This window comes from Mesorhizobium sp. LNHC232B00 (assembly GCF_000502435.1).
In the GTDB taxonomy this organism is placed as follows: Bacteria; Pseudomonadota; Alphaproteobacteria; order Rhizobiales; family Rhizobiaceae; genus Mesorhizobium; species Mesorhizobium opportunistum.
Genome location: NZ_AYWP01000010.1, coordinates 227,588 through 281,736 on the forward strand (window position 1 = coordinate 227,588; position 54,149 = coordinate 281,736).

A 54,149-nucleotide genomic window follows, 5' to 3' on the forward strand; every position below is an offset into this window, starting at 1 on the left:
GGTGAGCGACACGGTTAGCCACAGCGAAGGTGAGCGCGTCACGGTGTCCAAGGGCGCCTCGAAGGCGGCGCAGGTCGATGCGCGCGCGGCGAGCGTGGCAAGCAGGCCAATCGTCGCCAACCCGGCTCCGGCAGCCAAGCCGGCGGCGAAAACGGTAGCGAAGAAACCGGCGGCCAAGAAAACGGCCGCGACGAAAACGGCCGAGACGAAAACGATGGGCAAGGCGCCCGCGGCGAAGGCCGAAGGCGTTTCGAACCGCCTCGCTGCCCCACGTGGCGGCAAGGCCGACAATCTGACCCTCATCAAAGGCATCGGTACGGTCAACGAGAAGAAGCTCAACGAACACGGCATCTTCCATTTCGACCAGATCGGCGCCTGGAAGAAGGCCGATGTCGAGGCGGTCGAAGCCTATCTCGCCTTCGATGGACGCATCGCGCGCGAGGAATGGGTCAAGCAGGCCAAGCTGCTCGGCCAGGGCAAGGATACGGAATTCTCGCGCCGCGTCGATGCGGGCAGGGTGGCGACCAGCCATGCTTCCGGGAAGGCTGCAAAAGCGGCTTCGAAGACCACAAACGTGGCTTCAGAAAAGACCGCAAAAGTGGCTTCGAAGACCGCAAACGCGGCTTCCGGGAAGACTGCTGCCAAGCCTGCCGCAGGCAAGCGCGGAGGGGGCAAGTGATGGCCGGGACAACGCTGCTCGATATCAAGGGTGTGCAGACCTACTACGGCAACATCCGGGCGCTGAACGGCGTCGACGTCACGGTCAGGGAGGGTGAGATCGTGGCGCTGATCGGCGCCAACGGCGCCGGCAAGTCGACGCTGATGATGACCATCTTCGGTGCGCCGCGCGCCCGCTCGGGCACGATCACCTTCGCCGGCACCGACATTACCCAGTTGCCGACGCACGAGATCGCACGCATGCGCATCGCGCAATCGCCGGAGGGGCGCCGCATCTTCCCGCGCATGACGGTGATGGAAAACCTGCAGATGGGCGCCAGCCTCGACAACCTCAAACATTACGACGAGGACGTCGAAAAGGTGTTCACGCTGTTTCCCCGCCTGAAGGAGCGCATCGCCCAGCGTGGCGGTACGCTGTCGGGCGGCGAGCAGCAGATGCTGTCGATCGGACGAGCGCTGATGGCGCGGCCGAAGCTGCTGCTGCTCGACGAACCGTCGCTGGGGCTGGCGCCGCTGATCGTCAAGCAGATCTTCGATGCCATCCGCGAGTTGAACCGCACGCAAGGGCTGACTGTGTTCCTGGTCGAGCAGAACGCGTTCGGCGCGCTCAAGCTCGCCACGCGCGGCTACGTCATGGTCAATGGCAATGTGACGATGAGCGGCACCGGCAAGGAACTGCTCGCCAATCCGGAAGTGCGCGCCGCCTATCTCGAAGGCGGACATCATTGAGTTTGGAGCGGGATGTGCATCCGGCATTCCGCTCCAAATTGTTTGTCACATGATCTTTGTCCGAAAGTCTGCAACTTTTCGGGATCATGCCAGGGAGACTTCACCATGCAAGGCATTCTCTATGAGGAACCGTCGATCTGGCAGTTCTTCTTCGTCACCTGCCTGCTCGGCGGCTGGGCTGCCTGGATGACCGGCAAGGCCAGCGCCCAGACATGGCGCAGCTTTATCCAGCTGTTCGCCTATCTGCTGGGGCTCGGCATCGGCATCCGCTTCATCCATCATGCGCTGTTCGACGGCACGATGTTCTCGCTGCATTACTATATCGTAGACACCATCGTGCTGATGATATTGGGCTTCGTCGGCTATCAATACACACGAACCAACCAGATGGTCACACAGTATAATTGGCTGTACGAAAGAGCTTCGATTTTGAGCTGGAAACCGAAAGGTTGACGTTCATCATTAACGCCGCGTCAGGGATGAAACGGCGTGACAAGTGCCTGAAAATCGGCAAACTATGCTTTCTGCGATAAGGGTGGGCATCGCATGAAAGCTTCATCCACGCCCACTCCGTTAATGGGAGCGTTTAAATGAAAAAGTCACTTTTGTCCGCCGTGGCCCTGACCGCGCTTATCGCGTTCAGCGGCAATGCGTGGGCTGACGTACTGTTCGCCGTCGCCGGTCCGATCACCGGCCCGAACGCGGCCTTCGGCGCACAGTTGCAGAAGGGCGCCGAGGCGGCCGTCGCTGCGATCAATGCCAAGGGCGGCATCAATGGCGAGCAGATCAAGCTCGAAATCGGTGACGACGTCTCCGATCCGAAGCAGGGCATCTCGGTCGCCAACAAGTTCGTCGGCGACGGCGTCAAGTTCGTGATCGGCCACTTCAACTCGGGCGTCTCGATCCCGGCCTCGGAAGTCTACGCCGAAAACAACATCGTCGAAATCACGCCGGCCGCGACCAACCCGAAGTTCACCGAGCGCGGCCTGTGGAACGTGTTCCGCACCTGCGGACGCGACGACCAGCAGGGCGCCATCGCCGGCGCCTACATCGCCGCGAATTTCAAGGATGCCAAGGTCGCCGTCATTCATGACAAGACCCCTTATGGCCAGGGCCTTGCCGACGAAACCAAGAAGGCAATGAATGCCGCTGGCGTCAAGGAAGTCATGTATGAAGGTATCAATGTCGGCGACAAGGACTTCTCGGCGCTGATCGCCAAGATGAAGGAAGCCGGCGTCACCCTGATCTACTGGGGCGGCCTGCATACCGAAGCCGGCCTGATCATCCGCCAGTCCGCGGATCAGGGCCTCAAGGCTCCGATGATGTCGGGCGACGGCATCGTGACGGACGAGCTTGCGGCGATCGCGGGCGACGCCGTTGCCGGTACGCTCAACACGTTCGGCCCCGACCCACGCCTGATCCCGGCCAACAAGGAGCTCGTCGAGAAGTTCCGCGCGCAGGGCTTCGAGCCGGAAGCTTACACGCTCTACGCCTACGCCGCCGTGCAGGTGGTCGCCGAGGCGGCCGCTGCCGCCAAGACGAACGACCCGCAGGCCGTTGCCAAGGCGATGCATGAAAATGGTCCGTTCCCGACCGTCCTGGGCGATCTTGCCTATGACGCCAAGGGCGACCCGAAGCTGCCGGGCTACATCATGTACGAGTGGAAGAAGAAGGACGACGGAAAATATTCCTGGTTCCCGAAGTCGTAATCCGCTCAGACAGATCTGAGACCAATGATGCCCGGCGCCACGCGCCGGGCATTTTCTTTGGGCGCATTCCTGTGGTCGATGACCCTTCTTCGCCGGCTCCCCTTGGGCCGGAGAGATCGCATCCAGGATCGAAATTGTCGCCCTTGTTCCGTCCGTTCGAGCGAATGCGTGCGAGTGTTGGCCGGATAATTGATTTAAATCGGTTTAAATGCGCGTTGATTTTGTTTGCACTGCAGCATTTTCACGCTAATCATGGCGCCGGTTTCTCTTCCCTTCCGCTGCTGGAGCCCAGTCCTTGGCCATCACGAAGATCCTCGTCGCCAACCGGTCAGAAATCGCCATCCGCGTCTTTCGCGCGGCCAACGAGCTGGGCCTCAAAACCGTGGCGATCTGGGCCGAGGAAGACAAATATTCGCTGCACCGCTTCAAGGCCGACGAGAGCTACCAGGTCGGGCGCGGCCCGCATCTCGCCAAGGACATGGGGCCGATCGAGAGCTATCTGTCGATCGAGGAAGTGATCCGCGTCGCCAGGCTTTCGGGCGCCGATGCGATCCACCCGGGTTACGGGCTTCTGTCGGAGAGCCCCGAATTCGCCGAGGCCTGCGCGCAGGCCGGCATCACCTTCATCGGGCCGAAGCCGGACACGATGCGCCGGCTCGGCAACAAGGTTGCGGCGCGCAATCTCGCCATCGAGGTCGGCGTGCCGGTGATCCCCGCCACCGATCCGCTGCCCGACGACATGGACGCGGTCAAGAAACTGGCCAAGGAGATCGGCTATCCGGTGATGCTGAAGGCCTCTTGGGGCGGCGGCGGACGCGGCATGCGCGCCATCCGCGCCGAGGCCGATCTCGTCCGCGAAGTCACGGAAGGCAAGCGCGAGGCGAAAGCCGCCTTCGGCAAGGACGAGGTCTATCTCGAAAAGCTGATCGAACGCGCCCGCCATGTCGAGGTGCAGGTACTTGGCGACACCCACGGCAACGCCGTGCACCTCTTCGAGCGCGACTGCTCGATCCAGCGCCGCAACCAGAAAGTCGTCGAGCGTGCGCCCGCGCCCTATCTCGAAATGTCGCAGCGCGAGGAGCTTTGCGGCCACGCGCTGAAGATCGCGCGCGAAACCAGCTACATCGGCGCCGGCACCGTCGAGTTCCTGCAGGATGCCGATACCGGCAAGTTCTATTTCATTGAGGTCAACCCGCGCATCCAGGTCGAACATACTGTCACCGAGATGGTGACCGGCATCGATATCGTCAAAGCCCAGATCCATATTCTCGACGGCTTCGCCATCGGCACGCCGGAATCGGGCGTGCCGGCGCAGAGGGACATCAGGCTGAACGGCCACGCCTTGCAGTGCCGCATCACCACCGAGGATCCCGAGCATAATTTCATCCCGGATTACGGTCGCATCACCGCCTATCGCGGCGCCACCGGCTTCGGCATCCGCCTTGATGGCGGCACCGCCTATTCCGGCGCGGTCATCACCCGCTTCTACGATCCGCTGCTGGAGAAGGTGACGGCGTGGGCGCCGACGCCGGCCGAGACCATCGCGCGCATGAACCGCGCCTTGCGCGAGTTCCGCATCCGGGGCGTCGCCACCAACCTCACCTTCCTCGAAGCGATCATCAATCACCCGAGCTTCGCCGACAATTCCTATACGACCAAGTTCATCGACACGACGCCGGAGCTGTTCCAGCAGGTCAAGCGTCAGGACCGGGCGACCAAGCTCGTCAACTACCTGGCGGACGTCAGCGTCAACGGCCATCCCGAGACGCGCGGCCGGCCGATGCCGAAGGCCGATGCGGCGCCGCCCGTGGTGCCCTATCTCAACGGCAACGTGCCCGCCGGCAGCAAGCAGAAGCTCGATGTGCTCGGCCCGGAAAAGTTCGCCGCCTGGATGCGCGAGCAGAAGGAAGTTCTGGTCACCGATACGACGATGCGCGACGGCCATCAGTCGCTGCTGGCGACCCGCATGCGCACGCATGACATTGCCGGCATCGCCGGCACCTATGCGCGCGCCCTGCCGCAGCTTTTGTCGCTCGAATGCTGGGGCGGCGCGACCTTCGACGTGGCGATGCGCTTCCTCACAGAGGACCCGTGGGAGCGGCTGTCGCTGGTGCGCGAGGCAGCGCCCAACCTGTTGCTGCAGATGCTGCTGCGCGGCGCCAATGGCGTCGGCTACACCAACTATCCCGACAATGTCGTGCAGCATTTCGTCAAGCAGGCGGCTGCCGGCGGCATCGACCTGTTCCGTGTCTTCGATTGCCTGAACTGGGTCGAGAACATGCGCGTCGCCATGGACGCGGTTGGTGCCGAGGGCAAGCTGATCGAAGCGGCGATGTGCTACACCGGCGATATTCTCGATCCGGCGCGGGCCAAGTACGACCTGAAATACTATGTCGGGCTGGCCAGGGAATTGCAGGCCGCCGGCGCCCACATCATCGCGGTCAAGGACATGGCCGGCCTGCTGAAGCCGAGCGCTGCCCGCGTGCTGTTCAAGGCGCTGCGCGAGGCGACCGACCTGCCGATCCATTTCCACACCCACGACACGTCGGGCCTGTCGGCGGCGACGGTGCTGGCGGCGGTGGAGAGCGGCGTCGACGCCGTCGACGCGGCGATGGATGCCTTCTCCGGCAATACGTCGCAGCCTTGCCTGGGCTCGATCGTCGAGGCGCTGAAGGGTACCGAGCGCGATCCGAGCCTCGACCCGCAATGGATCCGCAAGATCTCGTTCTACTGGGAAGCGGTGCGCAACCAGTATGCAGCCTTCGAAAGCGACCTGAAAGGACCGGCCTCGGAAGTCTACCTGCACGAAATGCCGGGCGGACAGTTCACCAACCTCAAGGAACAGGCGCGCTCGCTTGGGCTGGAGACGCGCTGGCACGAGGTGGCGCAGACTTATCACGACGTCAACCTGATGTTCGGCGACATCGTCAAGGTGACACCGTCGTCCAAGGTTGTCGGCGACATGGCGCTGATGATGGTGAGCCAGGATCTGACGGTCGCCGATGTCGAGAACCCGGCCAGGGACATCGCCTTCCCGGACTCGGTCGTCTCGATGCTGCGCGGCGATCTCGGCCAGTCGCCGGGCGGCTGGCCGCAAGCGCTGCAGAAAAAGGCGCTGAAGGGCGACAAGCCGATCACGGCGCGGCCCGGCTCGCTGCTGAAGCCCGCCGATCTCAAGGCCAGCCGCAAGGAGATCGAGGAGAAGCTCGAGCGCAAACTCTCGGAATACGAGTTCGCCTCGTGGCTGATGTATCCGAAGGTGTTTTCCGACTTCGCCGCGGCGCAGGAAGCCTACGGCCCGGTCAGCGTCCTGCCGACGCCGACCTATTTCTACGGCATGAAATCGGAAGACGAGATCTTCGTCGACATCGAGAAGGGCAAGACGCTGGTGATACGGTGCCTGGCCATCGGCGATGTCGACGACAAGGGCATGGTCACCGTGTTCTTCGAGCTCAACGGCCAGCCCCGTCGAGTCAAGGTGCCGGACCGGGCGCATGGCGCCTCCGCCGCCAAGGCGCGCCGCAAGGCCGAACCCGGTAACGAGGCGCATGTCGGCGCACCGATGCCGGGCGTGGTTTCCGCGCTTGCGGTCGCCGCCGGCCAGGCTGTGAAGGCCGGCGACGTGCTGCTCTCCATCGAGGCCATGAAGATGGAGACGGCACTGCATGCCGAGCGCGACGGCACGGTCGCCGAGGTTCTGGTCAAGGCCGGCGACCAGATCGATGCCAAGGATTTGCTGATCGCCTTCGCCTGAAGGCTCACTCAAGCGGGCAGGCTGTCGGCTTCTGTTGGCAGCCCTTGGCGCGCTGTTCGATAACCGCTTGACCCCGTGCCCCCGGTCGGGCATCGAACCGCTGAAATTCGCCGTGGCACGGTCCCCGAGTCGCGGCGGAGAACCGATTTTTTGGAGAAAAACATGGCCGACGATATCACCGAGACCAGCCAGACTGTTGCCGCCGGCCAGCTGCGTGCCCTCATTGAGCGCATCGAGCGGCTCGAGGAAGAAAAGAAGACGATCGCCGACGACATCAAGGAAGTGTTCGCCGAGGCCAAGGGCAGATCGGAAGAGCGTCGTGTAGGGAAAGNGCCATCCTCGATCTGTATATGGCCGCGCTCGGCATGGTGTAGAGACTGTTTGGAAATTCTACTCTGGCGGCCATCTGATGGCGTTTTCTGCGTTTCCGGTGCTCACGGACCAATGTCCGCTCCGCTCCGGTTCTCGAAACCACACCATATGACTCGCCAGACGAATTTCGAAACAGCCGCTAAGGGCTCGGCAACGATCTAAACCTGGGTGGTGCTGGAGCGGCATCGAACCATGAGCGAATTCGACTTTGGCGGCCGTCGCGCCTCGGAATTTCGCCATCGCGGCTTCTGGTCGCTGTTCGCTGAACGGCATCCGGAAGAAAGGGCGCGGTTGGCGCGGCGTGGACCCTGGTTCTGGCAGCGCGGATTGCCCGATTTTGCCCTGGTCCTGTCCATGTATGTCGCGCCCGCGCAGAACCATGTCGGCGTCTTCTTCGGCCGCAACGAGAAGTTCGGCGCCACGCAAAGCCGGTCGCGGCTGAAGCCGTTCCAGCCGGCGATCGAAGACAGGCTGAAGCTCAGGCCGGAGCAAAGTTGCGAGGGCCTAGGCATCAATTCGATGTGGCGGGTGAACTGCTATGCCGAGGACAACTGGCCGGCGATGACCGACTGGCTGGTGACGGAATGTTCACGTGTCGAGCAGGCTGTTATCGAAGTGCTGGGGCAGGGGTAGGTGATCGCGGATTTCTTCCGTTCGCGCTGGCTTGGCCAGGTGCCGCTCGACCGGCTGTTCTGGCGCGACATGCTGCTCGTCGGGACATTGATCAATATGGCGTCTTCGGCGCTGGCGCTGGTCCTGCTCGGCCTCAAGCTGCCGCTGTGGCTGGTTCTGGCGGTGCATTTCGCGCCGGTCCCCTACAACATCTTCCTGACCTCGGCCGTGTGGCGGACGGCCGAGAGCGGCGCCAAGGCGTCGCTAATGCTGCTGGGCTCCGCACTCTGGCTTATTGCCACCGTGGTCGTCTGAAGAACGGCACCAGGCATGAAAAAGGGCGGCCCAGGCCGCCCTTTCCGGAGCTATAGGCTGCCGTTCAGGCGGCCGGTTCGAATTTCAGCGCCACGCCGTTGATGCAGTAGCGCAGGCCGGTCGGCGGCGGGCCGTCCTCGAAGACGTGGCCGAGATGGCTGCCGCAGCGGGCGCAGTGGCATTCGGTGCGAACCATGCCGTAGCTGCGGTCGATGGTGTTCTCGACCGAACCTGGCACCGGGTCGTTGAAACTCGGCCAGCCGGTGCCACTCTCGAACTTCAGCTTGGATTCAAACAGCGGCTGGTCGCAGCCGACGCAGGAAAAGGTGCCGGCGCGCTTTTCGTAGAGCAAGGCGCAGCTTCCCGGACGCTCGGTGCCGTGGCCGCGCATGACCGCATATTGCTCCGGCGTCAGCCGGGCGCGCCATTCGGCGTCGGTGCGGGTGACGGGATAGGTGTGGGTGTCCATGTGATCTCCTCAGCCTTGGCGGCTCGTTATTGGTTGCAACCTCATATTCGCCTGAAGATAGGCGTTTGTTACCGGCATGGCCAGTTCTGGCGCACTCACTGCTTCCTTGAAAGCTGTTTCGTGGCGCCTTCCAGCCCGGCCAGCGTCAGCGGAAACATGCGGCCGCCGAAGATGTCGCGGATCATCGCGATGGAATGCGTAAAGCCCCAGTTCTTCTCGCTCTCCGGATTGAGCCACACCGCATTCGGCCACTGCTGCAGCAGACGGCCGAGCCAGACAGCGCCGGCTTCCGGGTTCCAGTGCTCGACCGAGCCGCCGGGATGGGCGATCTCGTAAGGGCTCATCGAGGCGTCGCCGACGACGATCACCTTGTAGTCCGGCCCGTATTTGTGGATGAGGTCGAAGGTCGGGACCGTTTCGGCATGGCGGCGCCGGTTGTCCTTCCACACGCCCTCGTAGAGGCAGTTGTGGAAATAGAAATATTCGAGCTGGCGAAATTCGGCGCGGGCGGCCGAAAACAGCTCCTCGACACTTTTGATGTGATCGTCCATCGAGCCGCCGACATCGAAGAACATCAAAAGCTTCACGGCGTTACGCCGCTCGGGCCGGGTCTGGACGTCGAGATAGCCGTGCTCGGCGGTGGCATGGATGGTGCCGGGCAGGTCGAATTCCTCCTCGGCGCCTTCGCGCACCCAGCGGCGCAGCCGCTTCAGCGCGATCTTGATGTTGCGGGTGCCGAGTTCGACGGCATCGTCGAAATTCCGGAATTCACGCTTGTCCCACACCTTCACCGCGCGGCGATTGCGGCTTTCATGCTGTCCGATGCGCACGCCTTCGGGATTGTAGCCATAGGCGCCGAAGGGCGAGGTGCCGCCGGTGCCGATCCATTTCGAACCGCCCTGGTGGCGGCCCTTCTGCTCCTCGAGCCGCTGTTTCAAGGTCTCCATCAGCTTGTCGAAACCGCCGAGCGCCTCGACCAGTCTTTTCTCTTCCTCGGTCAGGTGCTTTTCGGCAAGCCGGCGCAGCCATTCCTCGGGAATATTGGCGACATCCACCGCATCCGATCCGCCCAGCGCCTCGATGCCCTTGAAGATATGCGCGAACACCTGGTCGAAGCGATCGATATGGCGCTCGTCCTTCACCAAAGCGGCGCGGGCGAGGTAGTAAAAACCTTCGACGTCGTAGTCGACCAGCCCGGCTTCCAGACCCTCCAGCAGCGACAGATATTCCCTGAGCGAGACGGGAACGCGCGCGGCTTTCAGTTCGAGGAAGAAGGGGATGAACATGGCCGATTATAGCAAATCGTACTCGATGAAGCCCGTGCGGCGGGCGACGTGGTCGTAAAGCTTGCGTGCGGTGGTGTTGGTCTCGTGCGTCATCCAGTAGATATTCTTGACGCCGATCTTGCCGGCTTCCTGCTTCACCGCTTCAATCAGTGCCGCACCGATGCCCTTGCCGCGGACGTCCGGGTCGGCGAACAAATCCTGCAGATAGCAGTTGTTTTTCTCCGACCAGCCGGAGCGGTGGTACAGGTAGTGCGTGAGACCGACCGCTTTGCCGTCCAGTGTGGCGATGAAGCCTTTCGGCTCGAATTCACCCGGAGTGAATAGCCGCTTCCAGGTGATGGCGTAGACCTCTTCCGGCAGCTTGGTCTCGTAGAAGGTCAGGTAGTCGGTCCACAGCCGCCGCCAGTCGGCATGGTCGGATTGGGCAAGCGGGCGGACGGTGATCTCGGTCATTTCGTTTCCTCCGAAGGGGTCAGGTCGAAGCTGCCCACCTGTTCGGCTAACGGCAACGGTCCACAGCCGGGGAAAGCGCTAACCCTGCCTGCGCGCCAAGAAGGCCAGCCGCTCGAAAAGATGAACGTCCTGCTCGTTCTTCAGCAATGCGTCGTGCAGCTTGGGCAGCGCGTTCTTCGGGTCGGCGCGCAAATCCTCCGGCGCGATATCGTCGGCGACCAGCAGGCGGATCCAGTCGAGCGCCTCGGAGGTCGACGGCTTCTTCTTCAGCCCCGGCACTTCGCGGATCTCGTAGAATCGGGTGAGCGCCGCGCGCACCAGATCGTGCTTGATGCCGGGATAGTGGACGTCGACAATCCTGTGCAGCGTCTCGACGTCGGGAAAGCGGATGTAGTGGAAGAAGCAGCGGCGCAGGAAGGCGTCCGGCAGCTCCTTCTCGTTGTTGGAGGTGATGATGACAATGGGACGGATTGCGGCGCGGATGGTCTCGCCGGTCTCGTAGACGAAGAACTCCATCCGATCGAGCTCCTGCAGGAGGTCGTTGGGAAACTCGATGTCGGCCTTGTCGATCTCGTCGATCAGGAGCACGACCTTCTTGCCGGCGGCGAAGGCTTGCCAGAGCTTGCCGCGCTTGATGTAGTTCTTGATGTCGTTGAACCTGGTATCGCCGAGCTGGCTGTCGCGCAGCCGCGACACGGCATCATACTCGTAAAGACCTTGCTGGGCCCGCGTCGTCGATTTGACGTGCCATTCGATGAGGTCGAGGCCGAGTGCCGCCGCCACCTGGCGGGCGAGTTCGGTCTTGCCGGTGCCGGGCTCGCCCTTGACCAGCAAGGGCCGCTCCAGCGCGATCGCCGCGTTGACCGCCACCATCAGATCCTTGTCGGCGACATAGGCCTCCGTGCCTTCGAAACGCATTTCTGCTCCTTGGTTCATTCCAGGCGATCGTAAGGAGGCGGCTCGGCCCGCGCAAGGGTGGGGTGTCCGTGACGACTGTGCGAGACCCGCGGGGAAAGAACGCCAATTCTCTGGCGCTTGGCCGACCGGCGGCCTATATTGGGCGGGACGGTCTGCGCTTCCCGGCAGGAGAACATTTTCCCCGGGGCCTTAACGATCCTTAGGGAGCTGTCCCTGGGAAGACCCGTGGGTTTTCTCACACGGCGCCCACCTACTTTGTAGGTTCCCGGGATCGCTCTCTCCACCGGTTGTGTGGATCGTCACTTCTTGCCCATGTCCGCGCATTCCGGTGGATGACGCGGTAGAAAACGTCGCTCCTAAAACTTCATCCAGATTTGACCTTTTCTATCGTCGCGGCATGACATCTCTCAAAGACCTGAAAAAACAGCTGCGGCTCGAGGCTCTCGACCGCCGCGATGCGCTTGATGAATTCTGGCGTGTGGAAGTTGCGCTCGAGATGGCCGAGACGGCGCGCGACCAGCTCGCCATCGAACCCGGCCAGATCGTGTCGGGCTTCTGGCCGATGCGTTCGGAGGTCGATGTGCGGCCGCTGATGTTCGCCCTGCGCGAAAAGGGGGCAAGGCTCTGCCTGCCCGCCATTCTCGACAAGACCACCATCGTCTTTCGCGAACTGGTGCGCGGTGCGCCGATGGTCGAGATGGGTTTTGGCACGGTCGGCCCGCACCACGAGGCCGAGGTGCTCGACCCCTCGGTGATGCTGGTGCCGCTCGCCGCTTTCGACGCGCGCGGCCATCGCATCGGCTATGGCGCCGGCTATTACGATCGCGCCATCGCCAGACTGGTCGACAAGGGCCATGCGCCCCGGCTGATCGGCATCGCCTTCGACTGCCAGGAAGTTCCGCAGGTTCCGGACGAACCCCACGACATCATCATCCCGGAAATACTCACCGAGACCGGGTTGCGCCGCTTCACGCCAAAATTGTAGATAAATGGACGCATGATCTTTCACTGGCGTCATGCAGCTTTTGCTTCGCTGACTTTCGGTGCGGGATCATATGAGACTTCTCTTCCTCGGTGACATGGTAGGCAAGACGGGACGCACGGCGGTTTGGGAACAACTGCCCGGCCTGATCTCGGACTTCAAACTCGATTTCGTCATCGTCAATGGCGAGAATGCCGCCGGCGGTTTCGGCATCACCGAGGAGATATTCCGCGAGACCATCGCCGCCGGCGCCGATGTCGTCACCACCGGCAACCATGTCTGGGACCAGCGCGATGCGCTGGCCTTCGCGCCACGCGAGGAACGCTTCCTGCGGCCATCCAACTTCCCCAAGGGCACGCCCGGGCGCGGTTCCGGCGTCTACATGGCCAGGAGCGGCGCGCGCGTGCTGGTCGCCAACATCATGGGCCGGGTGTTCATGCATCCCGAGCTCGACGATCCGTTCCAGGCCGGTGAACGCGAGCTTGCCGCCTGTCCGCTCGGCGAGCAGGCGGATGCCGTGGTGATCGACTTCCACGCCGAGGCAACCTCGGAGAAGATGTGCTTCGCGCATTTCGTCGATGGCCGCGCCAGCCTCGTCGTCGGTACCCACACCCACCAGCCGACCGCCGACCACCAGATCCTCAATGGCGGCACCGGTTACTTGTCCGACGCCGGCATGTGCGGCGACTATGATTCCTCGCTCGGCATGGACAAGGAGGAGCCGCTCAACCGGTTCCTGTCGAAAGTGCCGAAAGGCCGGTTCGAGGCGGCGAACGGACCGGCGACATTGTGCGGCGTCGGCGTCACCATTTCCGACCGTACGGGACTGACCGAGAAGATCGCGCCGTTTCGTCGCGGGCCGCGCCTGGAAGAAACGGCTCCGTCCTTCTGGTCGTGACATTGATATGGGGGATCGCAGTACCTAACTGCCGGCGACACTGCTCTAGATCGTAGAGGGGACGACCTCCATGCAGCTTATCGAGTTCCTTGCGCCGCATTTTCAATTTGTTTCCGATCCAACGGCCTGGGTCGCGTTGTTGACGCTGGTTGTGCTCGAGATCGTGCTCGGCATCGACAATCTGATCTTTATCTCGATCCTGACCAACAAGCTGCCGGAAGCCCAACGCGCCCGCGCCCGCCGGCTCGGCATCTCGGCCGCGCTGATCATGCGGCTGGTGCTGCTCGCCACCATCTCGATCATCGTCCAGCTGACGGCGCCGGTGTTCACGGCGCTTGGCCACGGCTTTTCCTGGCGCGACCTGATCCTCATCGCCGGCGGCCTGTTCCTGGTGTGGAAGGCAACCAAGGAAATCCATCACACGGTCGATCCCGACGACCACAAGGACTCGATGATGGGCGAGACGCTGCAGATCAGCCTTGCCGGCGCGATCTTCCAGATCCTGCTGCTCGACCTCGTCTTCTCGATCGATTCGATCATAACCGCCGTCGGCATGACCGACGAGATCGCCATCATGTACATCGCGGTGATCGTCGCCGTCAGCGTCATGATGCTTGCGGCCGGGCCATTGGCGGATTTCATCGCCAAGAACCCGAGCATCGTCATGCTGGCGCTGGGCTTCCTGCTGATGATCGGCATGACGCTGATTGCCGACGGCATGGGCTATCACGTGCCCAAGGGCTACATCTATGCGGCGATGGGTTTTTCTGCGCTGGTCGAGGGCCTCAACATGCTGGCGCGGCGACGCAAGAAGGCGAAATCCGGCGACCGGCACTGAGGCGGCACTTGCCGGACGCCTAACTGGATTGACTCTTACGAAATTGTACGTACATTACTGTAAGTCGACGGTGCTGTTTTGCAGTTCGAATGGGACTTTGAAAAAGCTAGGCGCAACCTTGCCAAGCACGGCATCGCGTTCGATCTGGCCCAAAAGGTGTTCGATGATCCGCTTCATCTCATAGTGCCTGACCGCTTTGAAGATGGCGAACAACGGTGGCATGCGATCGGGGCGATCGGAGCCGTAGTGGTTATGCTGGTTGTCCACACGTATCCTGATCGCGAAGATGAAGAACGGATTAGGATTGTTGGCGCCCGGAAAGCGACACCGCATGAAAGGAGGCGCTATGAGCAAGAAGAACCTTAGTCGGGATCAGCGCGATCAACTCGCCAAGCTGGCTGACTTGCCTGACAGCGAGATTGATACTTCCGATATCCCGGAGGTTCCGGCGGAGAATTGGGTTCATGCTCGCCGCGGACATCTTTACCGACCACTCAAACAGCCGGTGACCATCAGACTCGATGCTGATGTGCTATCTTGGTTCAAGGAACATGTCGGGAGCGGCGGTTATCAAACCGAAATCAATCGCGTGCTCCGCCATCATGTGATCGAACAGGAACGGCGTAGAACCTAAGTTGGTTCACTCCGCGGCACGCCCTTTGGGTGACGGTCGCCGATCAGGCCCAATGTCAGGCCTTGCTCCAGCCAGGCCTTGGCGCCGGCCAGGACGAGCGTGAAGCCGCCGGTCGAGCCGACGGCTTCCTTCACCTGCTCGTCGCCATTGCCGGCAAAGCCGAAATTGCGGACCTCGACAAAGGTCGCATCAGGCATTTCGGTGAAGGTCCAGACCACCGTGGTCGGCGGATCGCTCCATTGCATGACGATCTTCTCGTTCTTGACGATCTCGCTGACATTGACCGTCGTCGAGACGCCATACATGCGCCATTCCCAGCGAACCTCATTGCCGCTGTCCAGCCGGCTGCTGCCGTCAGTGAACCAGAATTTGGTGGTGATGGCCGGATCGACGATGGCCTCGAACACCTCGGCGACGTGCCTTCGGATCAGCATGCCTGCTTCGGCGGTTGGTGTTTCGCGGATTTCCATGGTGGCCTCCTTCGAAAGGTCGTTCATCGCACGAAAGGTCGTTCATCGCACCGCGACCGGCGTTTACGCGGTTCCAGACAGCAAACGCCAAGTGCCATCCCGGAGTTGCCTTACCCCCAAGTTGCCTCAGGCAAGGTTGATCTGCCAGGAGACGCCGAACCTGTCGTTCAGCCAGGCGAAGCGGCGGCTGAAGCCGTAATTGTCAGGCGGCATCAGGAACGCGCCGTCCTTTGCCAAGGTCTCGACAATGCGGTCCAGCTCCTCTTCGGAGGAACAGTCCACGTAGAGCGAGACCGAGGGTGTGAAGGTGAAGGCGTGATGCACCGGGCTGTTGAAGGCCATGACCTCCAGGCCGGCGATGGACACGCGCGCCAGCTTGACCACGCCTTCCGGGCCATCCTCGCCGGCGCCGTAGCGCGTGACGTCAAGGACCTCGCTGTCGGGAATGGTCTCGCAATAAAGGGTCATGGCCTCTTCGGCCTTGCCCTCGAACATCAGGAATGGCGTTACTCTCGTCATCGCGAGTCTCCCCCCCCCCTCAAATGTTGGTCTCGTTGGCGGGTTCGCCCTTCATCTCGCTGCGGTAATAGCCGTCGCGCAAATTGATGCCATATTCGACATAGGCCTTCATGCAGGCCAGCATCTGCGACCAGCCCTCGCAGTTGAGGTAGGATTTCTTCAGCCCGACCGAGCCCTCCCGCCAGCCGCTCTCGGCGATGGTGACGAAGGTGCTGCCATCGTCCAGCGGCTCGAAGTTCATCTCGATACGGGTCTTGTAGGCGGGCTTGCCGTCGGCGTCGGTGGCGTCCCAGCGCAGCACGATGCGGCTGTCCTTGACCACTTCGTCGACCTCGACCGGCACCTTGCCCCACCAGACGACGCCCGCGCCGGCTTCAAGCGGCGCGCTGGCGCCGCCGATGGTGGTGAAATAGCCGCTCAGCTTCTTCGGATTGACGACGGCGTCGAAGACTTCGGCGACCGGCCTGCCGACGCGTCCGGAAACCTTGAATCCAAGAGACATAGCCACAGCTCCTTCCTTGATTGATCCGAGAATATGTTATAGAAACATAACATGTCAAGCCGATCGCAAGACGACAATGTTTTCAAGGCGCTGGCGCATCCGCGCCGGCGCGAAATGCTGGACCAGCTGAAGGAAGAGCCGAAGACCACGGGGATGCTGTGCGATGCCTTTCCCGACATCGACCGCTGCACCGTCATGCTGCATCTCAAGGTGCTGGAGGAAGCCGAGCTGATCGTGGCGCGCCGCGAGGGACGCGAGCGCTGGAACCATCTCAACGCGCTGCCGATCAAGCAGATCCACGATCGCTGGATCAGCCAGTATGCCGGCCACGCGCTCAGCATCATCGACCGGCTGAAATCCGATCTCGAGGCGTGAGCCGCGCTGTCTCTCCCGTTGCGAACGCACCGCGGCTGGACGAATTGAGCCGATTTATCTATAAGCCGGCCATTCCGACAGAGAACGCCGTGCTTCCGCGAGTTGCACCCGGGACGCTCTGAAATTTTGAATTCGAGCATTTTGCAAAAGCGAGGTGAGCCACCTCGTCGCAGTGTGCTCTAGCCGAACACGACAGGGGTGCCATGGCTGGCCATTCACAGTTCAAGAACATCATGCACCGCAAGGGCCGTCAGGACGCGGTGCGGTCGAAAATGTTTTCCAAGCTGGCGCGCGAAATCACCGTTGCCGCCAAGAGCGGAACGCCCGATCCTTCGATGAACCCGCGCCTGCGCCTGGCGATCCAGAACGCCAAGGCGGTGTCGATGCCGAAGGACAACATCCAGCGCGCCATCAACAAGGCCTCGATGGGCGATGCCGAAAACTACGAAGCCGTACGTTACGAGGGCTATGGTCCCGGTGGCGTCGCCGTCATCGTCGAAGCCCTGACCGACAACCGCAACCGCTCGGCCTCCAACGTGCGCGCCGCCTTCACCAAGGCCGGCGGGGCGATGGGCGAAACCGGCTCGGTGTCGTTCATGTGGGATCGTGCCGGCGAGATCTACTATCCGGTGTCGGCCGGCAGCGCCGACAAGGTCATGGACGCGGCGATCGAAGCCGGCGCCGACGACGTGGAGTCGGACGAGGAAGGTCATACGATCTATTGTGCCTTCGAGAACCTCGGCGAGGTGTCGAAGGCACTGGAAGCCTCGCTCGGCGAAGCGGAATCGGTCAAGCTGATCTGGAAGCCGCAGAACACCGTTCCGGTCGACGAGGAGCGCGCACAGTCGCTGATGAAGCTGGTCGCCACGCTCGAGGATGACGACGACGTCCAGAGCGTCTACGCCAACTTCGAAGTCGATGAGGCGACGCTGGCCAAGCTCAGCGCGGCATGAGCGCAGCTCAACCCGGCGTGGACGAAAAGCGGCTGCCCGGCATCCGCATCACCTATTGCACGCAGTGCCAATGGCTGCTGCGTGCCGGCTGGATGGCGCAGGAGCTGCTCTCCACCTTCGGTACGGATCTCGGCGAAGTGACGCTGGTGCCCGGCACCGGCGGCATCTTCACCATCTCCTGCAACGAGGTGATGGTCTGGGATCGCAAGCGCGACGGCGGCTTTCCGGATGCGGCCAAACTGAAGCAGCTGGTGCGCGACGTCATCGACCCGGATCGCGACCTCGGTCATGCCGATCGGAAAACAAAGGCGTAAGGGTCGCCGGCGCTACCGTCACTTTCCTCGCCATGCACCGAAGGCGGCGCCAATCGCGATGCCCATGGCAATGCCCACCGGAAGGTCATCCAGGGCGGTGCCGATCGCGGCGCCGACACCGACTCCGATTGCCATGCCGAAGGCCATAGTCGAATATTGATCCTTCAAAACGCGTCTCCCGACGATCGTCCTGAACTTTCAGGCGCGGCAGTGACTCCTGCCGTCAACGCGCGGCGAACCAGAAAGATGCCATTGCGGCTATTGCCGTGATGGCGCGGACATGGTTCCACATCACCCATTCATCAAGGTAGCGCGACCACAGCATTGCGCCTTCGCTGCTGGCCGGGTCGACGGCCGCCAATGCATCGTTGAGCGGCACGTTGAAGACCATGGTCACGATCGGGTTGCCGACGAGATAGATCAGCGCGCCGGCGAGAAGCCAGAACGAGCCCGGCTGGCTCCAACCGATGATGGCGCCGGCGATAAGCACAAGGCAGATCAGTCCGGTCCCGAAAAGTGCGGTCATGAAAGCCGGGGTGATGACGGTGACGTTGATCGAGTTCATCGCGGCGATGCCGCTCGCCGCAGGCAGGCGGGCGAGCGCTGGCATGACGAAGTTGGAAAAGGCAAAGAACACGCCGCCGACGACGCCGGAGCCGATTGCGGCGAAGAAGATCAAGGTGGGGAGAGATTTCGCGATCATGTCGGTTGCTCCAGAAAATATGAATAATCCTCACATTTGCAAAACGTGATAAACCCTCGTATTTTTCGAGTCAAGCCATTGCCTGGCCATTTTGTTGAAATCGGAGCCATCATGGAGGACACCGCAGCGCCTGTTTCGCCGCAGGAACAGCTTGCGTCGCCACGGCGCGCGCCAACCCAGCAGCGCAGCCGCGAGCGGGTCGAGCGCATGCTGGCCGCCGCCTCGGCGCTGATCGCCGAGCAGGGCAGCGATGCCATGCGCATGGGCGAGGTGGCGGAACGGGCAGGGGTTTCGATCGGCTCGCTCTACCAGTTCTTTCCCGACAAGCGGGCGATCATCTGGGCGCTGGCCGAGCGCTACACTGCCGAGAGCCAGGCCTGCATTTCAGCGGCGCTCAAGGATGTCCGTGATGCAGAAGGCCTGCGGCGGGCTTTCTCGGAATTGGTCGACATCTACTACCGGCTGTTCCTGGCTGAGCCGGTGATGCGTGACATCTGGTCGGGCACGCAGGCCGACAAGGCGCTGCGCCAGCTGGAACTCGCCGACAGCCGGGCCAATGCTGAATTCCTTTTGGCGGTGCTGAAGCGATTGCGTCCGCGAGCCGATCCGGTGGCGCTGGAGACCATCGCGTTTCTGGTGTGGCAGATGGGCGAAGCCGCGATGCGGCTGGCGATCTCGGTCGAGCGGCAGGAGGGCGACAGGCTGGTCGATGCCTACAAGCGCATGGCGCTGAGGGAATTGCTCGCCGAGTAAGATGCTCTCACCCTTGCCCTCGTGGGGAGGGTCGCTGCGAAGCAGCGGGGTGGGGGCGGCGCCGGACCCCCACCCGGACCTTCGGTCCGACCTCCCCACAAGGAGGAGATAGAGGCGCCAGCTTGAGGCGATCTGCCTTGCGGCCACAAAAAACCCGCCTCGGAGGCGGGTTTTTGATCTGCGGCAATGCCGAAAGGGCTTAGAGGCCGAAACCTTCGAAACGCTTCTTGAACTTCGACAGGCGGCCGCCGCGGTCGAGCAGGGTCTGCTGGCCGCCCGTCCAGGCCGGGTGGGTGGTCGGGTCGATATCGAGGTTCATCGTATCGCCTTCCTTGCCCCAGGTCGAACGGGTCGTGTACTCGGTACCGTCGGTCATGACGACCTTGATGGTGTGGTAGTCGGGATGAATAGCGCTCTTCATGGTTCGGTTCCTGGCTTGCCGGCGCCACTGACGGGCCAATGGCCTGCGTCGATGCGCCCCTTTTTAAAACTCGAAGCCGCAGCTATTGAGGAGCCACGGCTTCTAAAACGGTCGGCGTGCCTATACATCAGCCGGAATTGAATCACAAGGCCGCGGCGAGCGCATATTGAGGCGCACACACCGAGGCGGCTAGAGGAAACACCGAGATGGCGCAATCCAGCAGCGCAGACGAGCGTCGACGCTCGCTCAAGCCGCTCAGCCGCCTGTTCCCCTATATAACGCATTACCGCACGCTGGTTGTCGGTGCCCTCATCTCGCTGACCATCGCGGCGGCAACGACATTGGCGCTGCCGCTGGCCGTGCGGCGCATGATCGACCATGGTTTCTCCTCAGCCAACACCATCTTCATCGCCGAATATTTCGCCGCCCTTGTGGCAATGGCTGCCGTGCTGGCGGCCGCATCGGCCGGCCGCTACTATTTCGTCATCACGCTAGGCGAGCGCGTCGTCGCCGATATCAGGCGCGATGTCTTTGCCCATGTGACGACGCTGTCGCCTGCCTTCTTCGACACCGCCCAGTCGGGCGAGATCGTGTCGCGGCTCGCCGCCGACACCACGCAGGTCAAGTCGGCGGTCGGCGCCACCGCCTCGGTCGCGCTGCGCAACGTCATCCTTGGCCTGGGCGCAGTGGGAATGATGGTCGTCACCAGCCCGAAGCTGTCAGGCCTGGTCATTGCGGCCATTCCCGTCATCGTGCTGCCGCTGGTCGCCTTCGGGCGGTCGGTGCGGCGCAAGTCAAGGCAGGCGCAGGACACGCTGGCCGAGGCGACCGCCTATGCCAGCGAGCAGATCGGTGCGGTGCGCACCTTGCAGGCCTTCACCAATGAGAAGCTGGTCACCGGCCATTTCTCCAGCGCCGTGGAGGCTGCCTTCGAGGCGGCCCGTGCCTCGATCTTCGCGCGCTCCTTCCTCACCTTCTTCGCCATCTTCACCATCTTCTCTTCCGTCGTCGCGGTGCTGTGGTTCGGCTCGCGCGACGTGCTCGAAGGCACGATATCGCCGGGCACGCTCGGCCAGTTCCTGCTCTATTCGGTGTTCGCCGCCGGTGCGCTCGGCGCGCTGTCGGAAGTCTGGGGCGAACTTGCACAAGCCGCGGGTGCGGCAGAAAGGCTGACCGAGATCCTGGCCGAGGAGCCGGCGATCCAGGCGCCGGCCGATCCGAAGCCGCTGCCGGCGGTCGCCAGGGGAGCGATCGTCTTCGACGACGTCTCCTTCTCCTATCCGGCCAGACCCGACCGCGCCGCCGTCCACGGGCTGAGCTTTCAGGTCATGCCCGGCGAGACGGTGGCGATCGTCGGTCCTTCGGGTGCGGGCAAAAGCACGGTCTTCTCGCTGATCTTGCGCTTCTACGATCCCGAAACCGGCAAGGTGCTGATCGACGGCGTCGACGTGCGCGAGGCCGATCCCGCCTCGGTGCGCGAACGCATCGCGATCGTGCCGCAGGACGTCACCATCTTCGCGGCCACCGCGCGCGACAATATCGGCTTTGGCCGGCCGGGCGCCGGCAAAGCCGAGATCGAGGCGGCGGCGAAGGACGCGCTGGCCGACGAATTCATCCTCAAGCTCGACAAAGGCTATGACAGTCAGGTCGGCGAGCGCGGCGTGACGTTGTCCGGCGGCCAGCGCCAGCGGGTGGCGATCGCCCGCGCCATCCTGCGCGACGCGCCGATCCTGCTGCTCGACGAAGCCACGTCGGCGCTCGACGCCGAAAGCGAGACGCTGGTGCAGACGGCGCTCGAACGGCTGATGCAGGGCCGCACCACCATCGTCATCGCCCATAGGCTGGCAACCGTGCTGAAGGCCGACAGGATACTGGTCATGGATGGCGGCTCGATCGTCGAGGAAGGCACGCACCATAGTCTCGTCGCCAAAGGCGGCATCTATGCACGGTTGGCCAAGCTGCAGTTCGAGACCGGCGCCAGCGCCTTCCGGGGCGCGGCGGAGTAGGCATTTTCCGATCCGGCGGGCTGTTGCCGCCGGTCGCCGAAAACCGGAATGGCGCGATGGCCGGTTTCAGCCGCCGTAGCGCTGCTTCAAGTGGTTGACGAAATACGCGGCGTTGAGCTTTTCGCCGGTGGCGCGCTCGAGCAGCTCCGGGGTCGACCAGCGCGATCCTTGCGACCATATCTTCTTGCGGCGCCAGTCGTTGATATCAGCGAAATTCCCTTTCGCCAGATCGTCATCGACCGACGGATGCTCCCGCGTCAGCGCGGCCCATTGCTGCGCCGCCATCATCGCGCCCAGCGTGTAGGAGGGGAAGTAGCCGAAGGCAGCACTTGGCCAATGCACGTCCTGCATCGGCCCGTCGGCAGGATTATCAATGGTCGAGAGGCCGAGATAGTCGCGCATCCTGGCGTCCCAGGCTTCGGGCAGATCAGCCACCTCCAGCCGGCCCGTGACAAGTTCCTGCTCCAGTTCGTAGCGCAGGATGACATGCAGCGGATAGGTCACCTCGTCGGCGTCGACCCGGATCAGGCCGCGCTCGACATGGTGCACATGCGGCAGGATATGGTCGAGCGACCAGGCTTCGCCGAGATGCTTTTCCACCACCGGCAGAGCCCAGCGCCAGAAGGCGGGGTTGCGGCCGATTTGCTTTTCGACGAACAGGCTCTGGCTTTCATGCACGGCCATGCCGCGGGCCTTGCCGAGCGGCCAGTGCGACCATGCCTTGGGCAGGTTCTGTTCGTAGAGCGCGTGCCCGGTCTCATGCAGCACGCCCATCAGCGCCGACAGGAAATCCGATGTCTTGTAACGGGTGGTGATGCGCACGTCGCTCGGCACGCCGCCGCAGAAGGGATGGTGCGACACCGAGAGCGAGCCGTGTGTCAGGTCGAAGCCGACCGCCGCCATCATGGCAAGGCCGAGTTCGCGCTGGCGGTCGATCGCGTAAGCGCCCGAAAGCGGCTTCANTGCGCAGCCGCGCTTCCTGCACTGCCAGCGCCTCCGGCACGAACCCCTTGAGGAAGGCCTTTAACTCGGTGAAGACAGGGGTGATGTCGGCGACGCGGTTGCCGGGGTCGTATTGCTCCATCAGAGCATCATAGGGCGCGAGGCCGAGCACGTCGGAGCGCAGGGCGGCCTCTTCGCGCACCAGCGCCACCACGCCCTCCAGCGCCTGCTGAAAGCCCGCCCAATCATTCTTGGGGCGCAGGTCGCGCCACAGCTGCTCGCAACGCATGCGCGCCGTCGTCTGGCGTTCGACGAATTCGACCGGCAGGCAGGTCAAATTGGTGTATTGCCGCCGCAGTTCGGCGAGTGCCGCGCGCTGCTCGTCGTCGAGCACCTCACCTTCGGCGGCGGCGATCCAGTCGGATATCTCCGGTGCGGTCGCCCTGGTGTGGTACATGCCGGCAAGGGCTGCCATCGCCTCGGCACGCTTTTCGCCACCGCCCACGGCCATGTGGGTCGCTTCATCGGCACTGAGGATGGCCAGCGCATGCTCGAGCGCTTCAAGCTTGTGGCCGAGATCGTCGAGTTTCTGAAAGGACATGGCGGCTTCCGTGATTGAGGACGGCGCGAAAAGACACCAACGCAAAAGCGTTGGCAACCCTCAGAGATCGTCCGGCAGATGCGCCTTGCGCCGACGCCGTCGCGCATGAAATGCTGACGGGCCAAATGAAGGGGGAGCAAATGATCGGCAACATCCTGGTCGGGCTGGTGGCTTTGATCCATGTCTACATCGTCTATCTCGAGATGGTGCTTTGGGACACGCCGCGCGGGCACAAGACATTTCGCCTGACGCCGGAATTCGCCAGCGCCTCGAAGGTGCTCGCCGCCAATCAAGGTCTCTATAACGGATTTCTCGCCGCCGGCCTGATCTGGGGGCTTTACCTCGGCGCGGCCGGTTTCCAGGTCAAGGTCTTCTTCCTTTTGTGCGTGGCCATTGCCGGCCTCTACGGCGCGGCAACGGTCGGCCGCAAGATCCTGTTCATCCAGACCGTGCCGGCTGTGCTCGCCCTGATCGCGGTCTGGCTTGGCTGGTAGGCAAACTCGGCCGATCAGGAAAAAGGGCGCCCGCGGGATTGGGGTCCCGAAGGCGCCAGGTGGTCCTTCCTCTGGGACCTTTCCAGGCGGGATAGGCTCAGCCGTTCGGATAGTTTCCGCCGTCGGAGCCGTCGCCCATCATGAAACCGCTGCCGGTGTCGCCCCTCAGCCGCTGGTCGACATTGTCGAGGCGGCGCAGCAGGTCACGATACTGCGCTGACGGGATCCTGCCGTGATCCGACGCGGCGATCTTCTCGGCGGCCTGGCTGATCTGGTTGGTGCGCATTTCCAAGTGTTCGGCGACCGCCGGGGTGATGTTGTTAGCCTGTCTTGCGTCCACGATGCCCTGACGGACGCCCTGCGCCTGTTCGATGAGAGCCTCGACACGCGGGCGCGCCATTTCGGTCGGTGGGGCGGCGTCGAGCGCGCCCTTGTGATGGCCCGCGGCATAGGCGCCGGCAAGAGGGGCGGCAATCAGTATTGCGGCAAGGGTTGCAGTCTTGAGAGATGCTGAAGAGCGCATGACGGCGCCTCCTTTTGCTGGGGAAAAGGGAGCGGCCTTGCCGCCCCGCGTTCCGGACGCGGGCCGTCCGGTTCCGTCGCGTCGCGATGAGAGGCATCGCCGGCGGTTCTCGGCCCTGCGCAGCAAGCTAGGAGCGCTCCGGCGCGAAGTGTAATTAAAAAAAGATAATCTTTTCAGGCCTTGCCGGTCGCGCTTTGCGCCCTAGAGTTGAGCCGGCGAACAAATTCGCGTGACATCGCGTGATGATGGATCAACGTTCGGTGAGCTTGAGTTCAATGCGGCGGTTCTTGTTGCGCGCCTCTTCGGTGTCGGCGGGATCGAGCGGCTGGAACTCACCAAAGCCGGCGGCGACCAGCCGGTTGGCAGGCACGCCGTTCTCGATCAGGAACTTGACCACCGAGGTCGAGCGCGCCGTCGACAGTTCCCAATTGTCGCGATAACGGCCGGTGCCGGACAGCGGCTTGTTGTCGGTGTGGCCATCGACGCGCAGCACCCAGTTGATCTCCGGCGGAATTTCCTTCTGCAGCTCGATGATGGCATCGGCGAGTTTCTTCATCTCGACCTTGCCTGCATCGTTGATCACCTCGGAGCCGGTCGGGAACAGCACTTCCGACTGGAAGACGAAGCGGTCGCCGACGATACGGATGTTCTCGCGATCGGCGAGGATTTCGCGCAGGCGGCCGAAGAAGTCGGAGCGGTAGCGGTTCAGTTCCTGCACGCGCTGGGCCAGCGCGACGTTGAGGCGGCGGCCGAGATCGGCGATCTTGGTGTTGGAATCGCGGTCGCGCGTTTCGGACACGTTGAGCGCGTCCTCGAGCGCGCCGATCTGCTTGCGCAGTGCGGCGATCTGCTGGTTGAGGATCTCGACCTGGCTCAGCGCCTGCTGGCTGATCTGGCGCTGGTTGTCGAGTTCTCCGCCGAGCTCCGCGGCCCGCCGGTTGGCGGCGTCGCCGGCGCCGGCGCCTTGCGCCAGCAATTGTTCGAGCCGGCTCTTCTCGGCCTCCGCCGCCGATAGCGACGCCTGCAGATTGGCGAGCGAATCATCCTTGTCCTGTGCTGTCGAGCGCTCCAGCGCCAGAAGCTGGGTCAGTTCGTTGATCTGCGAGTTGAGGCGTGACAGCGCCGTATCCCTGCCGGAGATTTCGCGGCCGAGCAGGAATTGCGCCAGCACGAAGACGGTGAGCAGGAACATGATGGCCAGCAGCAGCGTCGACAGTGCATCGACGAAGCCCGGCCAATAGTCGATGCGGCGATCGGCGCGCCGCGCCCGTGCCAGGGCCACGCTAGTGTACTCCCTGCTTCTTCAGGGCGTCGGCGATCTTTTCCAGCGTGTTGCGCATCGCCTTCTGCTCGTCGGACTGAGCCTCGACCCAGTCGCGCATGATCTGCTGCTCGGAGCGCATGTTCTTGACCAGGCCGGAAATGCCGTCGGCGAGATTGGCCATGGCGGTGGCAACGCGCGGGTTGGAGCCGCCGCCGTTCTCCTGCATGCTGCGCAGCTTTTCGGACAGCACGCGGATCTCGTCGGAGGATTCGGTCTTGGCGGGGTCGGAAACCACGATGTCGGACGAGAGGTCCGTGACCGAGGACAGCCAGTTCTCGAGCTCGGTGTAGAAGCGCGTCTGGGCGCGGCCGGCCTGCAGGTCGAGGAAGCCGAGCACGAGCGAGCCGGACAGGCCGAACAGCGAGGACGAGAAGGCGGTGCCCATGCCAGCCAGCGGCGCCGACAGGCCCTGCTTCAGCGAATCGAGCACCGCGGCCGCGTCACCCGTGCCGGGATCGAGCGACTCGATGGTCTCGCGGATCGAGCCGATCGTGTTCAACAGGCCCCAGAAGGTGCCGAGCAGGCCAAGGAACACCAGCAGGCCGACAAGATAGCGCGAGGTGTCGCGGCTTTCATCGAGGCGCGTGGCGATGGAATCGAGCATGGTGCGCATCGAGGAGGTCGAGAAGGCCATCGACGACGAACGGCCGATCATCGCCTTCATCGGCGCCAGCAGCACCGGTTCGGTGGTTTCCGAGCCGGCCCGGAAGGAGTTGACCCAGCGCACCTCGCGAAACAGCCGCCCGACCTGGACGAAGGCCAGCAGGATGCCGACGGCGAGCACGCCGACGATCAGGCCGTTTAGGCCGGGATTGGTGACGAAGGCGGTCGAGATCTGGCGGGTCAATATCGCGGCGATAAACGCCACGATGGCCAGGAAGATGACCATGGTGAGCAGGAAGACCTGCGGGCTCGACAGTTTATGTGGATCGTAGATCAGGACGTCGGAGCGCCTGCCCATGCCGAAGGATCTGAGAAAAGCCATTCGTGCCCCGTTTCCGATGCCGCTGCCGCCGATCACGTCGTTGGCGACTCTAAACGGAATTGTGACCAAATTGAATGGCGCTTGGCAATATTGCCGTCGGGCTAATGTGCAGCGCGTCCAATCTCAAATGCGGTTAATTACCAGACAGTCGACCATGGCCGCCAGATGCAGGCCGGCGCCGGTGACGACGAAGCCATGCCACAGCGCGTTGTGGAAGCGCAGTCCCTTCCAGGCGAAGAAAACGACGCCGCAGGAATAGACGACGCCACCGGCGACAATGAGCACGATCGACGTCGTCGGCAGCGTCTCGACGAGCGGCTTGACCAGCACGACCCCGCTCCAGCCGATGGCGAGATAGAAGACGATCGCCAGGCGGTCGAAGCGGCCGGGGAACAACACCTTGATGGTGATGCCCGTTGCCGCCGCGACCCAGACCAACACGATCATCCAATTGGCCAGCGGCGAGCCGTCGAGCTGTGCCAGAAACGGCGTGTAGGTGGCCGCGATCAGGAGATAGATCGCGGCGTGATCGAAACGCCGCAGGACCCATTTTACCGGCGAGGTCACCGGCCACAGATTGTAGGTCAGCGATACCGACAGAACGGTGAGCAGCGAGACGACATAGAAGGCGGCGGCAATGTATTCGCCAAGCCCGACCCGAGACGCCGCCAGCGCCAGCAACGCCGAGCCGGCCGCGATCGCCAGCGCGATGCCGACCGCATGGACGATGCCGTCGGCGATCATCTCCGCGCGGGAGTAGTGCCAGCGCCCGACAAAGGGGATTTCGAGTGCGGCGGGGATTTCGAGTTGCGGCGGTGTGTTCGTCATCAATGATCCTGCGTCACCCTATCTGGGCAGCCGCCGGACAGTATTTCAAGCTTTGGTTGCGGTTTTGCGACTGCGGCGGTTCAGCGCGGCGGCATTTGTGCCTTTACGCAATTCCCCAAGGGAAAGCTGCGCGCCTTTCCCGGAATTGCTTCAGCGGGTCGCGAGGGGCTTTTTCACCGTCTTCAGCAACGCGCGCTGGATGATCTCGTTGCCGGCGACGACCGAACCATGGTCCAGCATGTCCTGTCCGCCATCCATGTCGGAGACGAAGCCGCCCGCCTCGCGGATGAGGAGCAGGCCAGCGGCGATGTCCCAGGCCGACAGGCCGATTTCCCAAAATCCGTCCATGCGGCCGGCGGCGACATAGGCGAGATCGAGCGAAGCCGAGCCAAGGCGCCTGACGCCGGAGACCTCGGCCATGACGTGGCGCAGCTCGATCAGGAAATTGCCGTGCTGGCCGCGTCCCAGATGCGGCACGCCGCAGCCGATCACTGCGTCGACGAGCTTGGTGCGGCCAGCGACGCGCAGACGGCGGTCGTTCAGGAAGGCGCCGCCGCCGCGCTCGGTCGTGTAGAGTTCGTCCATTGCCGGATTGTAGATGACGCCGGCGACGATCTGGCCCTGGCGCTCGAGCGCGATCGAGACGGCGAACAGCGGAATGCCGTGCAGGAAATTGGTGGTGCCGTCGAGCGGATCGACGATCCAGCGGTGCTGGCTGTCGTCGCCGGCGACGACGCCGCGCTCTTCCATCAGGAAGCCGTAGCCCGGGCGTGCCTTCGACAGTTCGGCAAAGACGATGTCCTCGGCCTTGCGGTCGGCCTGGCTGACATAGTCGCCCGGCCCCTTCATCGAGACCTGCAGGTTCTGGACCTCGCCGAAGTCGCGCGACAGCGAGCGGCCGGCCTTCATTGCGGCCTGGACCATGACGTTGAGAAGGGCTGAGCGTGCCATCGTATGTCTTCCTGTGCCCGCATTAAACTCTGTCTTGATGCATGTCGGTGACCCAAAACCGGGGCCACTTTTGGGCGACATGCATCAGTCGGCGCGGCGCACGTAAGTGATTTCGTTGGTGTCGACGATAATGCGTTCGCCGGCGCCGATGAAGGGCGGCACCAGAACGCGGATGCCGTTCTCCAGCACCGCCGGCTTGTATGAGGATGCCGCCGTCTGGCCCTTCACCACCGGGTCCGCCTCGGTGATGGCCAGGGTCACGTAGTCGGGCAGCGAGATGCCGATCGGCCTTTCCTCGTAAAGCTGCACCGTCACCATCATGCCGTCCTGCAGGAAGGCGGCGCGGTCGCCGACGAAGTCCTTGTTCAATTCGAGCTGCTCGTAGCTCTGGGTGTCCATGAACACCAGCGCGTCGTCCTGTTCGTAGAGGAAGGAAAAATCCTTCAGGTCGAGGCGGATCTGCTCGACCGTCTCGGCCGAGCGGAAGCGCTCGTTGAGCTTGGTGCCGTTGATGAGGTTCTTCAGCTCGACCTGGTTGTAGGCGCCGCCCTTGCCAGGCTTGACGGTGTTGGTCCTGACCGCCACCCAGAGGCCGCCATCGTGCTCGATGACGTAGCCGGGACGGATTTCGTTGCCGTTGATCTTGGCCATGATGAGGTGATCCGGGATGCTGCCAACGGCCAGCCGTTGGTATGGGATTGTCGCTGGGAAAGCGATTTCGGGCTTCCAAGACCACAAATCGCCCGGAGAGGCAAGGGACGCGGGATCGGCTCTGGCCTGCCAGCCGGCATCAGGTCTCGATTTTGATAGCTTCGCCGACGGCCTTTGCAATGGCATCCGCGGCATTCGCCAGCCGGTTGAGGTGCGGGGAGCGCAGCGCCACGACCTGCAGTGAAAGATCTAAATCTTCGATATCGACAAGCGCGAGGCCGTCGGGGAGTCCTCGCGCCGCGAGCCGCAATGGCATCAGGCCGAGGCCGTGCCCACGACGTACCCACTCCATCTGCATTGCCGGATCCTGAATTTCGGCCGCCACAACGAGCCGATGCCGTTCGCCGCCCAAACTTGAGAGGAGTTTCTGACGCGCGTCGCAGGGCTCGGGGCTAAGAACCCAAGACATGTGAGTCCCAGCGTCTGCAAGATGGGTTTCGGTGCCGCCAGCCTGCACGATGCAGAGACGTTCGATGCCGAGCGCGTCCGAGCACTGACGATCGGCAGGTCGCAGAACGATCGCCGCATCGAGTTGGCCGCGTTCGAATTGCTCGATGAGTTCCGCGCTCCAGCCAGTCTTGAGCCGCAGCGATAATTTGGGGAACGCAGCAGCCGCGCCGGCGATAGCGCCGGCGACGCTTGCATCGGACAAGCCGTGTGCCAGGCCGACACGCAGTACGCCTTGCGGCTCGGCATCTGCAGCGAACGCCTTCAGAGCCTGGACCGAAGCCAGTATGTGCTTTGCACGCGCCAGCACCTCCGATCCCGCTGCCGTCAGGCGCGGAGGCTTCTGCCGACGATCGAGAAGCGTGGTCCCAAGCATCTCTTCCAGCCGCTGGATCTGCCGGGTAACGGCCGGCTGCGTCAAAGGCAGGCGGCGGGCCACATTCTGGATCGAGCCTTCCTCAGCGAAGAGAATAAGCGTGCGCAGCTCCTCCAGCATCGTCGAAATACTCCAGATGCATAATCATTCTGATTATTATGAATTTGAAATCGGCGCGCAGGCAAGCGATTTTCCCTTGGCGGGTTGCCAAAAAGGAAAGGGAAGACAATGAAGGCCATCGAATTGCAGGCCCCCGGCGGCATCGAAAATCTCAGACCGGTGGAGCGGCCGATGCCGGAACCAGGCCGCCAGGAGATGATCATCAGGGTCAAGGCGACCGCGCTCAACTACCGGGATGTCGAAATCGCCCGTGGCAGCTACCACACTGCCTTTGCGCTGCCGCTGATTCCGCTTTCGGACGGTGTCGGCGAAGTGGTTGCGGTTGGCGCCGAAGTGACCCGCTTCAAGGCCGGCGACCGCGTCTGCGGCACGTTCTGGCAGCGCTGGGTCGGCGGCAGCTTTGCCATGGCCGAACCTTCCTATCAGCGTGGCGGTCCCATCGATGGTCTGCTCAGCGAGTTCGCGCGGCTGGACGAACAAGCAGCCGTGCTTGCGCCACCGCATCTGAGCGATGTCGAAGCGGCGACTTTGCCTTGCGCCGCGGTCACGGCCTGGCATGCGCTGTTCACTGAAGGCCGGATGAAGCCGGGCGATACGGTGCTCGGTTTGGGCACTGGCGGCGTGTCGCTGTTTGCTGTGCAGTTCGCCGCGGCAGCGGGCGCACGCATGATCGTCACCTCAAGCAGCGACGACAAGCTCGCGCGGGCTAAGGCGCTTGGCGCGCATGACGGCATCAACTACCGCAGCGATCCGGACTGGGCGGGGGCGGTGCTGGCGCTGACCGATGGCCGTGGCGCCGACCACATCATTGAAGTCGGCGGACCACAAAGCTTCGACCAATCGTTGAAGGCTGCGGCGCGCGGTGCCCAGATCAACGTCATCGGCTATCTCGGCGGCAGCGAAGGGTCGATCAATCCGCTCGACATCTTTCGCCGCCAGGTCAGGGCGCGCGGCATACCGGTCGGTTCGCGCGAGTCCTTCGAGGCGATGAACCGAGGCATGACCGTCAACCGGATGAAACCCGTGATCGACAAGGTGTTTGCCTGGCAGGATGCGGCCGCGGCCTTCCGGCACCTCGAACACGGATCGCCCTTTGGCAAGGTCGTCCTGGATCACATGCAATGACCGCATGAGCCGGTCTCAAGGCAGGCGGTTCGCCTTCTGCAAGGCCTGCTTGGTCTGGTCGTCGCTCAGCCCTTGCAGGAAATCATCCATCTGAGGATCGATGAGACCGGCGCGGCGCGCGACGATGTACCAGGCGGCGGCGAGCACCAGGTCGGGGTCGACGCCGATGCCTTCCATATAGAGTTTCGCCAGGCGGTTCTCGGCGGCGACATTGCCGCCTTCGGCTGCCTGCTTCGTCCAGCCGAAGGCGGATTTCAGGTCGCGCGCGCCGCCGCGGCCCTCGATCATCCAGGCGGCGAGGTCGATCTGCGCGGTGTCGTAGTTCTGCCGCGCGGCCTGCGCCAGCAGGCGCCTTGCGTGCGCGTCGTCGCGGGTCTTTCCGCCGACGCCGTTGGCATAGATCTGGGACATGGCGTACTGCGCGTCGGCGAGGCCGGTCGCTGCGGCGCGCTCATAGTAGGAGACCGCCTTGCTCCAGCCTGCGTCGCCGGGATCCTGCTGGACCAGCATCTGCGCGAAATTGAATTGCGCCAGCCGGTTGCCGGCTTCGGCGGCGGCCTGCATCAGCGCATAGGCCTCCTTCTCGTCCTTCTTGACGTAGCGCCCGTCGAGCAGCATCAGCGCGTACTGGAACTGGGATTCCGGCACGCCCTGTTCGGCGGCAAGCGCATACCATTTCGCCGCCTCCGCCGCATTGAGCGGCACGCCGAGCCCGCGCGACAGGATCTCGGCCACCAGCGTCTGCGCCGCCGGGTCGCCGTTTTGGGCGCGGACCAGCGCGAGGTTGTAGGCGGTCTTGTAGAGCCCGCGCTGGAAGGCGCCATAGGCCGCGTCCGCCGGCTTGGCGCCGAAGCGGTCGGGGTTGATGTTGTCGGCCGAGGGCAAGGGCGCGGGCTCCGCGGTGGTGGCGGGCTGCGGCAGCTGGTTTTCGATCGGCTTGTCGGTATGCATGCCGGTACCCGGCTTGGGCTGCGGCAAGGGTACCGTTTCAGCGGCGGCAGCGGTCTGGATCATGACCGCCGCAAGCAGGGCCTGAAGGGGAAGCCTAGCCGACGCCACGTCAATCCTCGAAGCGTGGCGCGGTTTCGTCGAGCGACGCGTTGGCTTGGGCGACCGCCGCCTGCGGATCGACGCCGTCGGCGAACACCGCGCTGGACAGGGCGACGAATTCGGCGCCGGTGTCGGCCACCGTCTCGATGGATGCGACGTCGGATCCAGCCATGACGATGCAGGGGATCTGGATCATGTCGGCCCACCATCGCCCCAGCGACAGGTTGCGCGGGTGCGGCTCGGGCTTGTTGTCGTAGCCGAAGCGGCCGAAGAAGATGTAGTCGGGCCGCGTCTCGCCAAGTTCAAGCGCATCGTCACGCGTCTTGGCGCCGCCGGTGCCGACCATCATCTTGGCCTGGAAATGCCCAATCGTTTCGGCGAGCTCGGCCTTGGAAACCTCGACATGGATGCCGTCGGCCTGGACACGGCCGGCGATCCGGGTGTCGCCGGCGATGATGACGGCCACGCCCGCGGCCTGCGCCGCCGGCACGATTTGTTCGGCGAAGGCCTGGAAGGAGGCCTCGTCCATGCCGTTCTCCGGCAGGATCAGCGAAGCGACGTCGCCGCCGTCGAATGCGGCCGCGATACGGTCCGCCGGCACGCCTGGCGGCGCGATCAGCACAATGCGGCAGCGGTTGGGGGGCGTTGCGTCGTTCATGGCTCTTCGATCCCGAGTTTCGCCTATGCCGGGCGAAGATGGTTGGATTGCGGCATAGAGCAAACTGCCCGCTTTGAACAGGCGGACGGGCGGGATCGCTGGTCGAAACGCCTCCAGGCATCTCGTGAGCGGTTGCGGTCGTCAGGCCGGGGCTCGCGACCTCCACAGCGTCCAGCCGAGGTTCATCCCGGCGGCAGCAATCAGGATGGCGGCCGCGCCGACGACCTGGCTGAGATGCAAGCGATGGCCGAAGGCGGTGACATCGACCAGGATGGCGACGATCGGATAGATGAAGGACAGCGATCCCTGCAGGTGCGTCGGCAATTTCTGGATGGCGCCATACATCAGGATGTACATCAGGCCGGTGTGGACGACGCCCAGCGTCGCCAGCATGGCCCAGCTCCATGGGTCGGCGGGGAGATGCGAGAGATTGGCGAAGGGCGCCAGCATGACGACGCCGACACAGACCTGGATGAGCGCGATCAAATGCGGCGGCGTGCCCTTGAGCTTCTTGGTGACGATGGCAGCGACTGTCCAGAAGAAGGCCGCGGCCAGCGCCATCAGGATGCCGGCGAAATAGTTGGTGCCGACATCGCCGGCGTCAGGGGCGGCGTCGACGATCAGCACCATGCCGGCGAAGGCTATTGTCAGCCAGGTCAGTTTGGTCAGTGTCAGCCGCTCGGCGAAGAAGAGCGCGCCGAAGCCGACCAGCATGAAGGGCTGGGTGTTGTAGACGGCGGTGGCGATGGAGATCGACGCGCGGGAGAAAGCACTGAAGAGCAGAACCCAGTTGATGACGATGGCGGCACCGCCAAGCGCGGCGAGGCCGATGACGCGCAGCGGCAGTCCGTTGCGCAGCAGCCCCAGTCCGGCGCAGATGACGAGCAGCGTCAGCGCGCCGAACGCGCAGCGCCAGAACACCACATCCATGATCGGCTGGCCGGACATGATCACGAACCAGCCGATCGTTCCCAGGATCGCCATGGCGGCGGACATTTCGATCGTGCCGCGTACCGTATCGTTCATGATGGACCTCTCAAACCCGTTGAGGCCGCATAATCTCATGCGACGCGGGTGCTTTCCATCATCTGAAAAAGGGAATATGGATAGATGGCCTAATTATATTAGGTATCTGCTCCGAATCTGCGAGAAATCTGAAATGCTTGACGATCTCGATCGAAATCTCCTCGAAATCCTGGTGAGGGACGCGCGGACCTCGCTGAAGGATCTGGCGGCCCAGGTCGGACTGTCGTCGCCAAGCGTTTCGGAGCGGCTTCGGCGGCTCGAGGAGCGTGGCGTCATCCGGGCGTTCACGGTCGAGATCGATCCGCTGGCGCTCGGCTATACGCTGCAGGCGATCGTGCGCATCAAGCCTTTGCCGGGCAAGCTGCACATCGTCCAGAAGCTGATCGAGGAGATTGCCGAGTTTGGCGAATGCGACAAGGTGACGGGCGATGACTGCTTCGTCGCGCGACTGTTCGTGCGCTCGATCGGTGATCTCGACGGCATTCTCGACCGCATCGCCGACAAGGCCGAGACCAGCACCGCCATCATCAAGGCGCAGCCGATCCGGCGGCGGCCACCACCGCTCGGGGCACCGTCGGCCTGATTGCCTTGACACCGCGTGGCCGAGGTGGAAATGCGCGGCCAGCCCACCAAATGTCAGTCTTCCACCAGATGATTGTCCGGGAACGATGATTGCCTGACAACGAGGAAAACATGGCTCAGAATATCTACGACCAGCCGGATTTCTTCGCCGGCTACAGCCAGCTTGGCCGTTCGGTCGAGGGCCTGGAGGGGGCTGCCGAATGGCCGGCGCTGCGGGCGATGCTGCCTGAAATCGGCGGCTTGCGGGTTGTCGATCTCGGCTGCGGCTTCGGCTGGTTCTGCCGCTGGGCGCATGAGAATGGGGCGCGAGAGATCCTTGGCTTGGACCTGTCGGAGAAGATGCTCGCCCGGGCGAGAGCCGCCGGCCCGGACACCGGCATCACCTATGAGCGGGCCGATCTCGACCAGCTCAGCCTGCCGCAAGGTGCCTTCGATCTCGCCTACAGCTCGCTTGCGCTCCATTATGTCGAGGACGTAGCGCGGCTGTTCGGGACGGTGCATCGAGCCCTTTCGCCCGGCGGCCATTTCGTCTTCTCGACGGAACATCCGATCTACATGGCGCCGACCAAACCCGGCTGGCTGATCGATGCCGAAGGCCGCAAGACGTGGCCCGTCGACCAATATCTGGTGGAAGGCCCTCGCAAGACCGACTGGCTTGCCAAGGGGGTGGTCAAATATCACCGCACGATGGGTACCACGCTGAACAGCCTGATCCGGTCCGGCTTCACCATAGAGCATGTCGAGGATTTCTGTCCGACGGCCGAGCAGATCGCGGCCAGGCCGGAACTGGCGGAAGAGCTCGATCGGCCGATGTTCCTGCTGGTTTCGGCCCGGCGATAGGGCCGGCGCCAGCCATTGGCCGGGTGCGCGGCGGGCGACCCGGATTTGCAGTCGCCCGACGCGTAATTCTAGGCTATTCAGGCCATTGACGCGCTTTCCCTCCAGACCAGTTCCTCCCCATGTCAGGCCTGCTTCTCGATCCGTGGTTCTATGCGGCCGCCATTCCGGCGGTCATTCTGGTCGGCCTGTCCAAGGGCGGCTTCGGCGGCGCCGTCGGCTTCGTCGGCGTGCCGCTGATGGCATTGACCATGCCGCCGGTGCAGGCGGCGGCCATCCTGCTGCCCATCCTGTGCCTGATGGACATCGTCTCGGTGTGGACCTGGTGGGGTGTTTACGACCGCAAGATGCTGGTCGACATGATGCCGGGCGCCGTCATCGGCATCGGCCTCGGCTGGCTGACGGCAGCCCTGGTCACCGAGGAGGCGGTGCGGCTGATCGTCGGCGCCGTCGCCATCATCTTCGTGCTGCGCTGGCTCTATTTGCAGTTTCGCCATGGCTCGGGCCATGCCGCCGAACCCAACCGCATGGCTGCCGCCCTATGGGGAACCGTTGCCGGCTTCACCAGCTTCGTCGCCCATGTCGGCGGCCCGCCCTTCCAGGTCTATGCCTTGCCGATCCGGCTGGACCCCAAGGTGCTCTCGGGCACGGCGGCGATCTTCTTCGCCGCCACCAATGCGTTGAAGCTCGTGCCCTATTTCGCACTCGGCCAGTTCGACACCGCCAACCTGACGGCGTCCGCCGTGCTGATGCCGCTGGCGCCGCTGTCGACCATCGCCGGCGCCTGGCTGGTGCGGCGCATGCGGCCGGAGATTTTTTACCCCTTCACCTACGCCACGGTGGCAGTGGTGGCGCTGAAGCTGCTGTGGGACGGCATCGCAGGCCTCATATAACAGGCGAGGCGGCTGTTCAGCCGCTCTCACCGTCTGCGGGATCAGGCGGCGCTGGGCACAAGGCGACGGCTTCCGCCGAAGGCCAGCATGGCGCCCGCCACCAGGACCAGCACCATGCCGGCGAGAATGCCGATGTCATTCGCGGTCGGCTTGAGCACCATGTCGGCGACGATCACCAGCATCACCGCATAGTCGAAGCGTGCCGTGCTCATCATGCGCTGGCCAATGGCAAGCAGGGAAGGCGTGACGCCTTCCGTGGCGATCATCGCAGCCATGCGCTCGCCGGTCGGCTTGAAGATGAACATGCCGATCGAGAAGGTGGTGGCGTAGCCGACCAGGCCGATGATGATCCAAAGATCGGAGAAACCGACCCAGAAGCCGCACATGACAAGGCCGAAGAGTAAGGTGAGCATCGACATCGGTGCGAAGAAACGCCCGCCCAACTGCCCACTGGCACGCATCGCCTGAAGCTTGTCCTCGATGTTGCCGGCGCGCTCGGCAAGCATACCGAGCAGAAACAGTACGAAGCCGCCGCCGACCCACAAGGTGGCTGAGACGATGTGGAGAAATTTGATGATCGAATACCAGTCCATCGGTTGCTCCTGGAATATTTCCGGGTTGCCGCGGCGGAGCGGACATGCGCCAGCCGTCAGAGGAGCGGGCGTTTAGCGTGCCGCCTGTTTCGGAACGATGTCGCGAAAAACCGCCTGTGTTTCGGCGGTTCGATCGGCGCGGCTCCTGGCAACAGCCCGGTGCGCGGTTTCGCCAGAGCGAATTTCGAAACAGGCTCCGGGCCTGAAGCAAGGCTCGGTCCGTGTGCTGTTACGGCACAGGAGCGGGGCGTTCGGTCAAAAAACATCGGCGCCGTTAAGGGTCCATTAAGCTTTACAGGCGTTTACTATGTCCATCCAGTGATCTGGATTCTTACCGAGTGGTTGGAGCCACTTTGTTTGACGCCTCCCTGTTAAACTCCTGAGAGCCGCCTTATCCGCGGCTCTTTTTTTGTCCGCTTTCCAGCGACATTGCGCACACGGGATCGCTGTTAACCTTCTGTTAAACATGTGCTTGCCTTCACCCCTGGCGAAGCGCATTTTCAAGCTTCAGTCATCTAGGGTCCCGGGTGTATCGGCAGTGAGCCGAATCGGCCGGTGGCAAGTGCAGGGGCGTATCCATGAACGAGGCTTCGAAGGGCAGTGCGAAAACCGTCAAACTGGCGGAGCGCCGGGTTTTTTCGCACTCCTTCAAACCGCTCTACCAGGAAGGCATGGGCCTGGTCGAACAGGCAGCGGAATATCTCGACGGCAAGGGCCGGGCCGAGGCCAAGAAGCTGTCGCGGCTGGCCGCCACGCTCTATGCGGCCGAATCGATGCGGCTGACCACCAGGCTGATGCAGGTTGCCTCGTGGCTGCTTTTGCAGCGCGCGGCCAATTCCGGCGAGATGACCCGCGACCAGGTCGCTTCGGAAAAATCCAAGGTGCGCCTCGACACGGCTTCCGCCCATGACGAGGCGGCCGGCTGGGCCGAACTGCCCGACGATTTCCTCGATCTCGTCACCCGCTCGCTGCGCCTGCAGGCGCTGGTGCGCCGCATGGACGAGGAGATCTACGGTGTCAGCGCCATGGTCGACATGCAGCCCGTGGCCCGCCGGGCCAATCCGGTTTCGGACCAGATCAGCCTGCTCAACACGGCTTTCGCCCGCAACTAGCTCCGTTTCTGGTTTGTTCACATTTTGCTGGCATCGCTGTCCGCCGGAGGTAAACTCGCCGGATGGGGGACGCGATTCGCATTATCGGGATTGATCCGGGGCTCAGGCGCACCGGCTGGGGCATCGTAGAGAGCCTCGGTAATTCCTTGCGCTTCGTCGCTTCCGGCACCGTGCGCTCCGAGGACAAGGCGGCACTGGCAACGCGGCTTTGCCAGTTGCATGACGGGCTCGCCGAGGTTCTGCATGCGGCCATGCCGCACGAAGCGGCCGTCGAACAGACCTTCGTCAACAAGGACGCGGTGGCGACGCTGAAGCTCGGCCAGGCGCGCGGCATCGCCATGCTGGTGCCGGCGCGCGCCGGCCTCGTCGTCGCCGAATATGCGCCCAACGCCGTCAAGAAGGCGGTGATCGGCGTCGGCCATGGCGACAAGAAGCAGATCCACATGATGGTGAAGGTGCTGCTGCCGAAAGCGACCTTCGACACCGAACATGCCGCGGACGCGCTGGCGATCGCGATTTGCCACGCGCATCACCGGCAAAGTGTTGCTTACCGGATGGCGGCATTGGCATCATGAGAGGCTTTGCGGAATGATCGGCAAGCTCAAGGGCACGTTGGACGAGATCGACGAGGATCATTGCCTCGTCGACATCCATGGCGTCGGCTATGTCGCCTATTGCTCGGCGCGCACGTTGGCAGCACTGCCTTCTCCCGGCGAAGCGGTGGTGCTGTTCATCGAGACCTATGTGCGCGAGGATATGCTGCGCCTTTATGGCTTCCAGTCGCAGCTCGAGCGCGAGTGGTTTCGGCTGCTGATGAACAATGTGCCGGGCGTCGGCGCCAAGGTGGCGCTGGCCATCCTGTCGACACTGACGCCGGCCGACCTCGCCAATGCGATCGCGCTGCGCGACATCGCCATGGTCAGCCGTGCGCCGGGTGTCGGCAAGAAAGTGGCCGAGCGCATCGTCACCGAATTGAAGAACAAGGCGCCGGTCTATGCCGGCGCCGCCTCCGGAACCATCGGCCTGAAGCAGGAACTCGGCGAGGGCGTGGCGCCCGCGCCGATCACCGATGCCGTCTCGGCGCTGGTCAACCTCGGCTATTCGCGCGACACCGCCGCCAATGCGGTATCGGCGGCGCTGAAGACGGCGGGCGAGGACGCGGACGCCTCGAAGCTGATCCGCTTCGGGCTGAAGGAACTGGCGCGGTGAGGGCTCGCTTGTCCGTTTCCCGGCCATATGCGAGGAAGACGGCATGAGCCTAGCGCCCCGCCTGATTGCTCCCGAAAAACGCGGCGAGGATGCCGAGCAGACCTTGCGGCCGCAGACGCTTGACGATTTCGTCGGCCAGGCGGCGGTGCGGGCCAACCTCAAAGTGTTCATCGAGGCCGCCAAGGGCCGCAACGAGGCGCTCGACCATGTGCTGTTCGTCGGCCCGCCGGGGCTCGGCAAGACCACGCTGGCGCAGATCATGGCGCGCGAGCTCGGCGTCAATTTCCGCTCGACCTCCGGGCCGGTCATCGCCAAGGCCGGCGATCTCGCGGCACTGCTCACCAATCTCGAGGAAGGCGACGTGCTGTTCATCGACGAGATCCACCGGCTGAACCCGGCGGTGGAGGAAATCCTCTACCCGGCGATGGAGGATTTCCAGCTCGACCTGATCATTGGCGAGGGGCCGGCGGCGCGTTCGGTCAAGATCGACCTTGCCCGGTTCACGCTGGTCGCCGCCACGACGCGGCTTGGCCTGCTCACCAATCCGCTGCGCGACCGTTTCGGCATTCCGGTGCGGCTTAATTTCTATACGGTCGAGGAACTGGAACAGATCGTGCGGCGCGGTGCGCGCATCCTGCAAATGCCGCTCGGCGACGATGGCGCGCTCGAGATCGCGCGGCGCGCGCGCGGCACGCCACGCATCGCCGGCCGGCTGCTGCGCCGCGTGCGCGATTTCGCCTCCGTGGCCGGCGACGGCCATGTCGACCGCCTGATCGCCGATGAGGCTCTGACCCGGCTGGAGGTCGACGCGCTCGGCCTCGATGCGCTCGACCGCCGGTATCTGTCGATGATCGCCCGCAATTTCGGCGGCGGGCCGGTCGGCATCGAGACGATCGCGGCCGGCCTGTCCGAGCCGCGCGACGCCATCGAAGACATCATCGAGCCCTATCTGATCCAACAGGGCTTCATCCAGCGCACGCCGCGCGGGCGCATGCTGACGGGCAATGCCTGGCGACACCTCGGCCTCGACGCGCCGAAGGATCTCGCGCAGCAGCAGATCAACCTGTTCCAGGAAGAGTAACGGCCAGGCGATCAGGCGCGGGTTCCAGACCCAATGATCAAGCATCTGTGAACGCCCTGCGCAAAATCTACTCGTCTTTGCCGATTTGCCGGCGCAATCGTGGACTTTATCGGCGCTGCCTCGCGGCACGACGCCGCGATCCAAATGCCGGAGCCACAGAATGATAACCAGACGCGGGTTCCTGCGCTTCATGGGCGGGTCGTTCCTGTCGGTCGCCGCGTTCAGCGCCTATGCGGTCGGCATCGAGCCGATGCTGCTGACGCATGTGAAGCGCTATGCGCTGACGCCGCCGCACTGGCCGGCGGGGTTGAAGCTGCGTGTCGTCGCCCTGGCCGACATCCATGCCTGCCGGCCGTGGATGACGCAGGAGCGCATCGCATCGCTTGTCGAAGAGGCGAATGCCTTGCAACCGGACCTGATCGTGCTGCTTGGCGACTACATCGCCGGCATGCGCCTGGTTTCGCAAAGAGTGACGCCACCGCAATGGGCGGGCGCCCTGTCAGGGCTCAAGGCGCCGCTCGGCGTGCTGTCTATCCTTGGCAACCACGACTGGTGGAATGACGGCTTCGCGCAACGGGCAGGGGTTGGTCCGACGATCGCGCGCAAGGCATTGGAGAAAGTCGGCATTCCGGTGCTCGAAAACGATGCCGTGCGCCTGGAAAAGGATGGGCATGGTGTCTGGATCGCGGGGCTTGCCGATCAGCTGGCCCTGCTGCCGACCAAAAAGGGCGACAGGCCCAAGGGGCTGGACGATCTCGACGGCACGCTGGCCAAGGTCAGCGATAGTTCCCCTGTCATCTTGCTGGCGCACGAGCCGGATATCTTCCCGAAAGTGCCGTGGCGGGTTTCGCTGACGCTGTCGGGACACACCCATGGCGGGCAGGTGCGGCTGTTCGGCTATTCGCCGATCGTGCCGTCGCGTTACGGCAATCGCTACGCCTACGGCCATATCGTGGAAAGCGACCGCAACCTGATCGTCTCAGGCGGACTTGGCTTCAGCAATTTGCCCATCCGTTTCGGAATGCGTCCGGAAATCCTGTCGATCGACCTCGGCTGATGCGTGGTTCAGCGCAGGTTGCGGATTGCCTTCATCACGTCCGGCTCGGCCTTGTCGCCGTTGAAGGCGTCGACGATGCCGAACGCGCCGCCATAGCTCCACACCGACCATGAGAAACCGTGCGCCTCGGCGCGGGCAATCATGTCGCTGACATAGGCGGCGCGGTACTCGGGCGGCATCACGTAGGAATTGCCGTATTCCTGGCGGATCATGCCGAACTCGCCCAGCGTGATGTTTTCCGGCTTGATGCTGTTGGCCTTCGCCCACGCCTCGACCTTCTTGAACGGCGCATCCATCAGGCCGTTGAGCTTGTCGGGGCTGTCCATGCTGGCGACCTGTTGGTCGAGATAGGCAAGCAGGCCGCTCTGCCGTGTCCATGGCGCCTCGGCCTTAATCCGGGCGCGGATGGTGTCGAGCGTCATTTCGAGCTGCGCCTTCGGCACTGATGTCAGCGGATAGGGCAGGCCGGTCACATAGGGGATGAAGTCGCCGGCCCAGGTCGCGCCTTGGTGGGTGAGCAGGAACGGATCGTAGGAATGGAAGGTCCAGATGACATTGTCGTCGGGGATGGCCTTCGGGTCTATCTTCTCCAGCGACGACGCGGCGGAATAGCAGGCGCCGGTCAGCACCAGGGTGAGTTTCGTCGCCGAGGATCGGGCGGCGGCGAACAATTTCTGCTGACGCTCGGGCCACAGGCTGGTGCCGTCGCTGTCGCAATCGACGATCGGTTCGTTCATCAATTCGAAGGCGACCTTTTTTGGATCCTCACCGGCCAGGGTGCGGGCCATCTTGCGCACCATGTCGACATAAAGCTCGAAGGTCCGCGGGTCGTCCATCACCTCAGCCATGCCGATCTTGCGGCTGCCGCCGGCGGGGATCAGATGCATATCGACGATCACCTTCATGCCGGCGCGGTTGATCATGCGCACCGAGTCCAGCACGCTGGCATAGAGGTCGTCGCGCAACGCTGTCGTCTGATCGGACAGCAAGGGCGAAGGGTCAACCGGCATGCGCAGGAAATCGAAGCCGGCCTGCTTCAGTGCCTCGAGATCGTCTCCGTTGAGGAATTTGCGCCACTCGGGATAGGGCAGGATGGCCTTGGCGTCGCTCCATTGATCTTCGCCGGGCCAGGTGACCCACTGGTCGAGATTGAGACCGCGCTTCATCGAGAAGGTCGCCGCATGGCCAGGCAGCGACAGGGCCGCCAGCACCAGCAGCCCCGCCATCAAACTCTTGATCATCGCCGTCAACAGTGCCATCCGATGCTAGGTCACGGGGAACAGGTGCCTCGCCGCGACTGAAAAAGGAAGCGCAATGGGCGATCATGGTGAATCGGCGACGCTGCTGGCCGGGCTCTCCGGCGTACTGACCGCGTCCGGGCATCGGCTGATGGCGCGAGTCTACTATGCCGACACCGATTTTTCGGGTGTCGTCTACCATGCGCGTTATCTCGAATTCCTCGAGCGCGGCCGCTCCGACTATCTCAGGCTCACCGGCGTGCATCACACCGAACTTGCCCATGGCAAGCATGGCGAAAGAATAGTCTGGGTGGTGCGGCGCATGGAGATCGACTTCCGCATCCCCGCCCGCATCGACGACATCCTGACCGTCGACACCCGTACCGAGGCCATTTCCGGAGCTCGCATCTTCATGGCGCAGCAGCTCAAACGCGGCGACGAGGTGCTGGTCGAAGCCAAGGTCGAAGCGGCGATTATAGGCGAGAATGGCCGGCCGAGACGCTTCCCCAAGGAATGGATCGCGGCGTTCATGCCCAAGTCTGGTGTGTAGGCTGATTGAACGGATTGCCCCTGGCGGCGCTAAAGCTCATCAATCTGGTTTTCAGCGGGGGTGGCGCGCCAGAAAATAGTATGACAGTGTCATACACTGTGCTATGAAGAAGGGGCAAGGAAACATTCGCCATGAGAACCAGCAAGCCCATAAGCGTAACGCTCGGACGCCAGCAGAGCAGCCTCGACGCCCGCCTGACGTCGGGAGCGTATGATTCCGCGAGCGAAGTCATGCGTGCCGCGCTTCGCGCCCTTGACCGCGAGGAACAGGTCATCGCCGCCATCATGCGAGCCAAGGTGCAGGAGGCTCTCGACGATCCGCGCGCGGACATCCCTGCCGAGGACGTGTTCAAGGCATTGCGCGAGCACCATGCAGACCGGATGAAGGTCGCCAAGCGTGACGCATAGGGTCATTTTCAGACCCTCGGCGCAATCCGATCTCTTTGCCATTTACAATTACATCGAAAAGGAAAGCGGTGCCGCGCGTGCCGGTGGCTATATTGAGGCGGCGTGCATGGCACTATCCACGTTCCCGGAACGTGGCATCGTTCGCGACGCCATCGGATCCGGCGTCCGCGTCGTCGGCTTCGAACGTCGTGCGTCGATCCTGTTTCGGGTCGACGCAGAACAGGTGCTGATCCTGCGTATCCTCTATGGCGGGCAGGACTACCCCACCTATTATGTGGACGAAACGGACTTCTAGCCGCATCGCACAAACCTTATGTCTGCCCTTATGTCTGCGCCCCGGCCACGCCATCGGGCGTGGCAATGCGCCGCGCCTTACGGACTAACCCATCCTTAACCATAACGGTTCATGAAGAGGTTGGTGAAGATTGGCGTTATCCAACGCCTTCCTTTCACCAATATTTGCCCCGAAAAGGCCGCGAAAGGCTCGACTTGGGGTGCCCGGTAGCTTCGTGCGAACCGACCACAAGGGATGCCAGGGGCCAGCCGCCAGCTTCGCCCGGAAATCTTAAGGACGTAACGATGGAAAATATCGCACTCGCCGAACCGGGCGCGCAATTGTCGATTTGGGCGCTGTTCATGCAGGCCAGCTGGGTGGTCAAGCTGGTCATGATCGGGCTGCTTTGTGCCTCGGTCTGGACCTGGGCGATCATCATCGACAAGCTGGTTGCCTATGGCCGCATGCGGCTGGCGCTCAACCGCTTCGAGCAGGTCTTCTGGTCCGGGCAGTCGCTGGAAGAACTCTACCGCACGCTCGCCGACCGCAAGACGTCAGGCATGGGCGCCATTTTCGTCGCCGCCATGCGCGAGTGGAAGAAGAGCTTCGAGAAAGGCGCGAAAACGCCGCTCGGGCTGCAAACCCGCATCGACAAGGCCATGGACCTGGCGCTGACCCGCGAGATGGAGAAGCTGGAGGGGCGCCTCGGCTTCCTCGCCACCACCGGCTCGGCCGCCCCCTTTATCGGCCTGTTCGGCACCGTCATCGGCATCATGACCTCGTTCCAGGCCATCGCCGGCTCCAAGAACACCAGCCTTGCGGTGGTCGCGCCCGGTATCGCCGAGGCGCTGCTGGCGACGGCCATCGGCCTGCTCGCCGCCATTCCCGCCGTCATCGCCTACAACAAACTGTCGTCCGACGCGAGCAAGATAGCGGTGCGCATGGAAGGGTTCTCCGACGAGTTCTCCGCCATACTCTCGCGCCAAATCGATGAAAAAGTCGCGCCGAAGGCCTGAGGAGCACAAAAGATGGGTATGTCCGTAGGCATGGCAGGGCGCGGCGGGCGCGGCCACCGGCGGCGCGGCCGTCACCATGGACTGATGTCGGAAATCAACGTCACGCCGATGGTCGACGTCATGCTGGTGCTGTTGATCATCTTCATGGTCGCCGCACCGATGCTGACGGTCGGCGTGCCGATCGACCTGCCGGATACGCAGGCCAAGGCGATGAACGCCGACACGCAGCCGATCACCGTCTCGATCGATGCCGCGGGTAAGATCTATCTGCAGGAGACCGAGATTCCGATCGAGGAGTTGGTAGCCAAGCTGCAGGCGATCTCGAAGACCGGCTATGAGGAGCGCATCTTTATTCGTGGCGACAAATCCACCGACTACGGCACGGCGATGAAGGTGATGGCCCGCATTTCGGCCGCCGGCTACAAGAACATCGGCCTGGTTTCACTGCAGGAACAGGATCAGTAGACAAGACGATGAAGACCGGCCTCACCACATCGGTGATCCTGCACACGGCGGTGCTGGCCTTCGGCCTGTTCACCCTGTCGGCTCCGGCCGCGCTGCCGTCGGCCGATGTCGAGTCGGTCGCGGTCGATATCGTGCCGATGGAAGCTATCGCGCAGACATTGCAGGGCGACAAGAAGGCCGTGATGCATGAAAAGCCGGCGCCGTTGCCGACGCAGCGTCCCGATATCGTGCCGGATGCGCAGAAGGTCGGCGAGAACAGCGTCGACACCGACAAGCCGATAACGCCGGAAGCCAAGCCCAAGCCGGTCGATACGACCTCGGCTCCGCCGCCTGCGCCGACTCCCAAGGAAGCGCCGAAGACCGAGGACGTGCCGAAGCCGCAGGAAAAGCCCAAGCCCATTCCGGCGACGGAAGTGGCGCCGGCGCCGCAGCCCAAGGAAGAGGTGAAGCCCGAGCCGGTCAAGCAGGTGGAGCCCAAGCCGACGCCGGCCAAGCCGGCGCCGACCCCGCCGCCGCAGGACAAGACCGCCGCGATCGATCCGACGCCCGAGGTCAAGCCTGACGCGGTAGCCGAGGCCATAGCGAAGGACCCGCCGACCGAAGAGACCCAATTGCCGAGTTCGGCGCCGGCGCCGGAAGCGCGGCCGAAGCCGCAGCCGGCACAAGCGGAAAGCGCCAAGGCGCCGGACCGCAAGGATGCCGACAAGCCGGTCAAGGAAGCGTCGTCCAAGCCCAAGTCCGACGACAAGCAGTTCAACGCCGACGAAATCTCTGCTCTCCTCGACAAGCAGAAGCCGTCCGGCGGCGGCGCCAAGCGTTCGACCCAGCAAGCCTCGCTCGGCGGTGACAAGGATCAGGGCCAGAAGCTCTCGAAGTCCGAACAGGGGGCGCTGGAAAGCCAGCTGGGCGGCTGCTGGACGCTGCCGGCCGGGCTGGAAGGCTCGGAGAGTTTCGTCGTGGTGGTGCGCTTCAACCTGGACAACTCCGGCAAGCTCGATGGTCGTCCGTCCGTAGAAAAATCGAGCGGCAACCGGCAGTTCGATGAGAGCGCGGTCCGTGCGGTGCAGAAATGCGACGTGGCCGGGCTGCAGGTTCCCGCCGGCAAGCAAGACATCTGGAACGACATCCGGGTCACCTTCGATCCAAGGGAAATGCTCGGCCTCTAGGTCCGGTTATCCGAAAATCTGTATGAGAAGCGAGAAGACATGAAATCAATCCTCAAGCCGCTCCTGATGGTCGCTGCGATGGCGATGGGCATGACCGCCGCTGGCACGCTGCCGGCACTGGCGCTGGTCGAGCTCAACGTCAACAAGGGCAATGTCGAGCCGTTGCCGATCGCCATCACGGATTTCCAGGGCGGCGATGCGCTTGGTGCCCAGATCTCGCAAATCATCACCGCCGATCTCAAGCGCTCCGGCCTGTTCGCGCCGATCGACAAGAGTGCCTTCATCGAGAAGATCTCGAATCCGGATGCCGCACCCCGCTTCGACGACTGGAAGGTGATCAACGCCCAGGCGCTGGTCACCGGCAGCGTCAGCAAGGAGGCCGATGGGCGCATCCGCGCTCAGTACCGGTTGTGGGATACTTTTGCCGGCCAGCAGATGTCGGGCGAGCAGTTCTTCGCCAACGACGCCAACCAGCGTCGTGTCGCCCACATCATTGCCGACGCCATCTACGAGCGGCTGACCGGCGAGAAGGGCTATTTCGACACGCGCGTCGTCTTCATCGACGAGTCCGGCGCCAAGAACGCGCGCAAGAAGCGCCTTGCCATCATGGACCAGGACGGCGCCAACGTCCGTTACCTCTCGGACGGCCGGTCGATCGTGCTGACGCCGCGCTTCTCGCCGAACCGGCAAGAGATCACCTACATGTCCTATGAAAGCGGCCAGCCGCGGGTCTATCTCCTGCAGATCGAGACCGGGCAGCGCGAACTCGTCGGCAACTTCCCCGGCATGACGTTCGCGCCGCGCTTCTCGCCCGACGGCCAGAAGGTGATCATGAGCCTGCTGCGCGACGACGGCAATTCCAACATCTTCGCCATGGATCTGCGCAGCCGCTCGACGACGCGGCTGACCAACTCGACCGCCATCGACACCTCGCCTTCCTATTCGCCGGACGGCAGCAAGGTCGTGTTCACATCCGACCGCGGCGGCCGCGCGCAGATCTACGTGATGGGCGCGGACGGCTCCGGCCAGACCCGCATCTCCTTCGGCGACGGCGTCTATTCGACGCCGGTGTGGTCGCCGCGCGGTGACCTCATCGCCTTCACCAAGCAGACCGGCGGCGAATTCCAGATCGGCGTCATGAAGACCGACGGTTCGGGCGAGCGCATCCTGTCGTCGGGCTTCCAGCAGGAAGGGCCGACTTGGGCGCCGAACGGCCGCGTCCTGATGTTCTTCCGCGACGCCAATGGCGGTCCGAAACTGATTTCGGTCGATCTCACCGGCCGCAACGAGCAGCCGATCCCGACTTCGAATTTTGCGTCCGATCCGGCCTGGTCGCCCTTGCTTGAATAGGGGAATTGAAGAACTGAGGAATTGAAGAACTGGGGAATGGAGAAGCATGGAGGCTACGTTGGGCGCGCCAGGGACCTTGAGGTCTACAAGCGGGCCTATGCTGTTTCTCTCGAAATTCACAAAGCCACCCTTGCCTTTCCGAAGATCGAGCAATATGCGCTCGCCGATCAATTGCGCCGTTCGAGCAAGGCGATCTGCGCCAATCTGGCTGAGGGGTTTGCCAAACAACCTCACTCCAAAGCTGAATTCGCGCGGTTCATTTCGATGGCGATGGGATCATGCAGCGAGGTGGAGACGTGGATTTCCTACGCATCCGATCTTGAGTACATCTCGAAGACACAACTCGACAGATGGCAGCAGTTCTATGGCCAAATCTACGGGATGCTGGTGAATCTCAGAGCAGCGCTGAAGTGACCTCTTTCTCCAACTCTTCAATTCTCCAGTTCTTCAATTCCCCTTTTTCCACGCCTTCGTCGCGTTTTGGCCGTATTTCCGCCTAGGGTCCGCGCCAATTGTGACCCCGGGGATAACAGCTGCGGACGGGTAGCTAAACCTAATATTAACCGTGTTTCTTGAATGCCGGTTAACCCAAACGTGGTTACTGGGTGATCAACGAAATCACTCGAATACGATCACTCGAAATACGAAGGAGAGGCGGCATGGGCCGTATCGCAGCACTTACCAGAAACCCGGTCATGATCGCGCTGGTGGCGATGCTCGCCATCGCCGGTTGCGCCTCGAAGAAGACGCCGAACAGCGCCGCTGATCTCGGCCTGAACGGCGCGGGTGCCGCAACGCCCGGCTCGGCGCAGGACTTCACCGTCAACATCGGCGACCGCATCTTCTTCGACACGGACTCGTCCTCGATCCGCGCCGATGCGCAGACGACGCTCGCCCGGCAGGCGCAGTGGCTGAACCAGTACAAGCAGTATGCCATCGTCGTCGAAGGCCATGCCGACGAACGCGGCACGCGCGAATACAATCTGGCACTCGGTGCCCGCCGCGCCGCCGCCGCCCGCGACTTCCTCGTTTCCAAGGGTGTCGCTTCCAGCCGCTTGAAGACCATTTCCTACGGCAAGGAACGCCCGGTCGCGGTGTGCGACGACATCTCGTGCTGGTCGCAGAACCGCCGTGCGGTCACCACGCTCAGTGGCGCCGGTTCCTGATCGGCGCAGAGCCGTCCAGCGTGCGCCAGGAGAAGGCGCGGCGGTAGCGGCAGAAATGCAACACAGCTTTGCGAAAGGCGGCCTCCGGGCCGCCTTTTTCATATCCGGCTGCCCGAAACAAAATTTGGCCGAAGTCTCGCGCCCTGCTATGAGCCGAGGGCGCTTGGCTGGTCTCATGGTGATTGGAATGCGCGAACAACTAACGACACACGCGAGAGGCACATGCATTTGAGATCGGTTCTGAGCGGCACGCTTGCACTGCTGCTCCTATCAGGCGTCACAGCCTCGGCTAGCGGCTTGGGGGCTGGTGGCCCGGGGCAATCAACCGGCAGCGGCTTTTCCTTCCATCTGCCGTCGATCGAGTTGCCCAGCCTGTTCGGCGACAAGAAGAAACCGGACCAGGTCCAGCTTGCACAGCAGTCGAATGGCGCCGGCGCAACCGCGCTCGAGGATCAGCTGCGGCAGATGAACGGCAAGATCGAGGAACTCAATTTCCAGATCCTGCAGATGCAGGAACAGATCCGCAAGCAGCAGGAAGACAACGAGTTCCGCTTCCAGCAGCTCGAGGGCGGGGCGCAAGGCGGACAAGCACCGGCACAGAAGAAGTCGGATGCCGGCACCAACAACGACGTGGCCTCGGCCCCCGCGACCCAGGCGCCGGCCGATGCCGGCGCCGCGGCCGGCAGCGATCAGTCCGCCGGCGGCAAGACGGTCGAGGACGTCATCGTCGAATCGCCCGATGGCGACCCGGGCAAGGTGATCCCTGGAAAGGGAGCACCGGAAAAGACCTTTGGTTCCATCACCGTCGACAAGAACGGCAATGTGATCGACGCCGGCGGCAACACCCAGGCGACCGCGCCGGCACAGGATGCCGCTCCGGCCACCGGTGCGCCGGCCAAGGCCGGCAAGTCCGACGGCACGGTGGTCGCGGCGCTGCCCGCCACCAACGATCCGGAAGAACTTTACCGCAATTCCTATCAATTCATCCTGTCGGGCGACTACGGCACGGCCGAGCAGGGGTTCCGCGATCACATCTCGCGCTTCCCCAGGGATGCCAAGACGGCCGACGCGCATTACTGGCTGGGCGAGTCGCTGCTGGGCCAGCAGAAATTCCGCGACGCGGCAGAGGTGTTCCTCTCGGCCAGCAAGGACTATCCCAAGGCCAAGAAGGCGCCGGACATGCTGCTGAAGCTCGGCGTGTCGCTGGTCGGCCTCAAGCAGCATGACGTCGCCTGCGCTACTTTCGGCGAGATCGGCAAGCGTTATCCCGACATTTCCAGCGCCCTCAAGGAACGCGTCAAGCAGGAGAAGGCACTGGCTGCGTGCTGATTTTTCGCCTGCATGTCCCAGCCCAAGAACCGGGATGTTGATGCTCGATTCCGGGCCTGATCTTTCGACCAGACTTTTTTCGCATATCGATTTCACCACCGGCGCTGTTGCGGCCGTATCCGGCGGCAGCGATTCGACCGCCCTGCTTCTGCTTCTCAAACATCATCTCGATCGATCCGCGCCGTCCGCCAAGCTGTTGGCGGTGACCATCGACCATGGCCTGCGGCAGGGCTCGGCGGCGGAGGCGCAAGCCGTGGCGAAGCTGTGCGCGGAGCGCGGCATCGCCCACCGCACCATGGTCTGGGCCGGGCGCAAGCCTTCGACCGGCCTGCCGGCGGCGGCACGGGAGGCGCGCTACCGGTTGCTGGCAAGCGCAGCCCGGGCGGAAGGCATCGGCCTGATCGTGACCGGCCACACCGCCGACGACCAGGCCGAGACGGTGCTGATGCGCCACGCCCGCGACGGGAGCCTGGGCAATGTACAGGGACGGGGGCTGGCCGGCATGGCGCCGGCCACGCTCTATGACTGGCGCGAATGGATCGTGCGGCCGCTGCTGGGTACGCGGCGCGCGGCATTGCGCGATTTCCTGCAAAGCAAACATGTCGGCTGGGCAGAGGATCCGACCAACAGCGATGAGAGCTTCGAGCGGCCGCGCGTGAGAGCGGCACTTGCCGGCGACAATGTCCGCCGCATGGACGAGGCTTTGGCCCTGGCCAGCCAGGCTGCCATCGAGCGCGGACAACTTGGTCTCGATGCCGCCGACCTGATCCGGCGTTTTGCCAGCCAGCCGGCCACGGGCCTTGTGCGCCTCGACCCGCAACTGCTCTCGACCGGCGACGAGCGCGCGGCCATCTATGCGTTGCGCATCCTGCTGGCGACTGTCGGGGGGATTGCCTTCCTGCCGGACCAGGCCCGCGGCGAGGCACTGTTCGCCCGGCTGAAGGCCGGATTTCTTTGTGCCACATTGTCGCGGACGGTGGTCGATTTCCGGCGTGCCGGCATCTTCCTGCGCCGCGAGGCGCGTGGCTTGCCGCCCGCCGCCGCGGCTATCGACAACACCATCTGGGATGGCCGCCGCCACATCACATTGAACGACAGCTCCGCCGGATTGTTGATCGCGCCGCTGGGTGCGGCAGCAGCGAAGCGGCTGCCGATCGACGCGGGAGAAACCCCGGCAAGCCTGATGCGCGCTGCGTTGGCCGCGGAACCGACATCGCGGCAAGCCTTTGAAAACCCTGATGTGCAGCAGGGCGAACCGGCATCGTCAGGGTTCGACGCGCGGCCGGTCGTTGCGCCTTTTGCCCGCTTCCTGCCGTCCTTCGACCTGGCGCCGGCGCGGGCCGTCGCCGGCCTGATTGGCGCGCCATCGCTGCCCGCCTTGCCTTTCGGCCGCCACAGTGCCGGTTGACGGTGGTCGAAAGCTTAACCCAGACATGCTGTTCTGCTTGGCAAGGGGGGACGCTCTCCCTATGTTAGGCCCAAGTTTCCTCTCATGATGCTGTCCGCAAGCGGACGCCAACGGGACAATTGATGAATCCGAACTATCGCAACCTCGCGCTCTGGGCGATCATAGCGGTCCTGCTCATCGCCCTGTTCAATCTGTTCCAGACGCCGCAGACGCGCGGGGCTTCGAGCGATGTGCCTTATTCGCAGTTCCTCCAGGATGTCGGGGCCGGCCGGGTCAAGACGGTGACCATCGCGGGTGCCCGCATCACAGGCACCTACACCGACAATTCCAGCGGCTTCCAGACCTATTCACCCGGCGATCCCCAGCTCGTTTCGCGGCTGCAGGACAAGAACGTCACCATCAACGCGCGGCCCGAGACCGACGGCTCCAACTCGCTGTTCGGTTACCTGATCTCCTGGCTGCCAATGATCCTCATTCTCGGCGTCTGGATATTCTTCATGCGCCAGATGCAGTCCGGATCCGGGCGCGCCATGGGTTTTGGCAAGTCGAAGGCCAAGCTTCTGACCGAGGCACATGGCCGCGTCACCTTCCAGGACGTCGCCGGCGTCGACGAAGCCAAGGAAGATTTGGAAGAGATCGTCGAATTCCTGCGCGATCCGCAGAAGTTCCAGCGCCTCGGCGGCAAGATTCCGCGCGGCGTGCTGCTGGTCGGCCCTCCCGGCACCGGCAAGACGCTGCTTGCCCGCTCGGTCGCCGGCGAAGCCAACGTGCCGTTCTTCACCATTTCAGGCTCGGACTTCGTCGAGATGTTCGTCGGCGTCGGCGCCAGCCGCGTGCGCGACATGTTCGACCAGGCCAAGAAGAATGCGCCCTGCATCATCTTCATCGACGAAATCGACGCTGTCGGCCGCCATCGCGGCGCCGGCCTCGGCGGCGGCAATGACGAGCGCGAGCAGACGCTGAACCAGCTGCTGGTCGAGATGGACGGTTTCGAGTCCAACGAAAGCATCATCCTGATTGCCGCCACCAACCGTCCCGACGTGCTCGATCCGGCGCTGTTGCGTCCGGGCCGTTTCGACCGGCAGGTGGTGGTTCCGAACCCCGACATCGTCGGCCGCGAGAAGATCCTCAAGGTGCATGTGCGCAACGTGCCGCTGGCGCCCAATGTCGATCTCAAGGTCGTCGCCCGCGGCACTCCCGGCTTTTCCGGCGCCGACCTGATGAACCTCGTCAACGAATCGGCGCTGATGGCGGCGCGGCGCAACAAGCGCCTCGTCACCATGGCCGAGTTCGAGGACGCCAAGGACAAGATCATGATGGGCGCGGAGCGCCGCTCGTCGGCCATGACCCAGGCCGAGAAGGAGCTGACCGCCTATCACGAGGCCGGTCACGCCATCCTGGCGCTCAACGTGCCGTCGGCCGATCCGCTGCACAAGGCCACCATCATCCCGCGCGGCCGCGCGCTCGGCATGGTCATGCAGTTGCCGGAAGGCGACCGCTATTCGATGAGCTACAAATACATGATCTCGCGTCTTGCCATCATGATGGGTGGCCGCGTCGCCGAGGAGTTCAAGTTCGGCAAGGAGAACATCACCTCGGGCGCGTCCTCCGACATCGAGCAGGCGACCAAGCTGGCACGCGCCATGGTCACGCGCTGGGGCTTTTCCGACAAGCTCGGCCATGTCGCCTATGGCGACAACCAGGAGGAAGTCTTCCTCGGCCATTCGGTGGCGCGCACGCAGAACATCTCGGAAGAGACCGCGCAGATCATCGACGCCGAAGTGCGCCGCCTGATCGACGAGGCCTACTCGACAGCGAAGTCCATCCTGACCAAGAAGAAGAAGGAATGGATCGCACTGGCGCAGGGCCTGCTCGAATACGAGACGCTGTCGGGCGACGAGATCAAGCAACTGATCGCGGGCAACAAGCCCGCGCGAGATTTGGGGGATGATACCCCTCCAAGCCGCGGCTCGGCCGTGCCGAAGTCTGGTGGCCGCCGCAAGAAGGGTCCCGAGCCCGAAGGCGGCATGGAGCCGCAGCCGTCAAGCTGAATGCGCTGCATCTTTGCGATGGAGGCGGAATGATTTCAGGTCGATCGACCTGAAATCATTCGCTTTTCAAGCACCCCGCCTGCATTCGCTCAGGCGCTTGGCGCTTCGGGGTTTGCCGCATGGTTCCTCATGATTCAGCTTTCAGCCGCGCATTGCACAGGCTGTAATAGCCGCCGCCCTTCTGGATCCAGCGAAGGCCGTTCAACGTACCCGCCTCTTTGTTGCCGTGGTAACTCTGCAGGCAGGTTTTCATCCGTGCCTTGGCCGGCTTTTCGGTCTTGAACTCGGCGGCGAGGGTAGTCGGGAATGTGACGCCCGCCGGCGCCACGGTGGGGGCGGACGCCGGACTGGCTTCGTCCTTCGGCTGCTGCGCGGTTTTGGCCGCATCTGCGCTGACACCCTCCGCGAGGGACGTCGCGCATTTCTCCTTACGGAAAGCGGTCCAGTCCATGCCGTTCAGTGTGCCGCCCTCCTTGGCGGTTCGATAGGTTTCGCCGCATTCCTTCATCGTCAGTGCGCTTGCAGGGGCGACGCTCCAAGA

62 protein-coding genes, 1 other RNA gene and 1 pseudogene (2 of these 64 running past the window's edge) are annotated in these 54,149 nt (G+C 63.4%); 40 read left to right on the plus strand and 24 right to left on the minus strand.

Annotation, left to right across the window (positions count from 1 at the left end):
* The 7 genes from X743_RS153705 to X743_RS153675 all read left to right on the plus strand — a co-directional run.
* A protein-coding gene (locus X743_RS153705) for an ATP-binding cassette domain-containing protein (protein WP_023766093.1) crosses the window boundary here: on the plus strand, positions 1-679 show its final stretch. 947 nt of this gene lie to the left of the window's left edge; the window shows 679 of its 1,626 coding nt (coding positions 948-1,626); its start codon lies beyond the left edge, outside the window; the stop codon is at positions 677-679.
* A complete protein-coding gene (locus X743_RS153700) occupies positions 679-1,407 on the plus strand; it encodes an ABC transporter ATP-binding protein (RefSeq protein ID WP_023766094.1) in 729 nt (242 codons plus the stop codon). Before X743_RS153705 ends, X743_RS153700 begins: the two co-directional genes overlap by 1 nt.
* Before the next feature lie 105 nt (positions 1,408-1,512).
* A complete protein-coding gene (locus X743_RS153695; protein ID WP_013892487.1) occupies positions 1,513-1,860 on the plus strand; it encodes a DUF6867 family protein in 348 nt (115 codons plus the stop codon).
* Between the two features lie 137 nt (positions 1,861-1,997).
* Entirely contained in the window at positions 1,998-3,116 is a 1,119-nt protein-coding gene (locus X743_RS153690) for a branched-chain amino acid ABC transporter substrate-binding protein (protein ID WP_023766095.1), read from the plus strand.
* Positions 3,117-3,411: 295 nt separating this feature from the next.
* Positions 3,412-6,870 carry a pyruvate carboxylase gene (gene pyc, locus X743_RS153685; protein WP_023766096.1) on the plus strand — a complete coding sequence of 1,153 codons (3,459 nt, stop codon included), beginning with the start codon at positions 3,412-3,414 and terminating at the stop codon, positions 6,868-6,870.
* A 564-nt stretch (positions 6,871-7,434) separates the two neighbouring features.
* Entirely contained in the window at positions 7,435-7,875 is a 441-nt protein-coding gene (locus tag X743_RS153680) for a hypothetical protein (RefSeq protein WP_023766098.1), read from the plus strand.
* A complete protein-coding gene (locus X743_RS153675; RefSeq protein ID WP_023766099.1) occupies positions 7,876-8,169 on the plus strand; it encodes a hypothetical protein in 294 nt (97 codons plus the stop codon).
* 64 nt (positions 8,170-8,233) lie between these two features.
* On the opposite strand, the gene msrB is transcribed toward X743_RS153675, so the two are convergent.
* The 4 genes from msrB to X743_RS153655 all read right to left on the minus strand — a co-directional run bounded on the left by msrB (position 8,234) and on the right by X743_RS153655 (position 11,295).
* Positions 8,234-8,638 carry a peptide-methionine (R)-S-oxide reductase MsrB gene (msrB, locus tag X743_RS153670; RefSeq protein WP_013892492.1) on the minus strand — a complete coding sequence of 135 codons (405 nt, stop codon included), beginning with the start codon at positions 8,636-8,638 and terminating at the stop codon, positions 8,234-8,236.
* 95 nt (positions 8,639-8,733) lie between these two features.
* On the minus strand, positions 8,734-9,924 hold the full coding sequence (locus X743_RS153665) for a VWA domain-containing protein (RefSeq protein WP_023766100.1): 1,191 nt from the start codon (positions 9,922-9,924) through the stop codon (positions 8,734-8,736).
* A 6-nt stretch (positions 9,925-9,930) separates the two neighbouring features.
* A complete protein-coding gene (locus X743_RS153660; RefSeq protein ID WP_023766101.1) occupies positions 9,931-10,377 on the minus strand; it encodes a GNAT family N-acetyltransferase in 447 nt (148 codons plus the stop codon).
* Positions 10,378-10,455: 78 nt separating this feature from the next.
* Positions 10,456-11,295: a MoxR family ATPase gene (locus X743_RS153655; RefSeq protein WP_023766102.1), complete on the minus strand. Its 840-nt coding sequence runs from the start codon at positions 11,293-11,295 to the stop codon at positions 10,456-10,458.
* A gap of 146 nt (positions 11,296-11,441) precedes the next feature.
* Here X743_RS153655 and ssrS point away from each other — a divergent pair.
* The 6 genes from ssrS (at position 11,442) to X743_RS153630 (ending at position 14,647) form a co-directional block, all read left to right on the plus strand.
* A non-coding RNA gene (gene ssrS, locus X743_RS1000000170690) (6S RNA) lies at positions 11,442-11,597 on the plus strand.
* Between the two features lie 95 nt (positions 11,598-11,692).
* Complete coding sequence (locus X743_RS153650; protein WP_023766103.1) at positions 11,693-12,280, plus strand: 5-formyltetrahydrofolate cyclo-ligase; 588 nt, start codon at positions 11,693-11,695, stop codon at positions 12,278-12,280.
* Between the two features lie 70 nt (positions 12,281-12,350).
* A complete protein-coding gene (locus tag X743_RS153645) occupies positions 12,351-13,175 on the plus strand; it encodes a YmdB family metallophosphoesterase (protein ID WP_023766104.1) in 825 nt (274 codons plus the stop codon).
* A 70-nt stretch (positions 13,176-13,245) separates the two neighbouring features.
* Positions 13,246-14,013: a TerC family protein gene (locus tag X743_RS153640; RefSeq protein WP_031257767.1), complete on the plus strand. Its 768-nt coding sequence runs from the start codon at positions 13,246-13,248 to the stop codon at positions 14,011-14,013.
* Positions 14,014-14,091: 78 nt separating this feature from the next.
* Entirely contained in the window at positions 14,092-14,379 is a 288-nt protein-coding gene (locus X743_RS1000000170695; RefSeq protein WP_084555510.1) for a BrnT family toxin, read from the plus strand.
* A complete protein-coding gene (locus X743_RS153630) occupies positions 14,360-14,647 on the plus strand; it encodes a BrnA antitoxin family protein (protein WP_023766107.1) in 288 nt (95 codons plus the stop codon). The genes X743_RS1000000170695 and X743_RS153630 overlap by 20 nt, the downstream gene beginning before the upstream one ends.
* On the opposite strand, the gene X743_RS153625 is transcribed toward X743_RS153630, so the two are convergent.
* The 3 genes from X743_RS153625 to X743_RS153615 all read right to left on the minus strand — a co-directional run bounded on the left by X743_RS153625 (position 14,644) and on the right by X743_RS153615 (position 16,138).
* Positions 14,644-15,117, minus strand: a complete 474-nt coding sequence (locus X743_RS153625; RefSeq protein ID WP_023766108.1) for an SRPBCC family protein — start codon at positions 15,115-15,117, stop codon at positions 14,644-14,646. The genes X743_RS153630 and X743_RS153625 overlap by 4 nt on opposite strands.
* A 126-nt stretch (positions 15,118-15,243) precedes the next feature.
* Positions 15,244-15,636, minus strand: a complete 393-nt coding sequence (locus X743_RS153620; RefSeq protein WP_023766109.1) for a VOC family protein — start codon at positions 15,634-15,636, stop codon at positions 15,244-15,246.
* Positions 15,637-15,655: 19 nt separating this feature from the next.
* On the minus strand, positions 15,656-16,138 hold the full coding sequence (locus X743_RS153615; protein WP_023766110.1) for an SRPBCC domain-containing protein: 483 nt from the start codon (positions 16,136-16,138) through the stop codon (positions 15,656-15,658).
* Between the two features lie 51 nt (positions 16,139-16,189).
* On the opposite strand from X743_RS153615, the gene X743_RS153610 reads away from it, so the two are divergent.
* From X743_RS153610 to X743_RS153600, 3 genes are all read left to right on the plus strand, one after another.
* On the plus strand, positions 16,190-16,513 hold the full coding sequence (locus X743_RS153610; protein ID WP_023766111.1) for a helix-turn-helix domain-containing protein: 324 nt from the start codon (positions 16,190-16,192) through the stop codon (positions 16,511-16,513).
* Positions 16,514-16,716: 203 nt separating this feature from the next.
* Positions 16,717-17,466, plus strand: a complete 750-nt coding sequence (locus tag X743_RS153605; protein WP_023766112.1) for a YebC/PmpR family DNA-binding transcriptional regulator — start codon at positions 16,717-16,719, stop codon at positions 17,464-17,466.
* On the plus strand, positions 17,463-17,780 hold the full coding sequence (locus tag X743_RS153600) for a SelT/SelW/SelH family protein (RefSeq protein WP_013892508.1): 318 nt from the start codon (positions 17,463-17,465) through the stop codon (positions 17,778-17,780). Before X743_RS153605 ends, X743_RS153600 begins: the two co-directional genes overlap by 4 nt.
* 18 nt (positions 17,781-17,798) lie before the next feature.
* Here X743_RS153600 and X743_RS1000000170700 read toward each other — a convergent pair whose 3' ends face one another.
* Both X743_RS1000000170700 and X743_RS153595 read right to left on the minus strand, forming a co-directional pair.
* Positions 17,799-17,948, minus strand: a complete 150-nt coding sequence (locus X743_RS1000000170700) for a hypothetical protein (protein WP_023766113.1) — start codon at positions 17,946-17,948, stop codon at positions 17,799-17,801.
* A 55-nt stretch (positions 17,949-18,003) separates the two neighbouring features.
* Positions 18,004-18,483, minus strand: a complete 480-nt coding sequence (locus X743_RS153595) for a DUF1772 domain-containing protein (protein WP_023766114.1) — start codon at positions 18,481-18,483, stop codon at positions 18,004-18,006.
* Between the two features lie 111 nt (positions 18,484-18,594).
* Between X743_RS153595 and X743_RS153590 the strand changes: the two genes are divergently transcribed.
* Entirely contained in the window at positions 18,595-19,236 is a 642-nt protein-coding gene (locus X743_RS153590) for a TetR/AcrR family transcriptional regulator (RefSeq protein WP_023766115.1), read from the plus strand.
* Between the two features lie 199 nt (positions 19,237-19,435).
* On the opposite strand, the gene rpmE is transcribed toward X743_RS153590, so the two are convergent.
* Positions 19,436-19,657: a 50S ribosomal protein L31 gene (gene rpmE, locus X743_RS153585; RefSeq protein ID WP_010912060.1), complete on the minus strand. Its 222-nt coding sequence runs from the start codon at positions 19,655-19,657 to the stop codon at positions 19,436-19,438.
* Positions 19,658-19,863: 206 nt separating this feature from the next.
* On the opposite strand from rpmE, the gene X743_RS153580 reads away from it, so the two are divergent.
* Complete coding sequence (locus X743_RS153580; protein WP_023766116.1) at positions 19,864-21,663, plus strand: ABC transporter transmembrane domain-containing protein; 1,800 nt, start codon at positions 19,864-19,866, stop codon at positions 21,661-21,663.
* Between the two features lie 66 nt (positions 21,664-21,729).
* Here the strand turns inward: X743_RS153580 and X743_RS01000000168990 are convergent.
* A pseudogene (locus X743_RS01000000168990) lies at positions 21,730-23,206 on the minus strand (carboxypeptidase M32).
* Between the two features lie 140 nt (positions 23,207-23,346).
* Between X743_RS01000000168990 and X743_RS153575 the strand changes: the two are divergent.
* Positions 23,347-23,700, plus strand: a complete 354-nt coding sequence (locus tag X743_RS153575; protein ID WP_023766117.1) for a DUF1304 domain-containing protein — start codon at positions 23,347-23,349, stop codon at positions 23,698-23,700.
* Between the two features lie 97 nt (positions 23,701-23,797).
* Here X743_RS153575 and X743_RS153570 read toward each other — a convergent pair whose 3' ends face one another.
* The 7 genes from X743_RS153570 to X743_RS1000000169820 all read right to left on the minus strand — a co-directional run bounded on the left by X743_RS153570 (position 23,798) and on the right by X743_RS1000000169820 (position 29,965).
* Entirely contained in the window at positions 23,798-24,223 is a 426-nt protein-coding gene (locus tag X743_RS153570) for a hypothetical protein (RefSeq protein ID WP_023766118.1), read from the minus strand.
* A 250-nt stretch (positions 24,224-24,473) separates the two neighbouring features.
* A complete protein-coding gene (locus X743_RS153565; protein ID WP_023766119.1) occupies positions 24,474-25,505 on the minus strand; it encodes a peptidoglycan -binding protein in 1,032 nt (343 codons plus the stop codon).
* A gap of 1 nt (position 25,506) precedes the next feature.
* Positions 25,507-26,532, minus strand: a complete 1,026-nt coding sequence (locus tag X743_RS153560) for a MotA/TolQ/ExbB proton channel family protein (RefSeq protein ID WP_013892516.1) — start codon at positions 26,530-26,532, stop codon at positions 25,507-25,509.
* Positions 26,533-26,655: 123 nt separating this feature from the next.
* A complete protein-coding gene (locus X743_RS153555) occupies positions 26,656-27,360 on the minus strand; it encodes a hemolysin III family protein (RefSeq protein ID WP_023766120.1) in 705 nt (234 codons plus the stop codon).
* A gap of 150 nt (positions 27,361-27,510) precedes the next feature.
* Positions 27,511-28,311, minus strand: a complete 801-nt coding sequence (locus X743_RS153550; protein ID WP_023766121.1) for an inositol monophosphatase family protein — start codon at positions 28,309-28,311, stop codon at positions 27,511-27,513.
* Positions 28,312-28,395: 84 nt separating this feature from the next.
* Positions 28,396-28,962 (minus strand): elongation factor P, encoded by a 567-nt coding sequence (efp, locus tag X743_RS153545; RefSeq protein WP_013892519.1) that lies wholly within the window; start codon positions 28,960-28,962, stop codon positions 28,396-28,398.
* A 139-nt stretch (positions 28,963-29,101) separates the two neighbouring features.
* A complete protein-coding gene (locus tag X743_RS1000000169820) occupies positions 29,102-29,965 on the minus strand; it encodes a LysR family transcriptional regulator (protein WP_023766122.1) in 864 nt (287 codons plus the stop codon).
* Positions 29,966-30,073: 108 nt separating this feature from the next.
* On the opposite strand from X743_RS1000000169820, the gene X743_RS153540 reads away from it, so the two are divergent.
* A complete protein-coding gene (locus X743_RS153540) occupies positions 30,074-31,090 on the plus strand; it encodes an NAD(P)-dependent alcohol dehydrogenase (RefSeq protein ID WP_023766123.1) in 1,017 nt (338 codons plus the stop codon).
* A 15-nt stretch (positions 31,091-31,105) separates the two neighbouring features.
* On the opposite strand, the gene X743_RS153535 is transcribed toward X743_RS153540, so the two are convergent.
* The 3 genes from X743_RS153535 to X743_RS153525 form a co-directional block, all read right to left on the minus strand.
* Positions 31,106-32,149 (minus strand): tetratricopeptide repeat protein, encoded by a 1,044-nt coding sequence (locus tag X743_RS153535; RefSeq protein WP_023766124.1) that lies wholly within the window; start codon positions 32,147-32,149, stop codon positions 31,106-31,108.
* Between the two features lies 1 nt (position 32,150).
* Positions 32,151-32,798: a thiamine phosphate synthase gene (locus X743_RS153530; protein WP_023766125.1), complete on the minus strand. Its 648-nt coding sequence runs from the start codon at positions 32,796-32,798 to the stop codon at positions 32,151-32,153.
* 141 nt (positions 32,799-32,939) lie between these two features.
* Positions 32,940-33,824: a DMT family transporter gene (locus X743_RS153525; protein ID WP_023766126.1), complete on the minus strand. Its 885-nt coding sequence runs from the start codon at positions 33,822-33,824 to the stop codon at positions 32,940-32,942.
* 133 nt (positions 33,825-33,957) lie between these two features.
* On the opposite strand from X743_RS153525, the gene X743_RS153520 reads away from it, so the two are divergent.
* The 3 genes from X743_RS153520 to X743_RS153510 all read left to right on the plus strand — a co-directional run bounded on the left by X743_RS153520 (position 33,958) and on the right by X743_RS153510 (position 36,136).
* Positions 33,958-34,407, plus strand: a complete 450-nt coding sequence (locus tag X743_RS153520; RefSeq protein ID WP_013892523.1) for an Lrp/AsnC family transcriptional regulator — start codon at positions 33,958-33,960, stop codon at positions 34,405-34,407.
* A gap of 110 nt (positions 34,408-34,517) precedes the next feature.
* Positions 34,518-35,246 carry a class I SAM-dependent methyltransferase gene (locus X743_RS153515; RefSeq protein ID WP_023766127.1) on the plus strand — a complete coding sequence of 243 codons (729 nt, stop codon included), beginning with the start codon at positions 34,518-34,520 and terminating at the stop codon, positions 35,244-35,246.
* A gap of 119 nt (positions 35,247-35,365) precedes the next feature.
* A complete protein-coding gene (locus X743_RS153510; RefSeq protein ID WP_023766128.1) occupies positions 35,366-36,136 on the plus strand; it encodes a sulfite exporter TauE/SafE family protein in 771 nt (256 codons plus the stop codon).
* Between the two features lie 41 nt (positions 36,137-36,177).
* On the opposite strand, the gene X743_RS153505 is transcribed toward X743_RS153510, so the two are convergent.
* Complete coding sequence (locus X743_RS153505; RefSeq protein ID WP_023766129.1) at positions 36,178-36,729, minus strand: DUF2269 family protein; 552 nt, start codon at positions 36,727-36,729, stop codon at positions 36,178-36,180.
* Between the two features lie 578 nt (positions 36,730-37,307).
* Between X743_RS153505 and X743_RS153500 the strand changes: the two genes are divergently transcribed.
* From X743_RS153500 to X743_RS153480, 5 genes are all read left to right on the plus strand, one after another.
* Positions 37,308-37,841 carry a DUF1465 family protein gene (locus X743_RS153500; protein WP_023766130.1) on the plus strand — a complete coding sequence of 178 codons (534 nt, stop codon included), beginning with the start codon at positions 37,308-37,310 and terminating at the stop codon, positions 37,839-37,841.
* 62 nt (positions 37,842-37,903) lie between these two features.
* On the plus strand, positions 37,904-38,416 hold the full coding sequence (gene ruvC / locus X743_RS153495; RefSeq protein WP_013892528.1) for a crossover junction endodeoxyribonuclease RuvC: 513 nt from the start codon (positions 37,904-37,906) through the stop codon (positions 38,414-38,416).
* 13 nt (positions 38,417-38,429) lie between these two features.
* Positions 38,430-39,050, plus strand: coding sequence for a Holliday junction branch migration protein RuvA (gene ruvA / locus X743_RS153490; RefSeq protein WP_023766131.1), 621 nt, complete (start codon positions 38,430-38,432; stop codon positions 39,048-39,050).
* 43 nt (positions 39,051-39,093) lie between these two features.
* Positions 39,094-40,131, plus strand: coding sequence for a Holliday junction branch migration DNA helicase RuvB (gene ruvB, locus X743_RS153485; RefSeq protein WP_013892530.1), 1,038 nt, complete (start codon positions 39,094-39,096; stop codon positions 40,129-40,131).
* A 160-nt stretch (positions 40,132-40,291) separates the two neighbouring features.
* The gene (locus X743_RS153480) at positions 40,292-41,188 is read left to right on the plus strand and encodes a metallophosphoesterase (protein ID WP_023766132.1); all 897 of its coding nucleotides are present in this window, start codon (positions 40,292-40,294) and stop codon (positions 41,186-41,188) included.
* An 8-nt stretch (positions 41,189-41,196) separates the two neighbouring features.
* Here X743_RS153480 and X743_RS153475 read toward each other — a convergent pair whose 3' ends face one another.
* Positions 41,197-42,447 (minus strand): cellulase family glycosylhydrolase, encoded by a 1,251-nt coding sequence (locus tag X743_RS153475; RefSeq protein ID WP_023766133.1) that lies wholly within the window; start codon positions 42,445-42,447, stop codon positions 41,197-41,199.
* Between the two features lie 55 nt (positions 42,448-42,502).
* On the opposite strand from X743_RS153475, the gene ybgC reads away from it, so the two are divergent.
* The 12 genes from ybgC (at position 42,503) to ftsH (ending at position 53,608) form a co-directional block, all read left to right on the plus strand.
* Positions 42,503-42,976: a tol-pal system-associated acyl-CoA thioesterase gene (gene ybgC, locus X743_RS153470; protein ID WP_023766134.1), complete on the plus strand. Its 474-nt coding sequence runs from the start codon at positions 42,503-42,505 to the stop codon at positions 42,974-42,976.
* A gap of 131 nt (positions 42,977-43,107) precedes the next feature.
* Positions 43,108-43,383, plus strand: coding sequence for a type II toxin-antitoxin system ParD family antitoxin (locus X743_RS153465; protein ID WP_023766135.1), 276 nt, complete (start codon positions 43,108-43,110; stop codon positions 43,381-43,383).
* Positions 43,373-43,678: a type II toxin-antitoxin system RelE/ParE family toxin gene (locus X743_RS153460; protein WP_023766136.1), complete on the plus strand. Its 306-nt coding sequence runs from the start codon at positions 43,373-43,375 to the stop codon at positions 43,676-43,678. The genes X743_RS153465 and X743_RS153460 overlap by 11 nt, the downstream gene beginning before the upstream one ends.
* 284 nt (positions 43,679-43,962) lie before the next feature.
* Complete coding sequence (gene tolQ / locus X743_RS153455) at positions 43,963-44,673, plus strand: protein TolQ (RefSeq protein WP_023766137.1); 711 nt, start codon at positions 43,963-43,965, stop codon at positions 44,671-44,673.
* Positions 44,674-44,685: 12 nt separating this feature from the next.
* Positions 44,686-45,138 (plus strand): protein TolR, encoded by a 453-nt coding sequence (tolR, locus tag X743_RS153450; RefSeq protein ID WP_013892535.1) that lies wholly within the window; start codon positions 44,686-44,688, stop codon positions 45,136-45,138.
* 8 nt (positions 45,139-45,146) lie between these two features.
* On the plus strand, positions 45,147-46,304 hold the full coding sequence (locus X743_RS153445; RefSeq protein WP_013892536.1) for a cell envelope integrity protein TolA: 1,158 nt from the start codon (positions 45,147-45,149) through the stop codon (positions 46,302-46,304).
* A 66-nt stretch (positions 46,305-46,370) separates the two neighbouring features.
* Positions 46,371-47,654 (plus strand): Tol-Pal system beta propeller repeat protein TolB, encoded by a 1,284-nt coding sequence (tolB, locus tag X743_RS153440; protein WP_245264230.1) that lies wholly within the window; start codon positions 46,371-46,373, stop codon positions 47,652-47,654.
* A 21-nt stretch (positions 47,655-47,675) separates the two neighbouring features.
* Positions 47,676-48,068, plus strand: a complete 393-nt coding sequence (locus tag X743_RS153435; RefSeq protein WP_245264226.1) for a four helix bundle protein — start codon at positions 47,676-47,678, stop codon at positions 48,066-48,068.
* Between the two features lie 245 nt (positions 48,069-48,313).
* Entirely contained in the window at positions 48,314-48,820 is a 507-nt protein-coding gene (gene pal / locus X743_RS153430) for a peptidoglycan-associated lipoprotein Pal (RefSeq protein ID WP_013892538.1), read from the plus strand.
* Between the two features lie 222 nt (positions 48,821-49,042).
* Entirely contained in the window at positions 49,043-50,149 is a 1,107-nt protein-coding gene (gene ybgF / locus X743_RS153425) for a tol-pal system protein YbgF (protein ID WP_023766141.1), read from the plus strand.
* Between the two features lie 40 nt (positions 50,150-50,189).
* On the plus strand, positions 50,190-51,557 hold the full coding sequence (gene tilS, locus X743_RS153420; protein ID WP_023766142.1) for a tRNA lysidine(34) synthetase TilS: 1,368 nt from the start codon (positions 50,190-50,192) through the stop codon (positions 51,555-51,557).
* 122 nt (positions 51,558-51,679) lie between these two features.
* Positions 51,680-53,608, plus strand: a complete 1,929-nt coding sequence (gene ftsH, locus X743_RS153415; RefSeq protein WP_013892541.1) for an ATP-dependent zinc metalloprotease FtsH — start codon at positions 51,680-51,682, stop codon at positions 53,606-53,608.
* A 127-nt stretch (positions 53,609-53,735) separates the two neighbouring features.
* Here the strand turns inward: ftsH and X743_RS153410 are convergent, their stop codons facing one another.
* Positions 53,736-54,149, minus strand: the 3' portion of a protein-coding gene (locus X743_RS153410) for a hypothetical protein (protein ID WP_023766143.1). It continues 45 nt past the right edge of the window; only the last 414 of its 459 coding nucleotides appear in the window; its start codon lies beyond the right edge, outside the window; the stop codon is at positions 53,736-53,738.

Excerpts from the sequence above, each read along its gene's own strand:
- X743_RS153700 (WP_023766094.1), top strand. The coding sequence starts at position 679 with ATGGCCGGGACAACGCTGCTCGATATCAAGGGTGTGCAGACCTACTAC.
- X743_RS153695 (WP_013892487.1), top strand. The coding sequence starts at position 1,513 with ATGCAAGGCATTCTCTATGAGGAACCGTCGATCTGGCAGTTCTTCTTC.
- X743_RS153690 (WP_023766095.1), top strand. The coding sequence starts at position 1,998 with ATGAAAAAGTCACTTTTGTCCGCCGTGGCCCTGACCGCGCTTATCGCG.
- X743_RS153680 (WP_023766098.1), top strand. The coding sequence starts at position 7,435 with ATGAGCGAATTCGACTTTGGCGGCCGTCGCGCCTCGGAATTTCGCCAT.
- msrB (WP_013892492.1), bottom strand. The coding sequence starts at position 8,638 with ATGGACACCCACACCTATCCCGTCACCCGCACCGACGCCGAATGGCGC.
- X743_RS153665 (WP_023766100.1), bottom strand. The coding sequence starts at position 9,924 with ATGTTCATCCCCTTCTTCCTCGAACTGAAAGCCGCGCGCGTTCCCGTC.
- X743_RS153660 (WP_023766101.1), bottom strand. The coding sequence starts at position 10,377 with ATGACCGAGATCACCGTCCGCCCGCTTGCCCAATCCGACCATGCCGAC.
- X743_RS153655 (WP_023766102.1), bottom strand. The coding sequence starts at position 11,295 with ATGCGTTTCGAAGGCACGGAGGCCTATGTCGCCGACAAGGATCTGATG.
- X743_RS153650 (WP_023766103.1), top strand. The coding sequence starts at position 11,693 with ATGACATCTCTCAAAGACCTGAAAAAACAGCTGCGGCTCGAGGCTCTC.
- X743_RS153645 (WP_023766104.1), top strand. The coding sequence starts at position 12,351 with ATGAGACTTCTCTTCCTCGGTGACATGGTAGGCAAGACGGGACGCACG.
- X743_RS153640 (WP_031257767.1), top strand. The coding sequence starts at position 13,246 with ATGCAGCTTATCGAGTTCCTTGCGCCGCATTTTCAATTTGTTTCCGAT.
- X743_RS153630 (WP_023766107.1), top strand. The coding sequence starts at position 14,360 with ATGAGCAAGAAGAACCTTAGTCGGGATCAGCGCGATCAACTCGCCAAG.
- X743_RS153625 (WP_023766108.1), bottom strand. The coding sequence starts at position 15,117 with ATGGAAATCCGCGAAACACCAACCGCCGAAGCAGGCATGCTGATCCGA.
- X743_RS153620 (WP_023766109.1), bottom strand. The coding sequence starts at position 15,636 with ATGACGAGAGTAACGCCATTCCTGATGTTCGAGGGCAAGGCCGAAGAG.
- X743_RS153615 (WP_023766110.1), bottom strand. The coding sequence starts at position 16,138 with ATGTCTCTTGGATTCAAGGTTTCCGGACGCGTCGGCAGGCCGGTCGCC.
- X743_RS153610 (WP_023766111.1), top strand. The coding sequence starts at position 16,190 with ATGTCAAGCCGATCGCAAGACGACAATGTTTTCAAGGCGCTGGCGCAT.
- X743_RS153605 (WP_023766112.1), top strand. The coding sequence starts at position 16,717 with ATGGCTGGCCATTCACAGTTCAAGAACATCATGCACCGCAAGGGCCGT.
- X743_RS153600 (WP_013892508.1), top strand. The coding sequence starts at position 17,463 with ATGAGCGCAGCTCAACCCGGCGTGGACGAAAAGCGGCTGCCCGGCATC.
- X743_RS153595 (WP_023766114.1), bottom strand. The coding sequence starts at position 18,483 with ATGATCGCGAAATCTCTCCCCACCTTGATCTTCTTCGCCGCAATCGGC.
- X743_RS153590 (WP_023766115.1), top strand. The coding sequence starts at position 18,595 with ATGGAGGACACCGCAGCGCCTGTTTCGCCGCAGGAACAGCTTGCGTCG.
- rpmE (WP_010912060.1), bottom strand. The coding sequence starts at position 19,657 with ATGAAGAGCGCTATTCATCCCGACTACCACACCATCAAGGTCGTCATG.
- X743_RS153580 (WP_023766116.1), top strand. The coding sequence starts at position 19,864 with ATGGCGCAATCCAGCAGCGCAGACGAGCGTCGACGCTCGCTCAAGCCG.
- X743_RS153575 (WP_023766117.1), top strand. The coding sequence starts at position 23,347 with ATGATCGGCAACATCCTGGTCGGGCTGGTGGCTTTGATCCATGTCTAC.
- X743_RS153570 (WP_023766118.1), bottom strand. The coding sequence starts at position 24,223 with ATGCGCTCTTCAGCATCTCTCAAGACTGCAACCCTTGCCGCAATACTG.
- X743_RS153560 (WP_013892516.1), bottom strand. The coding sequence starts at position 26,532 with ATGGCTTTTCTCAGATCCTTCGGCATGGGCAGGCGCTCCGACGTCCTG.
- X743_RS153555 (WP_023766120.1), bottom strand. The coding sequence starts at position 27,360 with ATGACGAACACACCGCCGCAACTCGAAATCCCCGCCGCACTCGAAATC.
- X743_RS153550 (WP_023766121.1), bottom strand. The coding sequence starts at position 28,311 with ATGGCACGCTCAGCCCTTCTCAACGTCATGGTCCAGGCCGCAATGAAG.
- efp (WP_013892519.1), bottom strand. The coding sequence starts at position 28,962 with ATGGCCAAGATCAACGGCAACGAAATCCGTCCCGGCTACGTCATCGAG.
- X743_RS1000000169820 (WP_023766122.1), bottom strand. The coding sequence starts at position 29,965 with ATGCTGGAGGAGCTGCGCACGCTTATTCTCTTCGCTGAGGAAGGCTCG.
- X743_RS153540 (WP_023766123.1), top strand. The coding sequence starts at position 30,074 with ATGAAGGCCATCGAATTGCAGGCCCCCGGCGGCATCGAAAATCTCAGA.
- X743_RS153530 (WP_023766125.1), bottom strand. The coding sequence starts at position 32,798 with ATGAACGACGCAACGCCCCCCAACCGCTGCCGCATTGTGCTGATCGCG.
- X743_RS153525 (WP_023766126.1), bottom strand. The coding sequence starts at position 33,824 with ATGAACGATACGGTACGCGGCACGATCGAAATGTCCGCCGCCATGGCG.
- X743_RS153520 (WP_013892523.1), top strand. The coding sequence starts at position 33,958 with ATGCTTGACGATCTCGATCGAAATCTCCTCGAAATCCTGGTGAGGGAC.
- X743_RS153515 (WP_023766127.1), top strand. The coding sequence starts at position 34,518 with ATGGCTCAGAATATCTACGACCAGCCGGATTTCTTCGCCGGCTACAGC.
- X743_RS153510 (WP_023766128.1), top strand. The coding sequence starts at position 35,366 with ATGTCAGGCCTGCTTCTCGATCCGTGGTTCTATGCGGCCGCCATTCCG.
- X743_RS153505 (WP_023766129.1), bottom strand. The coding sequence starts at position 36,729 with ATGGACTGGTATTCGATCATCAAATTTCTCCACATCGTCTCAGCCACC.
- X743_RS153500 (WP_023766130.1), top strand. The coding sequence starts at position 37,308 with ATGAACGAGGCTTCGAAGGGCAGTGCGAAAACCGTCAAACTGGCGGAG.
- ruvC (WP_013892528.1), top strand. The coding sequence starts at position 37,904 with ATGGGGGACGCGATTCGCATTATCGGGATTGATCCGGGGCTCAGGCGC.
- ruvA (WP_023766131.1), top strand. The coding sequence starts at position 38,430 with ATGATCGGCAAGCTCAAGGGCACGTTGGACGAGATCGACGAGGATCAT.
- ruvB (WP_013892530.1), top strand. The coding sequence starts at position 39,094 with ATGAGCCTAGCGCCCCGCCTGATTGCTCCCGAAAAACGCGGCGAGGAT.
- X743_RS153480 (WP_023766132.1), top strand. The coding sequence starts at position 40,292 with ATGATAACCAGACGCGGGTTCCTGCGCTTCATGGGCGGGTCGTTCCTG.
- X743_RS153475 (WP_023766133.1), bottom strand. The coding sequence starts at position 42,447 with ATGGCACTGTTGACGGCGATGATCAAGAGTTTGATGGCGGGGCTGCTG.
- ybgC (WP_023766134.1), top strand. The coding sequence starts at position 42,503 with ATGGGCGATCATGGTGAATCGGCGACGCTGCTGGCCGGGCTCTCCGGC.
- X743_RS153465 (WP_023766135.1), top strand. The coding sequence starts at position 43,108 with ATGAGAACCAGCAAGCCCATAAGCGTAACGCTCGGACGCCAGCAGAGC.
- tolQ (WP_023766137.1), top strand. The coding sequence starts at position 43,963 with ATGGAAAATATCGCACTCGCCGAACCGGGCGCGCAATTGTCGATTTGG.
- tolR (WP_013892535.1), top strand. The coding sequence starts at position 44,686 with ATGGGTATGTCCGTAGGCATGGCAGGGCGCGGCGGGCGCGGCCACCGG.
- X743_RS153445 (WP_013892536.1), top strand. The coding sequence starts at position 45,147 with ATGAAGACCGGCCTCACCACATCGGTGATCCTGCACACGGCGGTGCTG.
- tolB (WP_245264230.1), top strand. The coding sequence starts at position 46,371 with ATGGTCGCTGCGATGGCGATGGGCATGACCGCCGCTGGCACGCTGCCG.
- pal (WP_013892538.1), top strand. The coding sequence starts at position 48,314 with ATGGGCCGTATCGCAGCACTTACCAGAAACCCGGTCATGATCGCGCTG.
- ybgF (WP_023766141.1), top strand. The coding sequence starts at position 49,043 with ATGCATTTGAGATCGGTTCTGAGCGGCACGCTTGCACTGCTGCTCCTA.
- tilS (WP_023766142.1), top strand. The coding sequence starts at position 50,190 with ATGCTCGATTCCGGGCCTGATCTTTCGACCAGACTTTTTTCGCATATC.
- ftsH (WP_013892541.1), top strand. The coding sequence starts at position 51,680 with ATGAATCCGAACTATCGCAACCTCGCGCTCTGGGCGATCATAGCGGTC.